Genomic DNA, 57,671 nt, shown 5'->3' with positions numbered 1-57,671 from the left:
CCAGTACCCATATTTTTTAAGAAATTAGAAAGTCCAGTATTTATCGCAGCTATTGGGTCAACTATGAATAAATACATTACAGCACCAGTAAGGAATATTCCAAATAAAGGATATAGTAAAACAGGTTTAATTCCGTCCAAACTTTCAGGCAATTTAGAAAATACTTTTTTTAGTAAAAGAGTAATATATCCGCCCAAAAAACCGCCTATAAGTCCGCCTAAAAATCCTCCGCCGCTATTTAGTGATATAAGCCCTCCAACCATAGCAGGAGCAAATCCAGGTCTGTCAGCAATACTCATACCTATAAATGCAGCCATTACTGGTACCATCAAGAAGAAAGCATTACCACTTCCTATATCATTTAAAAGTTTAGCAAATGCATTATATGAAGGATCATTAGGATTGCTTGAGTTAATACCAAACATAAATGAAAATGCTATAAGTATACCTCCGCCTACAACAAAAGGAAGCATATTTGATACACCAGACATTAAATGCTTGTATACTCCAGTTTTAGGCTTTTTAGCAAATCTGTCTGAAGAGCCTCCTTCAGAATTAATATGATATATAGGAGCTGTTTGATTTAATGCATTTTTTATTAACTGCTCTGGATTTTTTATAGCTTCTTTAACACCTACTATATCAACATTCTTTCCAGCAAATCTATCCATAGCAACATTTTTGTCCGCTGCTACTATTATACCTTTGGCATTTTTTATTTCATCTTTTGTAAGCTCATTTTTTACTCCGCTTGAACCGTTAGTTTCTACTTTTATAGTAATTCCGAGTTCTTTACCTTTTTTAAGCAAAGCATCAGCAGCCATATAAGTATGTGCTATTCCAGTAGGACATGCTGTTACTGCTAATACCTGATATGAATCATTATTATTACTGCTTTCCTGATTTAATGATGAGTTTTCATTATCTTTTTCAGCATTTTTCATTAATATATCAAGTACTTCTTCTTTGCTTTTTGCATTTAATAATGCTTCTCTTATATCATCTTCAAGAAGAAGAGTAGTTATTTTTGATAATAATTCTATATGAGAGTCATTAGAGTTTTCTGGGGCTGCTATCATAAAAAATAAATGTGAAGGCTTTCCGTCTAATGATTCATAATCAACACCTTGTTTAGAAATACCTATAGCAACTGTTGGAATTTTTACGGCTTTAGTTTTACCATGCGGTATTGCTATACCTTCCTCCATACCTGTAGAACTTTGAGCTTCTCTTTTTAATATTTCTCTTTTATACTCTTCCCTATCATTTAATTTGCCGTTCTTATAGAGAATATCAACCATTTCATCTATAATTTCTGATTTAGTTTTTCCTTTTAAATCAATATCTATACAATCTAAAGTTATGACATCTTTTAGCATTGTTAGCCTCCGTATTTATAAAATTAATTAACTTTTTTTATTTCTGTATTTTCTAAAAATTTCTTCATACTATCAAATGTAGTTAAACCTTCAGAACAAGCAGTAGAACTTCCGCTTGCTATAGCATATTTATAAGAATCAATTATATTTAAATTATTGCTTAATCCATAAACTATACCAGCAACCATAGAATCTCCAGCCCCAACAGAACTTATCAATTTTCCGTCTGGAGCATTTCCTAAATAAGCCTCATCTTTTGTTACTAAAATAGATCCATCTTTTCCTAAAGATACTATTACATTTTCACTTCCCTCTTTTATTAACTCTCTAGCATATTTTATTATATCTTCTGTTTTTTCTATTTGTTTATTAAAATATTCGCTTAATTCTTTTTTATTTGGTTTTGTAAGAAATACTTTTTCTTTTAATCCAAATTTGAATGCCTCATCTCTAGCATCTAGTATTACTTTTATATTTTTATTTGCTATTGATATAATGTCTTTATATATAGAGCTTTCTACAGAACTAGGTACGCTTCCAGACAATACTAAAATATCATTTTCTTTTATATTAGTTTTTATGAAGTTTAATAATTCATTAACTTTTTCTTTTGAAATATTTGGTGATTTGCCTGCTATTTCACTTTCAGTCTTTGAAGTTTTTAATTTTATATTTATTCTTGTATCTTCTTCTAAGTATATAAAATGCTCTTTAATACCATATTCTTTAAGATGCTTTTTGATATAATCTCCAGTGAATCCGCCGCAAAAACCTAAAGCCGCAGAATCGATATTAAAGTTTTTTAATACCTTAGAAACATTAATCCCTTTTCCTCCTGCTAATGTATAGGCATTATCAACTTTGTTTAATTCTCCCTCTTCAAAGATATTCATGTCTATATAATAGTCAACAGCAGGATTTAGTGTTAAAGTATATATCATAAATAATCTCCCACTTTTTATTGATTAACAATAAATAATCCTTTTAATTTATTTTTTATATTATCATCTATTTCTTTAGCATTCGTTATTAAATAAGAATCTTCCAAACTGCAAAAGTTTATAAGACTTCTTTTGTTAAATTTGGATTCATCGCATAAAAAGTAAGTTTTATCTGCCCTCTTAGAAGCTTCACTTTTTATCAATGCCTCCTCACTATCTGGTGTAGAATATCCGTATATATCAACACCATTAGCTCCCATAAATGCCAAATCAAAATTGAAATTCTTTACAGACATTGCAGCAGTTCCTCCAACCAATGCCCCTGTAAGTGTTTTTATCTTTCCGCCTATCAAATAAGTTTCTATTCTTTTATTATTAAGTTCATCTATATGGCTTACACCGTTTGTTATAACCTTTATATTCTCAATGACAGATAAATATTTAATCATAGCGAAAACACTACTGCCAGCATCAAGATATACAGTGCTTCCCTCTTCTACTAAAGAAGCAGCAAACTTACCTATATTGTCTTTTTCCTTTGAAAATATTTCTCTTTTATATAATAAACTCTCTTCCTGAGCGTCAGTTAATACTGCCCCACCATGAACCCGCTTTATCTTACCAGCCTCTTCAAGAAACGTTAAATCACGCCTGATTGTAGCCTCTGATACATTAAGTCTTTCTATTAGTTCCTCTATCTTTAAGTTCTTTTTTTCTTTTATAACTTCAAGTATCAATTCATATCTGCTTACTTTTAGCACTTCTTTAATATCCTTATTTATTATCTATATTAATAATTATATAAAAAAAGCTAAAAAAATCAATCAATTTCAATCAAAAATAATCAAAATCAATCAAAATTTATTAAAAAATTCTATATTTTGTATAATATGTACTACAATATATATGAATTATAGCTGTAAAAAACTGTTTAATAACTTTAAATATATATCATAAATAATAAGTATTGAAGTTAATAATCAAAAATATATAATAATAATAAATACATTAACAAAGTTTTATTTTATGGAAGAATTAGAGTTAATAAAAAGCAAAATAAAAGAAATAAAAGAAGAATTAATAAATATACGAAGAGATTTGCATTCTAACCCTGAACTCTCAGAAAAAGAATTCCAAACCATGAATACGATCTCTAATCATTTAAAAAAATACAATATAGAACATAAAACAGAAGTTGCTGATACTGGAATTATAGCTGATATAAAAGGAGAGGATAAAAGTTTTACAGTAGCATTCAGAGCAGATATAGACGCACTTCCAATAGATGATTTAAAAAACTGCAGCTACAGCTCAAAAAATAAAGGTGTGTGTCATGCATGCGGACATGATATACATACTGCAATCAATTTAGGTATAGCTTCAGTATTTCAAAATAATAGCAAAGGAATAATACCTCCTTGCAATATAAGGCTTATATTTCAGCCTGCAGAAGAAACTGTAGGAGGTGCTTTGAGAATGATAAAAGAAAATGCATTGGAAAATGTTAATGTTATATATGGTCTGCATGTTTCTACTCATAGTGATATAGGTTTTGTACAGATAAATGATAATATTGTTAATGCTTCATGTTTGGACTTTAAGATAAAAGTTTATGGAAAAACAGCACATGCTGCTAATCCTTCTGGAGGAATTGATACTATAGTAATAGCCGCCAAAATAATAGATAGTATTCAGACAATAATAAGCAGAAATGTACATGCAGAAGATAGTGCTGTTATAACAATAGGAACAATAAACGGAGGTAGTGCTGAAAATATTATATGCGGTTATACTGAGATGACTGGTACAATAAGAGCCTTAAGAGAAAGCACTATGGAGAAAATAATAATAAAAATAAAAAAAATAATAAAAGGTATAGCATACTCTTTTGATGCTGATGCTGAATTTATAGAAACGGTATATTTTGCAAGTCTCATTAATTGGAAAGAAGCTTCTGATATTGTAAGAGAAAATGCTATTAATTTGCTTGGAGAGAAAAATGTACTTGAATTAAAGCCTTCTATGGGAGCTGAAGATTTTTCTTTTTTCATACAAAATAAAGCAGGAGCATTTTTTAATATAGGTGCAAGAAACAAAAAAAAAGGAATAATACATGAAGCTCATAACGGACTCTTTGATGCTGATGAAGAATGCATAGAAATAGGGCTTACTTTACAGATAATGAATCTATATAAAAGCTATTTAAAAAAAGACATTTTTTGGCTTGGAAAAGAGAGAAATTAAATATAAATTAATCAATAATAGTTATTTTATAATATAGCTAAAAAATAAAATTATTTATTATGTTTACCATATACTTTATTAAATAATCTGTCAATAAAATATTCTATATAACCTAAAACTGCAAAAAATAAGGTGATAAAAAATACATTTCTTAATACAGTTTTAAGTCCATATTTATATATATCAACAAAAAAGTAAGGATAATAACTTCCGTCCGAAAAAGGACTTCCAACTCTAGCCCTTATAAGTATAAACACAAAATATAAAATTGGTATTATAAGCCAAAGAATAGGATCTATTATTTTATAAATTCCTTTCTTATCAAAAATAATATAATCAAAAATAGTCATAATAGGCACTATATAATGAAGTATAATATTTCTAATATAATCAATGCCTTCTAATTTACCCGAAGTTGTACTCAATAAAAAATGATACACCAAAAATGTAACTGTTATAGACATTGTAACAGCACCTTTGAATCTTGGATAAAATGTTTCTTTTTTCTTTATAATATTTAAAATATCCAAAATAAAATACACTATTACAAGTATATTGCTTTGATATGTGAAGTAGTATGCTGTTTCTATATCAAGTTTAAAATTATCATAGAAAAATCCATTAAGCACAGCGAAAGTACCAATTACAATTATTATTATTTTATATACTATAGAAAAATTTGACATACTACACTCATAAAAATATTAATAGACTTGTTTCAAAACTCAATTTCTTAATATTTATAATTTTTTAATTTAATATTTTTTAATTATAGTTGGGGCTTTGCCCCAAACCCCAGTTCTTTTATTGGTATAAAAGAACCAAAAGAACTGCATTTTTATAGTTTAAATATATAAAATATTTATTTATATAATAATCAATATTATATAATTTAGCATAAAGTAATAAACTTATAAAAATTGTTTGTCAAGTAGTTTTGAAACAAGTCTAATGTTACTCAATATTATAAATCTTTTTATAAATAAAAAAAGATGAACATAAAAAATAAATCTGCCCATCTTTTTAAAATTTATTATTAATTATATATAATCATGCAATAGGCATTATACTAAAGTTTATAGACTCTATTACTCTAAGCAAAGCGTACGCCGTATCTAATGATGTAATGCATGATATATTATTTTCAGCAGATGCCCTTCTTAATTCCAAACTATCAGAATGAGTTTGACTATTAGTTTCTATTGTATTTATAACATAATCAACCCTTCCTAGTCTTATAGTATCTACTATATTTTCAAAACCTTCTTCATCAATCTTTGAAACCTCCTTAACATAAAGACCTTCTTTTCTTAAAAAATTTGCTGTTCCTTTTGTGGCATATATTCCATAACCAATATTAGAAAATCTTTTAGCCAAGTCTAATATTTCATCTTTATGATTATCTGATATAGTAAGAAGAACATTTCCTTGAAGAGGTATTTTAACCCCACTTGCTATCAATGCCTTATATAAAGCCTTCTCAAAATTAACATCAAAACCTAAAGCCTCCCCAGTACTTTTCATCTCTGGACCAAGTATAGTATCAACTCTTCTTAATTTGGCAAAAGAAAATACAGGTGCTTTAACAAATACATTTTTAGATTCTTCTTTGTATATATTATTATAACCTTGCTCTTTTAATGATTTCCCAAGTATGCACATAGTAGCCGCATTAGCCATTGGAACATTTGTTATCTTACTTAAAAACGGCACTGTTCTGCTGCTTCTAGGATTAACCTCAAGAACATAAACATTATCATTTTTATCAACTATAAACTGTATATTATAAAGACCTATAAAATTAAAGCCCTCTCCTATTCTTTTAGTATAATCAATAATAGTATCTTTTACTTTTTTTGAAATAGTCTGTGCAGGATATACACTTATAGAATCCCCAGAGTGAATACCAGCTCTTTCAATATGCTCCATAATACCCGCAATAAATACATTATGCTCACTGTCAGCAATAGCGTCAATTTCGATTTCTTTACCTATAACATATTTATCAATCAATATTGGGGCTTTATTGCTTATCTCTTTTACAGCAGTTTCCATATATATTTTTAAAGAAACATCATTATCAACTATCTCCATAGCACGTCCTCCAAGTACATAACTAGGACGTACCAAAACAGGATAACCTATATCTTTAGCTATTATCACAGCTTCATCTATTGTAAAAGCAGTTTTTCCTTTAGGCTGCGGTATATCAAGAGCTTTCAGCATCTCTTCAAATTCATGTCTGTCTTCTGCTTTATTAATATTTTCTAATGAAGTACCTAATATATTAACTCCATGCATAACTAATTTTTCAGCCAAGTTAATAGCAGTTTGTCCTCCGAACTGTACTATAACTCCTCTTGGTTTTTCTAATTCTACTATATGCATAACGTCCTCTATAGTAAGAGGTTCAAAATAAAGTTTATCAGATATTGAAAAATCTGTTGAAACCGTTTCTGGATTATTATTTATAACTATAGCCTCATATCCAGCCTCTCTTATGGTCATAACACAGTGAACAGTAGAATAATCAAACTCAACACCCTGCCCTATTCTTATAGGTCCAGAACCTAATACTATTATGCTTTCTTTGCCGCTTTTTACAGATTCATTTTCTTTTTCATAAGTAGAATAAAAATAAGGAGTCTCACTTTCAAACTCTCCAGCACAAGTATCAACCATTTTGTATACTGGCACTATATTATTTTCATGTCTTAATCTGTATAAATCAATCTCTTCAATGCCCCAAACTTTTGATATATAGCTGTCAGAAAATCCTCTCTCCTTACATTCTCTTAATACATCTATATTCATTTTATTATTTTCTAATTTTTCTTCTAATATAATTATATTTTTTATTTTTTCTAAAAAGAATCTGTCTATATGAGTAATATATATAATATCATTAATATCCTCACCTCTTCTTAATAGTTCTGCTATAATAAATATTCTCAAATCGTCTCTTAATTCTATACGCTCCCATAATTTTTTGGTAGTATAATTAGAAACATCATTATGAATTATATGATCGCATTTTATTTCAAGAGAACGAACAGCTTTTAAAAATGACTCTTCAAAATTGCGTCCTATACTCATAACTTCGCCTGTGGCTTTCATCTGAGTGCCAAGCTGTCTATCGGCATTAGGAAATTTGTCAAAAGGAAGTCTTGGGAATTTTGTAACTATATAGTCAATAGAAGGCTCAAAACATGCATAGCTTTTTTTTGTAATAGGATTAAGTATTTCATCTAAAGTCATACCCACAGCTATTTTTGCACTTATCTTAGCAATAGGATAACCTGTAGCCTTACTAGCCAAAGCACTGGAACGAGATACTCTAGGATTAACTTCTATTATATAATAATTAAAACTTTTAGGGTCAAGTGCAAGCTGTACATTGCATCCTCCGCAAATTTTCAAAGCTCTTATTATTTTAAGGCTTGCATTTCTAAGCATTTGATTTTCTCTATCGCTTAATGTCTGACAAGGAGCTACTACTATACTGTCTCCAGTATGTATTCCTACTGGGTCAACATTTTCCATATTACATACCACTATAGCATTGTCATTATTATCACGCATAACCTCGTATTCTATCTCTTTATATCCTGCAATACTCTTTTCAACCAAGCATTCATGTACTGGACTTATTTTTAAACCGCTTTCGCATATTTCGATTAATTCTTTCTCATTGCGTGCAAATCCCCCTCCAGTGCCTCCAAGAGTATAAGCAGGACGCACAACCAAGTGATAGCCTATTTTATTGGCAAAAGCAACCGCCTCTTCTACACTATGCACTATAACACTGTCTGGTACAGGCTCATTAATATCATTCATAAGTTTTTTAAAAAGCTCTCTATCTTCAGCACAGTTTATAGCATTTAAATCCGTACCTAAAATTTCAACATTATATTCATCTAATATCCCGCTTTCTGCAAGCTCAACAACCAAATTAAGCCCAGTCTGTCCTCCTAAAGAACCAAGTATCGCATCTGGTCTTTCTTTATAAATTATTCTTTTAGCAAAATCCAAATTAATAGGCTCAATATACACTTTATCTGCCACAGCACTATCAGTCATTATGGTTGCAGGATTAGAATTGATAAGTATAACCTCATAACCCTCTTCTTTTAAAGACTGGCAAGCCTGAGTACCAGCATAATCAAACTCTGCAGCCTGCCCTATCACTATAGGACCTGAACCTATTACTAATATCTTTTTTATATCATTTCTTTTAGGCATTTTTTACCCCTTCATTCATCATATTAATAAACTTGTCAAATAAATATTTACTGTCCTCAGGCCCTGGATTAGACTCTGGGTGATACTGAACAGAAAATACTGGATACTTTTTATGTTTAACTCCCTCTACACTTCCGTCATTTAAAGATACATGAGTTATAATTAAGCCAGTATTATGTAAACTCTCTTTCTCAACGGCATAGCTATGATTCTGACTTGTTATGCTCACTTTTGAAGTTTCTAAATCTTTAACAGGGTGATTGCCTCCCCTATGTCCGAATTTTAATTTAATTGTATTTGCCCCACATGCAAGACTTATAAGCTGATGACCCAAACATATTCCAAATATTGGTACTTTTCCTATAAGCTCTCTTATAGTATTAATTGATTCCTTTACATCTTTTGGATCCCCCGGTCCGTTTGAAAGCATTATACCGTCTGGATTTAAACTCATTATAGTTTTATAATCTGTATCATAAGGCACTACCACCAAATCACAATCTCTTTTGCTTAATTCTCTTATTATTCCTAGTTTTGCTCCGAAATCAATTAGTACAACTTTTTTTCCTCTGTTTGGTATAGGAAAGGCGTTTTTTGTAGAAACTCTTTTTACATGATCATTCATATAAGGAGTCTCTTTAAGCATTTTTACTATATCATCTTTATTATCTATAGTATCGCTCATTACGGCTTTAAGAGTCCCTACATCCCTTATTTTTTTTGTTATCTCTCTTGTGTCAATATTTTCTATAGCTGGAATATTTTTTAATTTTAAAAACTCGTCTATAGTTTCAGCACTCCTGAAATTATTAGGACTTTTACAAGCCTCTTTAACTACAAATCCAAATATAGCTGGATTCAAACTCTCAAAATCATCTCTGTTTATACCATAATTACCTATCAATGGATAAGTCATAACTGTTATTTGTCCGCAGTATGATAAATCTGAAAGTATTTCCTGATATCCTGTCATAGATGTATTAAAAACCAATTCACCTATTCTGAAATTATCAGAACCAAATCCTATGCCTTCATAATGACTTCCGTCTTCAAGTATTAAATAACGTTTCAATTTTAGCCTTCCTATTATTCTAAATTTTTTTTAGATTTTTGATTAAAATAAAAAAAAGATTGGAAATCAACAAAATGTCAATCTCCAATCTTTTTTAAGATTATTAAACACTGCATCGTTTGCAGAACTTTCTTTAATTTATACTTATTACAATTCATAATTTTATTTTTCTGTATTTTATTTTGATACACTATAACATATATAATTAATATTACAATCATTTTTTATAAAAAGTAAAATAAACATATACCTAAACAAATATAATCGTAAAAAACTAATTTTTTTAATTTTAAATATTTGCAGGTCTTTGCCCACCACGCTTGTGCCCAGTTCTTTTATGACGCTGTCCTTGCCGCAGGCAGGCGAGAAGAATGCACAAAAGGCTATATTTAATAATTTATTCTAAATATAAAGCATAATTAGTACTATTTAGTATTATTTTTAAACTTGCACTTTTTGCGGCGGGAAAAAGTTGAATAAAAAAATTGACAAACTATATTTGTTTAGGTATATATTACACATGTTATAAAAATTTATTTTTATTTTATAAAGTAATTAAAGAAACTTTTAAACAAGCAATTATAATACTAAAATAAAAAACTTTTATATAACATTAATACATAAAAAGCCTTGAAAAATTATTGTTTATATTATATTCTATATTGAATACTGCTAATGATAATTATTTTTATTAATTAATAACAATAAAGGATAATACTATGAAAACATGGAACGGACTTTTAAGAGAGTACAAAGAATATTTACCTATTACAGATAAAACACCTCTTATTACATTAAATGAGGGAAATACTCCATTAATAAAAGCTGAAAAAATAGGAAAAGAACTTGGCGGAATAGAATTATATTTTAAATATGACGGTCTTAATCCTACAGGCTCATTCAAAGACAGGGGAATGGTTATGGCAGTTGCTAAGGCACTTGAAGAAGGTTCAAAAGCTATTATGTGTGCTTCTACTGGAAATACTTCTGCATCCGCTGCTGCTTATGCTGCAAGAAGCGGTATTCAATGTATAGTAGTTATACCAGATGGAAATATTGCTTTAGGAAAATTGGCTCAGGCTTTGATGTATGGTGCTAAAGTTATAGCTATTAAAGGTAATTTTGATGAAGCCTTAAAAGCTGTTGTTGATATTACAAATAAATATCCTATTACATTAGTAAACTCAATTAACCCTTTCAGACTTCAGGGACAAAAAACTTCTGCATTTGAAATTTGCGATGCATTAGGAAAAGCTCCTGATTACTTGGCTATACCTGTTGGAAATGCTGGAAATATATCTGCTTATTGGATGGGTTTTAAAGAATATAAAGAAAATGGAAAAGTATCAAACTTACCTAAAATGATAGGTTTTGAGGCTGAAGGCTGTGCGGCTATAGTACAAAATAAAGTAATAGAAAATCCTCAAACTATTGCTACAGCTATAAAAATCGGTAATCCTGCAAGCTGGAAATTGGCTGTTAATGCTTCTAATGAATCAAACGGATTTATAGATTCTGTTACTGATGATGAAATATTAGAGGCTTATAAGATGCTCACAAGAGAAGAAGGAATATTTGCTGAACCTGCTTCTGCTGCTTCTCTTGCTGGAGTTATAAAAACTTATAAGGCTGGAAAATTAAACAAAGGAGATACTGTAGTTTCTGTACTTACAGGCAACGGACTTAAAGATCCTGATAATGCTATAAAAATTTGCTCTGCTCCTATAAAAGTTGATAACAATATAGAAGAAATAAGGAAGGCTATAGGAATATAATATGAATAAATCTCAAAAGAAAAACAATAAAGAAAATAATATAACAAATAAAAAACTTGTAACTTTTAAAATACCAGCTACTAGTGCAAATATAGGTTCTGCTTTTGACAGCGTGGGACTCGCTTTAGATTTATATAATGAAATACATATATATGAAAATAATAACTCTAAAAAAATAGATTTTGAAATAACAGGCGAAGGAGAAAAAGAAATATCAAAAGATGATAATATGATACTTTCTGCTATGAAACTGGTATTTAAAAGATTAAAAGCAAAGCCTGATAAAGGATATATAATAAAATGTATAAATAGAATACCGCTTTCAAGAGGGCTTGGAAGCAGTTCTGCCGCTATAATAGGAGGTTTATTGACGGCCAATTATATATTGGGAAATAAACTTTCTCTTGAAAATGAAATACTAAATATGTCAGTTCAGCTTGAAGGACACCCAGACAATGTGTCGCCTGCCATATTGGGGGGAATAATATCTGGTGTTGTTAGAAAAGATGAAGATTTTAAATATGTTAAAATAAATCCTCCTAAAGGACTAAAAGCTGTAGTTGCAATACCAAATTTTTATTTAAGTACAGAAAAAGCTAGAAATGCTCTCCCTAAAGAGATTAGCTTAAAGGATGCTATATTTAATATTTCAAGAGCAGCACTTCTCACTTCTGCATTATCTTCTAACAGACTTGATTTGCTTGAAGTGGCAACAGACGATAAACTTCATCAGGGTTATAGAGCTAAGTTTATACCTGGTCTAAAAGATTTATTTAAACAAGTAAAAATTGCTGGTGCATACTCTGTTACTATAAGCGGAGCAGGCTCTTCAATACTTGCTTTGGTCAAAGATGATGAAAAAATAATAAAAAAAGTTTCTAATGCTATGGAAAATAGTTTTTCTAAAAAGAAAATCAAATCCGAAATAAAAGTTCTTAATATACCTAAAAAAGGTATTATCATAAAATAATATCAAAAAAATCTTAAAAAAACATGCTATTTTTTTATTTTTAAATAGCATGTTTTTATTTTATTTAATATCTTTATTGATTTATATATTTTTGATAATATAATAATTTTAGAATTACAAAATAATATATTAAAAATTAAAGGAATTATTATGTCAAAAATATTAACTAGTCTTATATTAATAAGCATTATAATAAGCTGTTCAAATAATACAGGTAATATAACTACAAAAACATCAGATTATTCGGATAAAAATAATTGGCTTAATATAGCAGAAAATCAAAATGAAAGAGAAGCAGATGTTTTTTATTTGTATCCTACAACTTGGTCAAGAGAAAATACCAATGAAGATATGATATGTTCTATAGATTCTCCTTCTATGAGAAGATATACTACAAATGTAATGATTGAACAAACTGGAATATTTGAAGAAATAGCAAGTATATATGCTCCTTTTTACAGGCAGGCCGATGCTATATATCTTTTGGATAAAAATAACAATATAAGCGAAGAAGAGAAAAATAAATATTTTTATTCTGCTCCAAAAGATGATGCAATTGCTGCATTTGATTATTATATAAAAAATTATAATAATGGAAGACCTTTTATATTGTCAGGGCATTCTCAGGGTGCTATGATGATAAAACAAATACTTATAGACTATTTTAAAACAAATGAAAACTTAAAAAATAGAATGATTGCAGCTTATATATTCGGATATTCTGTTACAAAAAAAGACCTAGAAGAAAATCCTCATTTGAGATTTGCAAATAATGAATATGATACTGGAGTTATAATTTCTTATAATACAGAGAGTCCTGATTTTAACGGATATAATCCTACTCTTTTAGAAGATTCAATAGCAATTAATCCTATAACTTGGACTACTGAAGATACTTTAGCCTCAAAAGAGCAGAGTTTAGGAGCTAATATATATACAAATTATGGTATTCCTACAAAAATAGCAGATGCTAAAGTAGATAAAAAAAGAGGCGTTGTAAAATGCAGCACTATAAATGCTGATGATTTTTATTTTGGCGGACAAAGTATTTTTGAAAAAGGTGTTTATCATACTTATGATATATCGCTTTACTATTATGATTTGAAAGAAAATACCAAAAAAAGACTTAATGCTTTTTGGAAATAAAATTATTTAATATAAATAAAAAAGCGGGCAAGATAGTAATACGATTATCCTGCCCTAAACAAGGTTTATAAAATATAAATATACGAAATTGTCTTAATTAATTAGCTACAAATTCTTTTCCTCTTTTATCAAGAACATTCAAACTTATAGCATTGAGCCTCACCGTTTCATAATTATCTATCTCTAATATCTCTACAACTCCGACTACTTCAATCCAGTCCTGAGGATTTGGTATAGTACCATTATAATTAAACTCAAAGCCAGCCACTCCGTCATAGCCGCAGCAGCCAGGTCCGTATCTGAATACAAAATTGAGTTTTTCTCCAGTCTCTTCATCAGTAAAACCGTCATATATTCCTTCAAGTTTTATTAATTTCCCTCTGTAATCATCAGGATTTAAATAAACATCATTGCATTGATTGATAAACATTCTCTCCTTAATTTCTATAATATTGTTCATATCAATATTATTCATATTAACTTTCAAAGCTGAAGTTTCTTCCTGATTATTTTCTGCCTTATCTCTAGGATTACCATAATCATATTTTTTTTGAGGTATATCAACATAATTTTTTTCTATATCAAACCAGCCGTCATTATACTCTTTTTTTGAACATGATAAAATTAACATCATTATAAATAAAAATAATATATATTTACGATTCATTATTATCTCCTTAATTATCTTTTTAATACTTTTCCTATTACAGAAAATATTAAAAGCATAGCCAAATTCACCATAACAATGCATGCTCCAGTAGGATATTCTAATTGAAATGAAAGAACTATACCTATAAAAAAGCAGAACACTGATAATATTGCCGATGAAATTATAACTCCCTTAAAAGTATTAAATACCCTCATAGAAGTTAATGCTGGAAATATTATAAGGCTCGATATAAGCATAGCTCCCATCATTCTCATACCTAATACTATAATCAAAGATGTAAGTATGGATATAAGTGTATTATAAAACCCTATATTAATACCAACAGCACGGGCAAAGTTTTCGTCAAAAGTTACTAAAAATATTTTGTTATAAAACAATATATAAAGAACTATCACTATTACACTAACTGCTATACTTATATAAACTTCGCTCTTACTCATAGCAAGTATACTTCCAAACATATAGTTACATACATCTGTATTAATACCTGTCTTTACAGTAATAGCTATAATACCTACAGCTAAAGATACACTTGATATTAAAGCAATAGCAGCATCACCCTTTATTTTACTGTTTTCACTTATTCTCAAAAGCAGTATTGATGCCAAAGCCACTATAGGTATAGAAAGCTGAAGAGTAGAAAAGCCTAGCATCATAGAAAGAGACAAAGCTCCAAAGCCCACATTAGAAAGTCCTATACCTATCATAGAATATCTCTTTAATACCAGATTAACACCCAAAAGTGCCGCACATAATGAAACCAATATTCCAACTATAACAGCCCTAATAATAAAGGTATATGAAAAAAGTTCCTGAAGCAAAGCAATCATTTCATATCCTCCCCTGATATTCTTTTGTATATATCAGTTTTTATATATTCTTCAGTTGTTCCGAAAAAAAGAATATTTTTATTTAAATGAAGTATTTTATTAGAATATTTTACAGCACTTGCTATATCATGAGAAACCATTATTATAGTAACTTCATTATTAAGTTTTTTTATTAGATTATATAGGTCAGCAGTAGCTATAGGGTCTAATCCAGTAGAAGGCTCATCTAATATAAGCAGCTCTTTAGTAGAACATAAAGCACGAGCTAATGCCACTCTTTGCTGCTGACCGCCTGATAAATCTTTATATGACTTATTTTTTAAATTTTCTATATTGAGTTTCTTCAAATTTTCTAGTGCCGTTTTTTTATCATTATTAGTATAAAACGGAATAAATTTTTTATTATTAAGTCTTCCAGAAATCACTACTTCAAATACGCTTGCAGGAAATGATTTCTGTACTATTCCCTGCTGCGGCAGATAACCTATCTCGTTTTTCTTTATACTATCAAATGTTATACTTCCTTTTTTAGGTTTCATTAGTCCAAGTATAGTTTTTATTAAAGTAGTTTTACCAGAACCATTTTCGCCTATTATAGAAAGATAATCTCCTTTTGATAAAGAGAAATTAATATTTGATAATACTTCATTACTATCATAAAATACTGATAAATCTTTTATAGCCAACATATTTTAATTCAAACCCTTTTTTAAACTTTCTAAATTATCCCTCATAATGGATAAATATGAAGCTCCATCATCAAACTCTTTTTTAGTTACATTTTGTGCAGAATGAAGTTTTAATTTTGCTGCTCCAGTCTGTTCTATAATTGTATTTGCTATTTTTTCATTGCTTAGTTCTATATAATAAAGATATGGTATATTATTATCTTTTATATAGCCTATTAAATATGTTAATGTTTTAGGACTTACATCCGACTGACTGCTGCATCCATTAAAAGGAGCTCTGTAGTTAAGTCCGTATTCATCAGCTAAATATCTGAAAGGAAATCTGTCTCCAAATACTATATCTTTTCTTTTTGATGAGTTTATAGTATTCCTAAAATCATTATCGAGAGTGTATAGTTCACTATTATATTTATCAGCATTAGCTTTGTATATATCGGCATTATTAGGATCTATTTCTGACATAGCTTTGCTAATGGCATTAACCATTAAAACAGCATTTTTTGGCGAAGTCCATATATGTTCATCATAAACTCCTTCATGGGTATGCATTTCTGAAATATTATCATGATCTTCATGATTTAATTCTTCATCATGATTATGTTCTTCATCATGCTCCATACCTTCAACTATCTCCTCATCTAAAGCATTTACATAATCAATTAATTTAATTATCTTTTTGCCGTTGGTATCCATAGAAGATATTACCTTTTGAGCCCACTCCTCGCTTTCCCCTCCTATATAAATAAATACATCAGCATTCTGTATATCTATTATATCTGAAGGCGAAGCATTAAACGAATGAATTTCGATACCAGGTCTTATTATCATTTTCAAGCTGGAATTATCTAATAATATATTTCTTGCAAAATCATATATTGGAAATATTGTAGTTACAACTTTTATTTTATTGTTTTCTTTGTTTGTATCAGCATTATTTGATGATTTATTAGTATTACATGATAATACTGACATAATAAAAATTAGAATTAATATTTTCTTTGTCATAAAAAAGTCCTTTATATATAAAAAATAAAAACATTGTTAAATTAAATAAATATAAAAAATATAAAGGAAATTAAATCAATTTATCAGTTTTACTTTTAATTTAGTAGGATTATTATTTAAATAAAATATTACTTTGATTATCTTTACAAAAAATATGAAAGAAACCGATAAATATATTATAACTGAATTGTATATATTATTAAATTTTGCTATTTTAGTTACAGCCTTCACTATAGAAAACATTTCAATACATGTCGTACAATGTTCATCTGAATGGTGCATATGATAATTAGAGTGATAAAATATATAGCATACAGGAAAGATATATACAGATATAATAAATGTAAACAATATTACAATAAGTTTCATGATTTTTATATTATAATTTATAATAAATAATTGTCAATTATGAATATTTATTTTTATTGTTCACTATGACTTTTTATAAAAAGAAGTTTACAAAAAATATTAATAAAAATATCTATTGTAAACCATCTTTAATAATATTATAACTCAATATACAAAATAGGACTGTCTATACCTGAAAACATAGGAATTTCTATTAAGAATGCATCTTTCAAGTCATAAACATTAACATCTTTTACATCATCATAAGATGAAATATAGCAAGAACTTATCGTAGGTATATAATCTTTTGAAACAATCAATTTTACTTTCATAGAACTAAACATAGAAGCATATTCACTGTAATCCTGAGAATCCTCTGAATAATTAAAAGGAGTAAAGATAAACTTATTTCCATTTCTTATAGGAACTAATAGACTGTCATCTTCTGTTAAATCTTGAGCTTTTAAAATACCATTTATATAAAGACCAACTTCATTGTCATTATTTATCTGTCTGAATTTAAAATTTCTAGGATAACTGCTTCTCGCTTCGCTTTCCATATCTCTAAGTATATCATCATAATAATAATCTGGAACGCCTTCTTCATAGCCTTCAGAATAAGCAGCTAATTCTACTAAAGATTTGGACATAGTAACTATGGCAACAACTGTAATATTTTTATCATTATCTATAGTTACATACTGGGTATAATCTAAACAGCCTATAAATAATAGAGAAAATAATAAAGAAAGTATAATCTTTTTCATAAACAAAATCCTTAATTTTTAATTATATATATTTTACTACAAAAAAAATAAATAACAATCTTATATTTTACTCTAATAATAATATTAACAAATAATTTACTTTGTAATTAATTATTTTTGAATAACTATAATATAAATTAATAAATTATATTGATAATTAATTTTTTTTACTATAAAATCATAAAAAATATAATTTATAAAGGAGTCAAAAATGAAAAAAGACTTTTTCACAAGCTCTATAGGTATTATAGTCATAGGTGCCGTAATAGGAGCTATAGCAGCTTGGCTCTCTGTAATGGGCAACCCTGCTAATATGGGAATATGTATAGCATGTTTTACCCGTGATTTAGCAGGTGCACTAGGACTGCATAGAGCCGCTGCAGTACAATACATAAGACCTGAATTAATAGGTCTTGTTATTGGTGCTACAATATCTGCATTGATCTCAAAAGAATTTGTTCCTAAAGGCGGAAGCTCACCTATTATAAGATTCTGTTTAGGTTTCTTTGCTATGATAGGTGCTTTAGTTTTCTTAGGCTGTCCTTGGAGAACTTTGCTTAGAGTAGCTGGAGGCGATATTAATGGTATATTCGGATTAATAGGAATTATCATAGGAGGAGGAATCGGAGTTTTCTTCTGGAAACAAAATTTCTCTTTAGGTCAGCCTAAAGCATATAAAAATAAATTAGTTGGATTTCTTCCTTTAGTTATCGCAGTAATTCTTTTAATTCTATTATTAAAACAAACTAAATTCTCTGAAGGAGGACCAATATTTTTCTCTGAATCAGGTCCAGGAAGTATGAAAGCTCCTATAGCTATAGCATTAATAGCTTCTATAGTAATAGGTTTCGTAGCTCAAAAATCAAGATTCTGTACTGTAGGCGGACTTAGAGACGGAATATTTATGAAAGATTTTCATATGACTAAAGGAGTTATCGCTTTTATAATTGCTGCTTTTATAGTTAATATAGCTACAAGCAGATTCAATTTATCTATGGAAAATCAGCCAATAGCCCACACAAATATTTTATGGAATACAGTATCAATGATTCTTACTGGTTTAGCATTTACTTTAGGTGCAGGATGTCCAGGAAGACAAATGATACAATCTGCTGAAGGAAATATGGACAGTTTTATATTCGTTATAGGAATGCTAGTAGGAGCAGGATTTGCTCACAACTTTAATTTGGCAAGTTCAACTGCAGGTCCTACAGTATATGGAATGGGAGCTGTTATTTTAGGTTTAATATTCTGTGTAATCATAGGATTTACAATGAAAGAAAATACTGCAAGCTGATACACTTTATCGTGCAGCAGGTTGTTGTCATTATATAATAAATATACTGCACAAAATTTTTGGAAGTTATATAATGAACTCTGCTTCTGCTATGTATTATTATAACATATATAAGTTATGGTAATATACAGCAGAGGCAGAGGTTATAATAAAAAATGATATTTAGATATTTATTAATTTCTAATGCTTATTATAATAATTAAGGCTTCTAACAAATGGTGCTTATTTATTAATTTAATATATTTTATGAAATACATATAAACTAATGAAAAAGGAAAATATCATGTCTGAAACTATTAAAGTTGATACCAGAGGAATGTCATGCTCTCAGGCATCTTTTCAGGCTAAATGTGCTGCTATCAATAATCAGGAGTTAAATACTATAATAGAGGTTTTGGTAAGCGGACATTCAAGCTGTGAAAGTGTAATAAGAGGATGCCAGAAATATGGGTATGAAGGTACTTTTGAACATATAGAAAATGAAGATATTTTAGTAACTTTAAAGAAGACAAAATAATAATTATATCCTTAATATTAAAAAATAAAAAAGATATATTATTAGTTTTAAAATATTATTTCTGGGCATTTAATCCGTAATTACCAAATTTTTTAAGTATTATATCCATCTCTTCATCTGATAAAATATTGTACTTACCAATTTTACTAAGCTCTACAAACTCTCTTGAAATATTTTCTACTTCTACCAAAACACCATAAGCCTTTTCTATAGTAGAATCAGAAACCACAAGTCCATGATTTTTCATAATACAAGCCTTATACCCTTTCATAGCCTTTGATATATTATTGCAAAGCTCTTCGGTTCCATAAGTAGCATATTCAGCACAAGGTATAATTTTTCCTCCAGCAACAGCAATCATATAATGTATAGCAGGTATATAATCAACTCCAATTATAGATACTACTGTAGAATATATAGAATGACTATGTATAACACAGTTAAAATCTGGATTATCTTTTAGTATTGATAAATGAAATCTCCATTCACTTGAAGGTCTTTTGCCTTCTTCAGCTTTCCCATTCTCATCAACAAAAACTATATCTTCAGCTTTCATAGTATCATAAGGCATACTTGAAGGTGTAATAAGCATACCATTTTCAAAACGTACACTTACATTTCCAGATGTACCCTGATTAATACCGTCTTTTTGCATTCTAAGACATGTTTTTATTATATCATTAGACAATAATTTTCTATATTCATTTAATTGGCTTATCATAGTATTTATCCTTAATATTTTATTTATTATTATTTTATTATTACAAACTATAATTTTATAAAAAATAGTGCTATGATAGTAATTTGATTATTAAGTTAATACCATTACTTTATTTTTTTATCATTTATGATATATTAAAAACAATTAATAATCGGAGAGTTATATGAAAAAGAACATTATAATTATATTATTAACAGTAATTACATCGCTATATTCAAATCAAATAAACGAAAGCAATAATGACAAAATAAAAGATAATAATATAGAAAATAATACATTTAATGAAACTAATAATGAAAAATTAAAAAACACAATAACTACAAATGAAATAATAATGCCTAGCGATGAATTATCAAAACTATTAGAAAAAAATAAAAATAAAACAGGCGTAGCTGAAATGATTGAATTAATAAATGAAGGCAGTATAAATGCTCAGTCAAAAGATGAGATTCTTATAGGCAATATTACACATTATGCTAATACAACCCCTTTAATGATAGCCTCATCATACGGGCATTATGATATAGCAAAAGCATTGATTGATAATGGGGCTTTGGTTAATTTAAGAGCAAACGATGGATTTAATGCTTTAATGGAAGCTGTAAGAACTGATAATATAGAGATGGCAAAATTACTAATAAACAATAACTCTGATATAAATATAAAAAATAAAGACGGTAAAAATATGATTATAATAGCATGCGAAAACGGCAATGAAGAAATGTTTAATTTATTAGTAGAAAATAACGCAGATATAAATGAAAAATCATCTTGGGGAGCATCTGCACTTATTTATGCTTCTGAAAAAGGCAATATTAATATAATGCAATATCTAATAGACAATGGAATAGATGTTAATGGAAAAGCTGATGATAATGGGGATACTCCATTACTTTGGGCTGTTACAGGAGAAAATCCTTATGAAGCTTCAAAACTTTTAATAGAAAATGGTGTCGATGTAAATGCTACAAATAACAGCGGAGTTGCTCCTGCTACTATACTTGCGGCATCTACTCCTGAAGTAGTAAAACTCTTAAAAGATAATGGTGCCGATTTAGATACAAAATTTTTATATTATTATCCTCCTATAGCAATTGCTGCAGGTGAGGGTAATTTAGAAATAGTTAAGGCATTGGTTGAAAATGGGGCTGATGTGAACTATTATCCTAATGATATAAACTATACTGCGATATTTCATGCTATAGACCAACATAATTATGAAGTTGCTGAATACTTATTAAAAAATGGTGCGGATTTAAATATAAAATTAAATCCTCCTGATATTTATGGAGATGATATAAAAGACAGTTATAATGTTTTGGAATATGCTGAGGCTATTCAGGATAAAAAAATGATTGATATAGTAAGCAAATATTATAAAAAGAAAAAATAATTATAATTTTAATATATACCTAAAAAAATACAGTTTGTCAAAAAATTAATTTTTTAAATTTTGATATTTGCGGGGCTTTGCCATTACGAAGTACACAGCGTGACCGTTCTGCGTACTTACGCACCCCCCCAGTTCTTTTGCGACCGTAGGAAGTGCCTGTGGTATTGGCACAAAGAACCATACGCAGTACACCTTCGGTGAAAGAACTGCATTTGACGAAGTCCCCCTTTAGGTGTAGCCCAAATTTCAGGTATTATCATACATTTAATACATATCTTTAAAGTATAAAGTTCTAGTAATTGCGTTTTTCGCGAAGCGTGCCTTTGGCGAAAACTTTGGCGAAGCCCGCAGAGCGTGTGCGGCAAAAAAGTTGATAATTCTATATAATGTACATCAGTTGACAAAATGAAATCGTTCCAGTATATACTAAAAATTTTTAAGTTTGTCAACAGCAAGCCGCTGCACCTTACCGCACGGTATTATCTACTCTATATCAAATGTCAACTATACGTACGGCTGATTACCTATTATTACACCAAACAAGTAATTTACTATACATCTAAAACATATTTTATTGATTAATAAAAATATATTATATTATGAATAAATTGTAATTACATTCATAGATAACTAAAATTTGACAAATTATAATTGTTTAGGTATATAGTAAAAATTTTTAAGTTTGTAAATTTTTTATTTAAATTTTTTATACGATACACAATCAGTACACAATATTTAACAGTACTTACTAGGATTAATCACTGTTATAAATTTAAAATAAAAAACGCACATTTAAAATATTTTTTAAATGCACGTTTTTTTGAGCTACTATGAACGAAAAAATTATATATGAACTATAAATTATAATTGAACTTTTTTAATTAAACTAGTAGAAAGTTCTGGTATATATATAACATTATTAACCAAATCTATGTCAGCAACACCGCTTAAAGAACCTTCTATTTTTTCTAATTGATTTTTAGTATTCAAATCAAATACATATATGCATGCATTGTTATTAGCACCATCTACACCCCAATCAGAAACATATAATTTACCATCAGCAATAGCTATACCGTCTAAAGCACCAGCACCTAATACTGAAGCTGTCCATTTAGTTAATCCAGTACCGTCTATATTTAATGTATAAATATCTCCGCCATTAGGATCTCCTCCGAATGTACTTCCAGCTATATATAATACTCCGTTATCTAAAAATATTCCGTTAGCACCAACTACACCTGTTACTGATGAAGTTATAGATAAAGCAGAGTTATTATCAACTTTTACAAAATAAACTGTAGAAGCACCTGTATCAGTTAGAGCTACAGTTGTTGGATCTATTACTACTGTATCATTTAAGAATTTAGAACCTTCTATAGGAAGTTTAGTAATTATTTTATTTTCTTTGATATTAGCTAATACCAAATTTCCAGTTAAAGAACTGTCATTAACTTGGTCTGGTATAATAATAATATCATCAGTTAAGAAAGAAAAACCTTTAGGGCTGTCTAATTGACCTTCAAAAAATTTTTGAGGATTAGAGCCATCTTCATTAGCTACGATTATAAAACCATCAGCAGGAGCATTAGGATCTCCTAAATTAGCTATATATAATTTTCCATTTCTCAATTTTACACTTTCTGGTGCAGCTGCCCCTTCAACATTTATAGTAACAGCTTCTTTTTTGGCAGCAGTATTTGAAGCAGCATTATTGTTTGTTTTATCAGCATTATTTGAACATGATACAGCAAATATGAAAGCAGATAAAACTATTGCATAGTAAACTTTATTCATTTTAAAGTTCTCCTTATTAGTAATTTTTTTATTTAGATAAATAATTTTACATGTTTTTTTATATATATCAACTAAAAAGCAAAAAAATATTGTTACCAAAGTTGTCACAACACCTTATTTCTTTTAGTTATTGACTATAAACAATTTTTATTTTATTATTATACTACTATGAAGATTAATACAAAATTATCTATAGCTACTCATATAGTATTATGTATAGCATTTTTTGAAAATGAAGGCACTACATCAAATTTGCTTGCCAAAAGTGTAAAAACCAATCCTTCTATTATAAGGAGAATACTATTAAAACTTCAGGCTGCTGGAATAGTTGAAACAGATAAAAAAGGAAGCAGACTTATAAAAGATGAAGAGGATATAACACTTCTTTCTATATATGAAGCAGTATTCACAGAAGAAGAAAGAGGACTTTTTAATTTTCATGAGCCTAATCATGTATGCCCTGTAGGCTGTGCTATGTTTGATGTTTTGGGAGAAGAGTTTGATAGTGTAAGGCTTGATTTTGAGAAATCTATGTCAAAAATAACTATAAAAAAAATAGCTGATGAAGTGAGAAAGAGAAAAAAACATATTGATTTTATGAATAAATGATGCATTTATTTATAATTTTATAATAGTTATTTTATTGCCGTCAAGTTTTATGATATTTTCTTTTGATAATCTGTTCAATTCTCTTGATAATGCACTTCTGTCAGCAGATATAAACTCTGCAAGTTTGTCTCTGTTATAAGGTATTACAATATTTTTACTTTTCTGTATATTTGACATATATTTTAAATATAGTGTAATTTTGCTTCTCAAACTTTTTTGGCTTAAAATATCATTTTTAAATGCTAAAAATTTGTTTTTATCAGATATTACCATTAATAAATTCTGTAAAAATATGTTTTTATCATTGTTATTTGTGTTAAATATATCTTTTATATTTATTTTTAATATTTCAGTTTTATCTAATGATATAGCCTGTATAGGTGATATTTTATTAGTAGAAAAAGCTAATGCTTCTGCAAATATATCTCCGTAAGTTAATATATTTACTATATTCTTTCTAGTGTCATCATATTCTTTTGAAATTTCTACTCTTCCATTTAAAATAATATATATACTATCAGTTTTATCTCCCGCATCTATTATAATATTATCTTTATCAAAATATTTTTTTTCAGATTTGAAATCTTCTAACAGAACTATTATCTGTTTATCATTCATATTGCAAAAGAGATTCGATTTTTTTATGATGTCTATATATCTTTCCATATTAAAACTAATATATTTTTGATATAATATAGTAATAGTTTTTTACAAAAAATCAATATGCATATTAAATTTCTGTGTTATATGTGTATTTTTTATATTAATATTATTAAATGTTATTACTTAAAGTATTTTAGCAGGTGTTTTTAGTGATAAATTTCATTTTTTTTATGATGAATTGTAATAAATTGTAATATTTTATCTTTTTCAATTGACAATATAAATTTATTTGACTATAATATAATTGTTCACGTGAACAAAAACTTATTTATAGGAGAACAAAACTATGGCTTGGCATTGGTTTGACTGGGTAGTCATCGGACTATACTTTGTTGTAATGTTTTTAATCGGTATGTTCTTTGCTAAAAGAACAAAATCAACAGATGATTATTTTAAAGCAGGCGGAAGGGTTCCAGCTTTGGTAACAGCTATGAGTATTTATGCTACATCTTTATCATCTATTTCATTTATTGCTATACCAGCTTCTGTTTATAATAACAGCTGGCTTTTGGGTATGGCTCCTTTAGGTATTATTTTAATAGTATTATGGGTGGCTCCTACATTTGTACCATTCTTTAGAAGAGTTAATGTTACTACTGCTTATGAATATTTAGGAAAAAGATTTAATAACTCTTTCAGACTAGTTGGAAGTTTAACATTTATACTTTTTCACGTTGTAAGAATGGCTATAGTAATTTATCTTCCTACTTTGGCTATACAGCAAGTACTTCCTGCTCTTAATCCAGTATTGATAACAGTTATTGTATCCATATTCTGTGTTGCTTATACTTCTATGGGTGGTATAGAAGCTGTATTATGGTCTGATGCTATACAAACAGTAGTACTTCTTTTGGGAGCTTTCCTTATCATCATAGTAGGTTTTGCATCTGCTCCTGAAGGAATAGGTCAAGGTTTTCAATTATTAGCAGATGATGGAAAAATCATAAGCCCCGACTTTTTCTCTTTAGATTTAGCTAAATCCAGTATATGGGTTATGATAATAGGCGGTTTTTTTAATTCAATATATTCATATGTAGGAAGCCAAGACATAGTTCAAAGATATGCTACAAACAAAGACGAACATGAAGCTAAAAAAAGTTTATATATGAATATTCCTTTGCTTTGTACTAGTATTGTAATATTTATAGGTATGGGTTCTGCTTTATATATTTATTTCCATTTCAAAACTCCATTACCAGAAAGTGTTAATGGAAATGCCATACTTCCTTATTTCGTAGTAAATGCTTTACCTGTTGGTATATCAGGACTTGTAATAGCTGCTATATTTGCTGCTGCTCAGTCTACAGTATCTTCAAGCCTTAACTCTGTTTCTACTTGTATGACAGCTGATATATTAGAGTTTTTAAAACCTGGTATGGAAGATGCTTCTAAATTAAAATTTGCAAGATTATCAAGCTGGATAGTAGGTATAGTCAGTACTATACTTGCAATATACTTTATATATAATGGTCAGGGAGATATGTTCTTATACTTCCAAGCTATAACAGGTCTTTTAGGCGGTCCTATAGCTGCTGTATTCTTGGTAGGTATATTCTTCGATAAAGTAGAAACTAAAGCTGTTTGGGTAGGATTTATACTTTCTGTTATAGTAGCATTCTATATAAGCGATCCTGCTGGAATGCTTACTAAATTTATACCTGGATATGCTAAACCAAAAATCTTTGAGTTCATGATTTCATTTATAATCATAGGTGTTGGTGTAATAGGTTCTTTCTTAGCTTCTTTTGCTTTCGGAAAACCATCTGAAGAAAAAATAAAAGGATTAACTTATTCTACTACTATAAAAAATCATAAATAAGGGCAGTGTATAATTAAGGAATAAAATATGAAAAAAATATGTTTAATTTTATCTATTATATTTACAATATCTGTTATTAGCTGTTCTGGAACTAATACAGCTAATAATAATACTAATGTACTAGATTCAAAAACTGATAAAAAAATAGTTTGGGAAATGGGAGGACATTTACCTGCTCAAACAGGAATGGACAAAAATATAGGTACAGCTGGAGTTTTATATGGTTCTTTAAGAGATAAATATATAGTTGTAGGCGGAGGAGCTAATTTCCCTGAAGAATCTGTATTAAACGGAGGAGCTAAAAAAACTTATTCTGATATATACATGCTTGAAGATAAAAATGGTGTATTAGAAGTAGTTGAGCATATTAATTGGGAAAATGAATTGGGATATGGTTCTTCTATAACTACTGCTGATGGTATATATTATATAGGAGGCTCTTCAAACCCAGAAGCTGATGATGATATATTATTTATTACATTAAAAGATAATAAATTAAATGTTGAAAAAATAGGTGATTTGCCTTTCACTTTACAAAATGGAGTTGCTGTTTATAAAGATAATAAATTATATATAATTACTGGCAAACAAGCAGGCAAAGGCAGCAATAAACTTTATGAATATGATTTGACAACTAAAGAAGCTAAAGAATTGGCTCCAGTACCTGGTAAGGAAAGCAGAACTCAGGCAGTTGCTCAATTACTAAACGGCAATATATATGTATTCAGCGGCGGCGATGCAATAGCTTATACTGACGGATATAAATATGATTTTGCTAATAATACTTGGACTCCTGTTGCTGAAGTAGCTCTTAATGGAGAAGGAATATCTTTGCTTGGTGCTGTATCCGTTAAACTTAATGAAAGTGAAATGCTTGTTATAGGCGGATTTAATAAAGCTATTTATGATAATGCTGTTTATAATTTAGGTAATCTTCAAGGTACTGAATTAGCTAATTTCAGAGCTGGATACTTCGGAGCTGATCCTTATGAATTTAATTGGAACAGTAATATATTGATTTATAACTCTGATTCTAATACTTGGAAAACAATAGGTGAGATTCCTTTTGATGCTCCTTGCGGTGAAGGTTTGATATTAATAGGAAATAAAATATATTCTATTAATGGTGAAATTAAACCAGGAATTAGAACAGATAAAATGTATGTTGGTACAATTATGGCTAAATAAGATAAATAATAATAAAGACATATCCAACTAAAAAGTTTTCCATAAATAAGGGCTTATTTCTATAAATGGAATAAGCCTTTATTATTTAATTTATTTATCTTATTTATACAAAAAGTTATTGAAATTTTAATAAATTAATGTTATTTTATAGAAAATATCTTATTAAGGCTTGTGTTTATGGAAGATTTTATATCTAAAGAATTTGAATGCCGAAATAGTTTGGCATCTGATAATAAAATTGTTAATTCTATCGTTGATTTTTTTAGGACTATAGATGATAAAATTGAAATAGAAAATCAAGATGGAAAGAGAGTTAATGCCAAATCTTTTATAAAAATGATGGGGCTTGATGTAAAATACGGATTCAGATTTAAATTGTATGTTTATGGTGATGATAAAGAAAATAACATCAAAAGAATAGAGGATATACTTGATAAAAAAGAGTTCTATACTTTAGAAAAAATACAAGAATTAGAAAAAGAAAAAGAAGATGAGCATAATAAATATATAGAAAAAGAAATATTATCTTTAACACCTGAAGACAAAAAGGAAATTGTAAAAAATGATATAGAAAATAAAGTAAGACTCTTAAAAGAAAAAAGAGATTCTATTCATTTAGAAAGTCTGAATTTGGATAATAATATTCTGTATATTAAGGATAACGATAAAACAAAAATTGTTGATGTTATCAATAATAATATATACGATGTAATAAAATATTTATCATCACATTATGAAATACCTATAAAAGAAAGCAGAACGAAGGATTTTATTTCATATCTAATAAGTGTAATAAAAGGAAAAGATATGAAATTTTTTTATATATATATGTTTTTTAATGACATAAAAAAATATTTAACCTATCAGTTTGATAAATTATTTATAGAAAAACTAATAGGTATAGAAGATTTGCATGAAGAATATGATACTGTTATAATTAATAATTTTGTTGAAGAAGCAATAAAAAATTTAGATTATGTTCTTGAAGATAAAAGAAAATCAGCAGATTATTCTATTAATATTTACATGATGGACGATATTAATTCAAACACTAATAAGTATAGAGTAATAAATATAGTACAGACTATAGGAAAGATTTATGACATAAAAAATAGTGTTATAGATAATATAATCGATAGGATAAAATCTGATTATGAACCTTCCATTAATAATAAATCTAATATAGATGAGTATAGTGATAATATAAAAGAGTTTAAGGATATTTTACAAAAAGAATTTGAAAATATTTATACTGCTAAAGTATTAGAAAAAGATACAAGTAATTTAGATATAGATTATCATAATATATTAAGACTTGCAAGGAGGATTTAAAAAATGAAAATAGCTGTTATAGGTGATTTGCATGGAAAAGACTGCTGGAAGAAATTACTTGAAGGAAGATTTTCTGAATTTGATAAAATAATATTTATGGGAGATTACAGTGATGACAGTTGGGTACGCTTTAATGATGAAGATATAATTAATAATCTTAAAGATGTGATAGAGTTTAAAAAAAATCATAATGATAATGTTGAGCTTCTTATAGGCAATCATGATTTTCAGTATATAGTGGGATATCCTACAGCAAGCAGATATAGAGAAAGCTATGCAAGAGAAATGAATGAGATATTTAATAGCAATGTCAATATATTTAAGCCTATACATATAGAAAATAATTATATATTTACGCATGCTGGAATAACAAATGGCTGGATTGATTATATAAAAAATAAATATAATATAGATAATATAGATATTGATAATATTGAAAGCGTAGTAAATATAGTATATAAGAATGATAAAGATGACTGTAATATAGCATCCTTCAGACGAGGAGGATTAAGTAAATTTGCAGGTATTTTATGGGCTGATACAGAGGATTTGCTTGCGGATTCTTGGGTTGGGTATAATCAGGTAGTAGGGCATAATAGGGTAAAGCCGTATAGTATTATAAAAAAAGATAATGCTGTTATTTACATGTCGGATCATTTTGACAGCGAACAAAATAAATTATTGGTATTAGATATATAGTTTAAGGAGTTGTTAATATATGTTTAGAGATAAACCGCCTTTCTTTTATAAATGCACAAAATGCGGACATTATTTTAGCTCGGATAAAAACTTGCATGCTCCTTCTATTTTTTCTGATATTACATTAGATTTTGAAAATAATGAAACTGATGAAAATGGAAATGTAATAACGAAAATCAATTCAGATGATGATAATAAAAAAGATTCCTTTTTTACAAAAATTATAAAAAATATAACTTACCCTAAATGTCCTAAATGCAAAGAACATTCTGTTGTAAGCATTGACAGTATGATTGAAAAGTAGGATTTTTATATAATTGACTTTTATTAATATTTAGATTATCATAAAAAGTAAATATTATTTAGTTAGTTTTTATGAAAAGAATAATTATTTTTGTATTTTTATTTATTATAATTATCGTATTTGCTTTTACCTTTATTAAGGTTAAAGAAAATTATGGAATTAGTTTTGAATATGCAGATGAAAATTATACATCTGAAAAAACTATAACATCAAAAAAAACTAATGATGTATTTTATTCAGCAGATATTAATTCTCCTAATATGTCAGAACCTATATTAGATAATATTATAAAACCCATAGAAAGCAGTAATTTTATAACTATTATAATAGATGACAGCGGAAATACTCTTGATTATACAGATAGGTATTTTCAATTAGCTTATGAATACGGCATAACATTTGCAGTGCTTCCAGATTCTCCTCATAGTATAGATTTTTCTTATTTGGCATACAGTAATGATGTTGATGTTATTTTGCATATGCCTATGGAGGGCAGCGGTTATTTCGGAGAGAAAACTATAATAAGAACTGGAATGAATAAAGATGAAGTTTTTAATTTACTAGATTATTCATTTTCAAAAGTTCCTTATGCTAATGGAATGAATAATCATACTGGCTCTCTTGCTTGTAAGGATATTAATATAGTTTCATATATGATTGACTATGCTAAAAATAATAATAAATATTTTGTAGATTCTTATACTTCTGCAGAAAGTGTGATATATGATTTGGCATTAGAAAATGATGTAGGAACGGCAAAGAGAAATGTATTTTTGGATAATGATAGAGATTATGACAGCATAATGAAGCAGTGGAGAGAGCTAATTAAATTATCAAAAGAGTATGGCATTGCTGTTGGTATAGGGCATTATCAAAGTGAGGAAACATTAAAGGTTTTGGAAAATAATTTACCTCTTCTTTATGAAGATAATATAGTAAGCGTGAATATAACAGAAGTTTTAACTAAAAAACTTGAATAATATAAAAAAATTATAAAAAACAATTAATAAAAAAATAGGAGCGGTATAATGATAGGCTATAAAAATAATATATTAATGTGCGAAGATATTGATATAAGAGAACTTACAAAAGTTTATGGAAGTCCTTTTTATCTTTATTCAAAAAATGACATTTTACAAAAAATAAGATTTTTAAAAGACATATTTTCATCTTTAGACGATGTATTAATAGCATATGCTGTTAAGGCTGAGAATAATTTATCTATATTAAAAATGATGGTAGAAGAAGGAATTGGGGCAGATGTTGTTTCTATAGGTGAGACTTTGAAATATATAAAAGCTGGAGGAAATGCCCGTAATATAGTATTTTCTGGTGTGGCAAAAACAGAAGAAGAGATAAAAAAATCTATTGAGCTTAATATAAAACGTTTTAATATAGAATCTATTCCAGAAGCTGTAAGAATTAATAATATAGCTAAAGAACTTAAAAAGAGAGTAAAATGTTCTATAAGAGTTAATCCTAATGTTGATGCACATACTCATGAAAAGATTACTACAGGTGTAAATGGAAACAAATTTGGGGTATGTATTAAAACTATAATAGAAAATGCTAATCTTTTAAAATCATTAGATAATATAGAGATAGAGTCTTTATCAATGCATATAGGTTCTCAAATGACAGATGCTGAGCCTTTTTACAGAGCCATTTTAGTAATGAAAGACTTGATAGGCGAAGTTAATAGCATGGGATTTAATATAACCGATATTGATATAGGAGGCGGTTATGGGGTAAGGTATAATAAAGATCATTCTGGTTTTGATTTTGATAAGTTTAAAAATGAAAGCATAAATCTATTAAAAGAAATGAATCTTAAAGTAACAACCGAGCCTGGAAGATATTTTGTAGCAGAATCTGGTGCTTTGATAATGAGAGTAGAATATGTAAAAGAGGAACTTGGAAGAAAGTATGTTATATTAGACGGCGGTATGAACGATTATGTAAGGGTAGCTATGTACGATGCTTATAATGAGATATATCCTTTAGTAAAAAGAGAAAGTGTATCTAATTATGATTTTGTAGGACCTATATGTGAAAGTTCTGACTTTTTTGCCTATGACAGAGAGTGCTCTGTAGTGGAAGAAGGAGATTATGTTGCATTACTTGATGCTGGTGCTTATGGATTTAGTATGTCAAGCAATTATAATTCAAGACCTCTTATAGCACAGATTATGGCAGATAAAGATAAGCATTACATTATACGAAAAAGACAAACTTTTGATGAGATGATAGAAAGTGAAATTATATAATTAATAAATATATACTTATCCGCTGGAATTATATTTAATTAAAAAATAATTCCAGCGGATTTTATTTTTATGAAATTATTCTCAAATATATAAAGATAGTTTAAAATATAAAAACTTTAATATATGCTATTAGTTTTTATTAGCATTATTAAATATATTTTCTTTTTTGCAGTATCCGCAAAGAAACTCTTTAAACTTATGTACAGTATCTCTGCTCATGGCATGTTCTATTAAACAGGCTTCTTCGTCTGCTATTTTTTCATCTACATTTAGTACATTTGTAAGAAAGTAATAGAATATAGCATGTCTTTCTGCAATATCTTTTCCAATAGCTCTTCCAGATTCTGTAAGTTCTATGTCTCCATAATGTTCATGCTTTATATGTCCGAGTTTTGACAGAGTTTTTATAGCTGTATTAACACTGGCTTTGGAACGTCTTACAACATCAGCTATATCTGTTATTCTAATAGCTTCTTTAAAATTTTTTTCTACTTCTAGGTTGTAGATAGTTTCTAAATAATTTTCTAATATAGGTGTCATATCTTGTTTCATGAATATGATTTTAATATTAAATATGCTATAAGTCAACATTTAAATTTAATATTTTTTACTTAATATTAGCTGTAAAAGTTATTATATTAAATAAAATACAAATGATTTTTTTAGCGGCTATAAAAAATTTTGACAAAAAATAAATTTTTATTATATTATATATTGTATATAAGATGTATATTAATAGTATAAAATATACAGTTTATATAACAAAAAATTATATTATTTTGGTAGTTTAGATTATGAATAAAGAACTTATTTACTCAGTTGAAGATGATGATAACATCAGAGATCTTATTAAGTATACCGTTGAGGAAGCTGGATATACTATAGAATGTTTCTCAAACGGTAATGACATGCTTGAGGCATTAAAGAAGCAGACACCTAATTTAGTACTTCTTGATATAATGCTTCCAGACATAGAAGGTACAGAAATATTAAAGATTATCAGAACAGATTATGCCCATCTGCCTATTAAGGTAATAATGCTTACAGCAAAGGCAAGCGAAATTAATATTGTTACTGGGCTTAATTTAGGTGCTGATGATTATATGCCTAAACCTTTTTCTGTTCTTGAACTTCTTGCTAGAATTAAGGCTAATTTAAGAAAAAAAGATGTTAGGCTTGATGCTGAAGAGCTTACTTTCGGTGAAATAAAACTTGTAGTTAAAAAAAGAAGTGTTTTTGTGGGAGAAAGGCAGGTTATTTTAACACAAAAAGAATTTGATTTGCTTAAACTTTTAATGGAAAATGCCAATAATGTAGTTGATAGGGAAACTATGCTTGAAGAGGTATGGGGTGTAGATCATTCTATGGAAACAAGAACTATTGACATGCATATAAAATCTATCAGACAAAAACTTGATTTAACTAAAGAAAATATAATAACTGTCAGAGGTATGGGGTATAAATTGACAGAAGCATAAAAATATTATGATTAGGAATATATTTTATAAATCATTACTTATTCTTATATTATCAAGTGCATTAATGTTTATAGGAATACTTTTTACTGTTCAATATAATAATATTATGTACAGTCAGGTTATGATATTAAACATTATGGATATGCTTGAAAAAGAAATTGATTTATATGATGTACAAACAGAAGATGCTTTTAGAAAATTTGTGCTTCAATCAGATAAAGAGGAACTTAGAATAAGCATAATATCTACTAATGGAATGGTTGTAGCAGATACTCTAACAGATACTTCTAAAAATCCTATGGGAAATCATACTAATAGAAGCGATGTAATAGAGGCACTTCATAGTGTTGAAAATAAACCTGCTTTTTCTATACATACATCTATAAGCCAGAAAACACCTTATATGTATGTATCAAAAAAGATTAAGGCTGATGATGATAGAGATTATATATTAAGGATTTCGATACCTATAGATTCTGTTAATAAATATTTGATTAGTTTTTTATTTACTGCTGTTATGGTTATAGGCGTTGTTATTATAATTATGGCTTTGGTACTTCCTTTGATGAGCCGAAATATAATGATTCCTTTTTATATGATAAAAGAAACTCTTGATAATATATATAATAATAAATCAGCAGCCCCCAAGAATCTGACAGGTTATAATGATATTAATACTATTCTTTATGATATTAATGAGCTAGCTATTAGTCTTAATGAAAATATTACAGGTTATCAAACTGAAAAAGAAAAACTTAATTATGTACTTGAAAATATAGCACAGGGTATTATAGCAGTTAATAAAAATAAAGAGATATTTTTTATTAATCAGTATGCAGTTGATTTGCTTGAAATATCTGACAGCAATATAAAAAATTTAAGTGAAATCATAAAAAGCAGCGAAGTAATAGAGAGAATTAATAATGCTATAGAGTTTAATAGATTTTCTAAATTTGATGTGAAAGAACATACTATGGATATAGAAATTACTATTATACCTATACGCAATAATGAGAATATATCAGCGTTAATAAAATTTGAAGATGTTACTGATATAAGAAAAGTAGAGATAGAAAAGCAGGATTTCTTTATTAATGCTTCTCATGAATTAAAAACTCCTCTTACTTCTATAATAGGATACTCTGAACTTCTTATTGCTACAGGCGGCGGTAAAAATCAGGCTGATTTTATTAAGCGTATAAATAATGAAGCTTTGAGAATGAAAGACCTTGTTATAGATATGCTTACATTAAGCAGAATAGAAGCTAATTGGAAGGAAACTATTGATGAAAAGATAGATATTAAAGACATTATTCTTGACGTTTTTGAAAGCAATAAAATAAAGGCAGAACAAAGAGAAATAAATATAGAGCTTGATATAGAATCGGCATTTATAATGGCTAATAAGGAAAAGATTACAGAGGTAGTTAATAACTTAGTTGATAATGCTATAAAATATACTGATGACGGCGGAAAAGTAAAGGTATTTTTAAAACAAAAGGCAGATAAAGCGGTATTCACAGTGAAAGATACAGGATGCGGAATAGCTCCTCAGTATTTAAACAGGATATTTGAAAGATTTTTCAGAGTAAAAAATAATAAATATCTTAAAGTTCATGGTACTGGACTTGGACTTACAATAGTAAAAAATATATGCAATTACTACAATGCTGACATACATATAAAAAGTGAAGAGAATGTTGGAACTGAGATGACTGTTGTTTTTAATTTGTATAAAGAAGAAGAAAAAAATAAATAAATAACATTGTTTTTATATTGCAAAATACCCTTATCTAGTATATAATTTTGTTAGATGATTAAAACAAAGGAGTATTAAAAAATGAAGAATGTAACTATAAAAATAAAAGGAATGGGTTGTCAAAACTGTGTTAAAGCTGTTACAGAAGAATTAACTGCTTTAGATGGTGTAAGCAAAGCTGATGTAAGTTTGGAAAAAGCATGTGCTGAAGTAGAGTATGATGAGTCTAAAGTAAGCACTGATAAAATGCTTGAAGTTATAAAAGAATTAGAATACGAGCCTAGTTTATAATAATATTTTTTTATGTTTGCTTTTATAGAAGGTAATGTTCAGATAATATCCGAGGGTGTCATAGCTCTTGTTTGTAATGGTGTTGGGTATGAGATTATAGTATCAAAAAAACTTGAAGTAAAAAATGATGATAAGATAAGGCTTTATACACAGCTTATACATAAAGAAGATGCTATGATACTTTACGGTTTTCTTACTAGGGAAGAAAAAAAGATGTTTTCTACGCTTATAGCGGCATCAGGGGTTGGACCTAAACTTGCTATGGAGATACTTTCTACATATTCAATTAATGATCTTATGCATATACTTTTTAATAAGGATATTAATTTATTGAAAAAAGTTCAGGGTATGGGATTAAAAAAGGCTGAGAAGCTTTTATTTGAACTTAGAGACAAAATAGAAAAGATTGATATTAATATTTCTTCTTCATCTGTTCAAAATTATAATGATAATGAAAGCGATGTTATAAAGGCTTTGATATCATTAGGGTTTTCAAATAATGAGGCTGTTAAGGCTTTGTCGGAAGTAGAAAATAAAGATAATATGTCGCCTGAAGATTTGATAAGTAATGCTTTGAGAAATTTAAGTTCTATATAAAAATCATTTTTAAAAATAATTGAAAATAAATAGCTATTGATATATAATAATAGTAATTAATAATGATTATTATTAGGATATTATTATGGATATAGTCGTAAAAAAAGCCGAATTAAAAGATATTTTTGATATAAGCAAACTTCATGCTATATGTTGGAAAGATGCTTATAAAAATATTATCCCCGATTCTTATTTAAAGAGAATATATTTAGATGATTGGTGCGGAGAGTTTGAAGATGGTATTAATAATAAAACAAGAGAGGCTCATATAGCATACATTGATGATAAACCTATAGCAGTTATTTCGCATGGAAAAAGCAGATGCAGTATGGAAGGCTATGGGGAGATAATATCCTTATATGTACATCCAATATATCAGGGTTCTGGAATAGGGACTTTGCTTCTTGAAGAGGCTTTAAAATATATGAAGGATTTGGGTTATACAAATATATGTCTTTGCGTTTTTGAGAAAAATGAAAATGCAAAAGAGTTCTATAAGAAAAATGGTTTTAAAGATTCTGGAAATAAAAATACTCTAAAAATAGATGATGAAGATATAGAAGAAAGTATTTATATTTATGATTTGTAATTTATATTTTTTATTTAATTATAATAATATAAATCATAGTTAGTTTATCCTATTTTAATAATTTTTATTTTTATATTAGACTTGTTTCAGAAGTACTTGGCAAGATTATGTATAAAATTATTTAATTTTTAAAATTGGAAATATGATGTTTTACATGTTGTATAAATTATCATTTTAGTATATAAACATGCAGCCTTTCGCGGCTGCGGGCTGTGCCTGCTTCTTTGTGGCAATACCACAGGCACTTCCTGCGGTCGCAAAAGAAGTGGGGTGTGGGGCAAAGCCCCACTTATAAAATAAAAAATACTGAAAATTAAAATAGTGTAACTACATATTAATTTAGTTTTGAAACAAGTTTATTGAAATTATAAGTAAAACAATGAAAAAAGATTTATACTATAGTTAGTTTATCGTAAAAAGGCCGACATCATTTTTATGACATCGGCTTGTATTTTTTATTCTGTGCTTTATATTTTTTCTAATAATATTTTTTTAGCATATTGTCCTATACTTAAATTATTTTCCTTTGCTATTTTATCTATTTGTAAATATAAATCTTTATTTACTTTAAAAGATATAGCTTTAACAGGTTTTATTTTTTTTCAGGTTCTAGTTTTTTTCTTCCTGCTCCCTCTCTTGCTCCGCCTCTTGACATAATATTATCCTTTAATTATATGACTTAGAGCTATTATTATTATAGATATAGCAATTATAAAATAACTAGCACTATCAATGATTTTTATTATTCTATTAAACTTTTTATCTTCCATATATTGACCCCCATTTATATCATTATCTTTGTTTAGATGTTTTTATAATCATAATTAAATTTATTATGCTTAAAATTAAAGCTGAAATTGATATTATATAGGTAATAGTTTTAAACATTTTTAATCCTTATATTAGTAATTATTTATATTGTATATTATTTTTCTATAATGTTAATAGTATATTAGAGAAAAGTTGTATTATGTATATAAGCATTATTACATATATTACGATTAATATTGTTTTTTATTAATATTAATTTTTTGTATTTTTTTACTGGTAAAAATAGATATTTTATTATATTTATAAAATAAAGAATAAATTTATAAAAATCATTTACTAAAAAATCATTTTATTGTATAATACTTGCAACAAATTTTTATAAGGAGTAATATTCATGAAGGTTGAAGAATTAAAACATGAGAAGCTAAAAGCTTGGATTAAAGAAGTAGCAGATATGTGTCAGCCAAAAGATATATATGTATGTGACGGAACTAAAGAAGAATATGACAGCTGCATGAACGGCTTAGTAGAATTAGGTTTAGCAAAGCCTTTAACTAAAAGACCTCACAGTCACTCTTTCAGAAGTGATCCTTCTGACGTAGCACGCGTTGAAGATAGAACTTTTATCAGTTATCCAGATAAAGAAGATGCAGGTCCTACTAATCACTGGATGGCTCCAGATGAATTAAAAGGTACTATGAAAGAATTATATAAAGGCTGTATGAAAAACAGAACTATGTATGTAATTCCTTTCTCTATGGGTCCTGTAGGTTCTCCTATTGCTAAAATAGGTGTAGAAATTACTGACAGCCCTTATGTTGTTTGTAACATGCATATAATGACTAGAGTAGGTACTAAAGTATTAGAAGTATTAGGTTCTGACGGTGAGTTTATACCTTGCTTACACTCTGTAGGTGCTCCTCTAGCTGACGGTCAAAAAGATACTAAATGGCCTTGTGCTCCAATAGAGAAAAAATATATTTCTCACTTCCCTAATGAAAACTTAATTTGGTCTTATGGTTCTGGTTACGGCGGAAACGCTTTACTTGGTAAAAAATGTTTCGCTTTACGTATTGCTTCTGCTATGGCTAGAAGAGAAGGCTGGATGGCAGAACACATGCTTATCTTACGTCTTACTAATCCAGAAGGCAAAAGATTCCATATTGCTGCTGCATTCCCAAGTGCTTGCGGTAAAACTAACCTTGCAATGTTACAGCCAACAATCCCTGGTTGGAAATGTGAAACTATAGGTGATGATATTGCTTGGATGAAAATTAATCCAGATGATGGAAGACTTTATGCTATCAACCCAGAAGCTGGTTTCTTTGGAGTAGCTCCTGGTACTTCTTATGATTCTAACCCTATGGCTATGGAATCTATCAAAGAAAACACAATATTTACTAACTGTGTAGAAACAGATGACGGCGATGTATGGTGGGAAGGTATGGGACCTGCACCTAAACATGGTATAGACTGGAAAGGTAATGACTGGACTCCAGAAAGCGGAGAAAAAGGTGCTCACCCTAATGCTAGATTTACTGCTCCTGCTAGACAATGTCCTGTAATTTGTCCAGACTGGGAAGATCCTAAAGGTGTACCTATAGATATATTCATCTTCGGCGGAAGAAGAGCTTCTGTTATGCCTTTAGTACATGAATCTTATAACTGGGATCATGGTGTATTTATGGGTTCTACTGCTGCTAGTGAAACTACTGCTGCTAATATCGGTGCAGTTGGTGCTTTAAGATTTGACCCATTTGCTATGCTTCCATTTGCTGGATACAATATGGGCGATTATATGAATCACTGGCTTGAAATGGGAGATAAATTAGGCGATAAAGCTCCTAGAATCTTCTATGTAAACTGGTTCAGAAAAAATGCTGATGGTAAATGGTTATGGCCTGGATTCGGTGATAACTCAAGAGTATTAAAATGGATGTGTGAAAGAGTTGAAGGTAAAATTGATGCTGTTGACACTCCTATAGGTAAAATGCCTAAAGAAGGCGATTTAGACCTTAAAGGTTTAGATATACCAGAAGCTGATTTCAAAGAACTTATGAGAGTTGATGTTGAAGCTTGGAAAGATCAGGCTAATCAAATCGAAGCTCATTATGCTAAATTAGGTTCAAGACTTCCAGCTAGACTTAAAAAACAATTAGAAGAATTAAGAGCTAGATTAAGCAAATAATTTTAGTTAATAGTTTTTCTAAAAAATATAATCCGACAGTTTAATTAATATTAAGCTGTCGGTTTTTTTATCACTATTTTTATACTTGATTAAAAAGTTGAAAAAACTCTAAAAATAAATATAATCTATCTTTATGAATTTTATATTATAGTTTGTAATTATGAATAATTTAAAATTAAAAATACAATCACAAAAAAATATTATAATATTAGCATTAATTTTTGTTATGCCTTTTACAATGTATTTATTATTTGTTAAAGGCATTTCTATTGATAATTATAAAATAACTCAAATAACATCATATTTTTTTGCTTTTAAGATTTTTTATTTGTTCTGTTTTAATTTACTGTTTAATTTAAATAATAAGAAAAATACATTTATAACTTTTTTTATATTTTTGATTATAGGCATTCTTAGTGTTCTTATACCTTCCTCGGAATTTACATTTAAAGATATAATGTCCGCTGATAATAATTTTATTTTTTTCGTTCATACTATTTTAAATAAAAATCTATTTTTAGATATTATATTTTTTATAATGACTGCTTTATCATTTAATGAATATAAAAACTATAAAAATATTTCTGAAGTCTTTACTTTTTCTTTCAATATGATTATATATTCTGTCTTTTATTCTATATTTTCATCTGTTATATTTATGATAGTTTTTGTATTTATTATAAATTTACTTAAAAATTTTTTTATCAATACTTTTTCTGATACATCTTTAATCATAAATACATTTGTATTATTTATTTTTTATATATTTGCATTTACTCCTTTTATAATTTATAGTGTATATAAAAAGGATATGAAGGATAAAAATATCTCAATATACTTTTCAAGAATAATGATGTATATAAGTTTGTATAATATAGTTAAATATTTATTTACTATGTATATGCCTTATAATAATCCTTATGACATCAGAATAAATTTTATACTTTATAATGTTGCTATTACTATAGGAGCAGTTAATTTATTTTTTGTACGTATTGATTATAAAGCAAGTATATTCACAAAGGTAGTTTATATTATATTTCCTATAACGGCATTTATTTTTAATATAATAATTTTTAGTTCTCTTATATACAGAATAAAAGAATATGGAATAAGCCCAAATAAATTAACTTTAATTTTTACAAATATGATAATTCTTGTTCATTTTATTTTGATAATTATTGATAATATAAAATCATTAAAAAAATTAGGCAGTATAAAAAATATAAAAGATATTATATTAACAAACAATAGAAGCTATTATGTATATGTTTATGGAATTATAGCTTTTATAATATGTTTTATAATGCCTTTATTTTATAGTCAATTATAGACAATTATAATATGTCAAAAATAAATTTGTTGAGACAAACTGTATTTGTTTAGGTATATGATAAAAAATTTAATTTGATGAATATATTTCTTTTAATCTTATTTCATCATAAAAAGATATTCTGTAAGAATAAAGTTTAATGACTCTATCCAAACTATCCAAGTCAGGTTTTACATACAAAGACACACTAGCTAAATCTGATGACCACCATATAGTATATTCTTCAAAAGGTTTTTTATTGAATGAATAATATTTTACATCTGTTTTTGTTATTTCACCATATTTAAACTTGAGTTTCTCTTTTATATCATCGATTTCAGCTAAAGAGGCAGGATTATAAAATGAAGGATTATTATAAATATCACCTATATGATTGCATATTTCTATTCTGTAAAGTTCATTATTATAGAAATATAAATAATACGCTAATTTTTCAGTATCATTTTTGTATATATTAATAATCCTATTATTTTTAAGTTCAAATGATTCTAAAAAATCAGCATATACATTTAAATTATAATTAGTAATTTTATTATTAGCCTCATCAATACTCATACCAAATTTTAAATCTTTATAACCATTAAGGTCAAAAAGTTCAGGCAGTTGAGCAAACATGATATTAGCACTTATTAATAAAATTACTATTATATATTTCATTTTTATTTATTATTTTTATAAAAGTTGTTAATAATATACAATACTTCCTCTGCCTTTTCGGCATACTGCATTAAATCCAAATCAGAAATATCTATATATCTTTCTTTAACCATATCTTTCTTTAGCCATTCAATAAGGTCAGAATAATAATTTTTATTCATAACAATAAGAGGCATTCTTTGAAGAACTTTAGTCTGTATCAAAGTTAAAGTCTCAAACCATTCGTCCATAGTACCAAATCCGCCCGGAAATATTATAACAGCTTTAGCATATTTTAAAAACATAACCTTTCTTGCAAAAAAATATCTGAATTTAAGTTCTTCTTTTACATAAGCATTAGTTTTCTGCTCAAAAGGAAGTTCTATGCATAATCCTATAGAACCAGCACCCGCATCAAAAGCTCCCCTATTTCCAGCCTCCATAATACCAGGTCCTCCTCCTGTTATTATATCATATTTATTTTCACCCAATAATTTGGCGGTTTCATAAGCTAATTTATAATGAGGATGATCTTCAGAAGTTCTTGCACTTCCAAACATTGAAACTGCATTCTTATAATAAGACATAGTTTCAAAACCCTCTACAAATTCTCCCATTATTCTAAATATACGCCAAGATTCATTAGGCATATCAGAATTCTGAAGTTCATAAGTTTCTCTTCTCATATATTCTCCGCTATATTTTATTTTATTATTACAGCGGTTCCATAAGCTATAACTTCTGTAGTTCCTTCCATTACTGATGATGATGAATAATTTATTCCTATAATAGCATTAGCTCCTAATTTTTTAGCTTCTTCTATCATTCTTTTTGTTGCTATTTCTCTAGCCTCATTAATCATCTCTGTATAGCCTTCTACTTCTCCGCCGACTATGTTTTTTAATCCTGCAAGCAAATCTTTACCTATATGTTTAGCCTGTGCCACATTTCCTTTTACTAAACCTAATAACTCATAATTATAGCTGCTTGGTAAATAATCAACTGTAAATAATTTTATATCCATTTTATTATCCTTATTTTATTATTTTAAATTAATAGCTGTTCCGTAAGCAACAACTTCTACTGTACCCGGAAGTACAGATGATGATGAATATTTTATACCTATGACAGCATTAGCTCCTAATTTTTTAGCTTCTTCTATCATTCTTTTTGTTGCTATTTCTCTAGCCTCATTAAGCATTTCTGTATAGCTTTCTACCTCTCCGCCCACTATGTTTTTTAATCCTGCAAGCAAATCTTTACCTACATGCTTAGCCAAAGACACATTTCCTTTTACTAAACCTAATGGCTCATAATTATAATTGCTTGGCAAATAATTAACTGAAAACATTTTAATATCAGAACTCATTTCATTCCCCTTATAATAATTATTAGATATTATGTTAATTTGTCGGAAAACTATAAATATAATTTAGGATATTATTAACGATTATGAATAATATAAAAATTCAAGAGCTGATATTTTATACTAAAAATTTTTAAGTTTGTCAATTTTTTATTGTTTTTTTACCCGCATTCTCTTGCCTATGTCATGCAGAGCGGCAGTCTGTACTTCTTAAAGTTAAAGCCATGAAATATTTAAAATAAAAAAAATTAATTTTTGACAAATTATAGCTGTTTAGGTAAAATAGTTTAGGTATATATAGATATAATTTATAAAATTCAAGTTTCAATCTTGAATATTTAAGGATATTATATTTACCTTTTTCTTTAGCCTTTATTTATCTTCTTTCTTTTATTTTTCTTCTTATATTATTTTTATAATTACTGTAAATATTATTTATTAATAACTATAATAGAAATATATAATATAAAAAATATAATTAATAGTTGACAATACTTAATTATCAAATATAATTCTCTTCAAATAACTATACTAAGGTTAGGTACGATGAAAAAGTTTTACTTAATAATTATTATATTAGTTTTTTTTATATCATGCTCTAAAAAGAACATATCAGACAACAACGGTACAATATATGTTAATCTAGGTTCAGAGCCAAAAACTATAGACCCTGCTTTGAATATAACATTACAGGGATCTACTTATGTAACACATCTATTTGAATGCTTAACTACAAAATATAAAGACATAGAAATACAGCCCGGTGCTGCTGAAAGCTGGGATATTTCTGATAATGGACTTACATATATATTTCATTTAAGAACTAACGGCAAATGGTCTGATGGAAAACCATTAACTGCTCAGGATTTTGAATATTCTTGGAAGCGTGTTGTTGATCCTCAAACTGCAAGCGAGCCTAGTTATTTATTTGAGCCTATACTAAATTTTTCAAATGTTAATGGCGGATATTTGCCTGTAGATGAATTTGGAATAAAGGCAATAGATGATTATACTTTGGAAGTAAAACTTGAATACCCTACTGCATACTTTTTGGAACTTGTAAATCTTCCAGTATTTTCTCCAGTAAGAAAGGATATGGTAGAAAAAGATCCTGATAATTGGACAAGAAATCCTGAAACATGTATAGGAAACGGTGCTTTCTTCCTAAAAGAAAGAAAAACTGATGAAAGTATAACTGTTGTAAAAAATACAAATTATTGGAATGCCGATACTATAGTAGCTAAAGAAATAAAATTTGTACTTATGGATAATCCTAATTCGGCAGTTGCTGGAATTAAAGAAGGCTCTTTGCATTTCTCTGATCAGTTTCCATATCAGGATATAGATACATTAAGAGCAGAAGGTTTAATTGACACTGCTACAAGAATAGGAACGCAGTATTATGCCTTAAACACTACAAATGCCGTTCTAAAAGATAAAAGAGTAAGACGTGCATTATCGCTTGCTATAGACAGAAACTATATAGTAGATAATGTATTAAAATCTGGAAGACCTGCTGGTGCATTAGTACCTTGGGGGGTTACCGATGTTCAAGGATATTTTAGAGATAATGCGGGAGAATATATAAGCACAAATAAAGCAGATTATCAAAAAAATGTTGAAGAAGCTAAAAGATTAATGGCTGAGGCTGGATATCCTAATGGAGAAGGATTTCCAGTATTAGAATTTGCTCTTACATTTAGCAATGATATACCTATGTTTGAGGCTGTGCAGAATATGTGGAAAGTTAATCTTGGAATAGATGTAAAACTTACTCAAATGGAATTTGCGCCTTTTATACATTCATTTAGAACAGAAAGAAATTACACTATGGCATCAGCAAGCTGGACTGGAAGCTATAATGATCCTACAACTTTTTTAGGCATGTTTGTAAGTTATTCATATAAAAATCACTCTCTATTTACAAATAAAGAATTTGATAATGCAATAATAACTGCTTCAAAAACAATAGATCAAAATATCAGAATGCGAGAACTTCATAAAGCAGAAAAAATTCTTATAGAAGATGAGGCCGTTATAATACCTATAGCATACTTTGAACCTGCTGTATTAAAAAGTCCAAGACTAAAAGATGTATTTTATATTCCATTTGCTCAATATAAATTCTCATATTCATATTTAGAGAAATAATTATTATATCTATTTTGAAACTAATAAATATTTATTTGGAAATGTCCTAGATAATTTAAAATTATTAAAATTTTCATTATCTAGGGCAGCCTTAAATTATTTTGTAAAACCTTTAGTCTTTTCAAAGAGTTCTATATATTTTTTTATACCATCAGCCGTTGCTTTTACCATTTTTAGCCTTGTCTCTTTTGTATTCATAAGTTTGGCGTCTTCTGGGTTAGTAATAAAGCCCAACTCTATTAAAGTAGAAGGCATAATAGCACCTTTTAATACATAAAATAAAGCGTTCTGCACAGGTTTTGTTCTTCTTGCCACCCCAGATACTTTAAGCACTTCATCTGTTATAGATTCGGCTAATAATCGGCTTTCTTTTTGATACTGTTCTATAAGCATATAATTATGTGTTATCTGCGAAGAATCATTTTCATATCTTGAAGTATCTATATTATCAAACTTGACCAAAGCATTATTTTCAAACATAGATACTGCTCTAGCATATTCGCTTGATTCCTGAGCACTTACAAAATAGGCCTCAAAACCTCTTGCACTGGTACTGAACGATGCATTGGCATGCACACTTACAAATAATGCATTTTTAGATTTATCAGTATTTATTTTAGCAGCCTCATTTGCTATCTTAAAACGCTCTTCAAGTGTAGGATATATATCATTAGTACGCGTTAAAACTATTTTTACATCTGGAAGTAATTCTTCTAACTCTTTTTTTAATTCAAGCGAAAAAGACAAAACTACATCTTTTTCAAACAGTTTATTTACTCCAATAGCACCTGGGTCTTTTCCTCCATGACCTGGATCTATTATGATAGTAGATATAGTTTTTTCATTAAATTTATTTACAGCAGGATTAAAAGCATTTTTTAAATCTTCTACTTTTATATTTAAATTGTTTAGTTTTATTTTATCATTATTCTGACTGTATAAAAAACATGTATTAAATAGAATTAATACCAAAATAAAAATTAATGTTATTCTTCGTCTTCTTTTATCTCCTCTGAATAACCACAATCTTCCTTGATACAAACTTTAAACAATCCTTTGTTTTTAATATTCTTCTCAACCATAAGTCCTCCGCATTTAGGACAAGGCTCTTGAAGAGGTTTATCCCAGCTTACAAAATCGCATTTAGGATAATTGGAACAGCCATAGAATTCCCTTCCTCTTTTTGAACGTTTTAAAGTTATATCGCCTCCGCATTTAGGACAAACACCGAATGATATACCTTTAGTGTTTTTGCATTCAGGAAATCCGGAACAGGCTATAAAATATCCGTATCTTCCCAAACGCTTAATCATCTTCTTACCGCATTTTTCACATACAAAATCTGTTTCTTCATTGAAAAAGTCTTTCATATTGTTAATATTTTCAGTAGCTGTTTTCAATGTATCCAAAAAATGAGGATAGAATTCTTTTAATATATTATTCCATTCTATATTATCGTCTTCTATTTTATCAAGTTTACTTTCCATGTCAGCTGTAAAGTTAATATTTACAAGTTCTGGGAAGTTTTCACTTATAAGTTCATTAACTAATTTACCTAATTCTGTAGGTACTAACTGCTTACCTTTTCTTTGTACATAGTGCCTTGATATGATAGTTTTAATAGTAGGAGCATAAGTAGAAGGTCTTCCTATTCCAGACTCTTCTAGTATTTTAACGAGTGAAGCATCTGTATATCTAGGAGGAGGAGTTGTAAAATGCTGCTGCGGATTATTTTCAACAAAATCGCATACATCGTCTTTTGACAAATTAGGCATTTTGGAAGCTTTTTCTTTATCTTCTTTATCTATAGTAAGAACTTTCATAAATCCGTCAAACTCTATTTTTGATGAAGATAATGAAAACTCACAGTCGCCTGCTGTTATGATTGCTCTTGTATTTTTCATTTTGGCTGGAAGCATTTGAGAAGATACAAATCTCTCCCATATAAGTTTATATAGTTTATATTGATCTGTTTTTAAATATTCTTTAATGCTGTCTGGAGTTAAAAATACATTAGTAGGTCTTATAGCCTCGTGTGCGTCTTGGGCATTCTTTTTCACAGAATATGTAGGAGCTTCTGCAGGCAAATAATTACTTCCATACTCTTTACCTATAAACTCTCTTGCCTGTTCCTGTGCCACTGGAGATATTCTTACACTGTCAGTACGCATATAAGTTATCAAACCTGTTGCCTCTCCTGCAATATCCACCCCTTCATAAAGTGACTGAGCTACCTGCATAGTCTTTGAAGCACTGTATCCTAATGCACTGCTTGCCGCCTGCTGAAGTTTACTTGTAGTATATGGTGCTGTTGGGTTTCTTAGTCTGTCTTTTACCTCTATGCTTGAAACAGTATATGTTTTATCTTTAAGATGCTCCATTATATCTTCAACATCTTGTTTTGTTTTTAAATCTGGTTTCTCACCTTTATATTTCTGAAGATCCGCTAAAAACTCTTTATTTTTATGCTTTAAAAATACTCCGAATGTCCAATATTCTACAGGTACAAAAGTTTCAATCTCATCTTCTCTGTTGCATATGATAAGTAAAGCAACATTCTGTACACGTCCTGCTGAGAGTCCTCTTTTTATCTTCTCCCAAAGCAAAGGACTAAGATTATAACCAATAAGTCTGTCTAATACTCTTCTCGCCTTTTGGGCATTTACCTTTGAAATATCTATGTCTCTAGGCTGATCAATAGCCTCTTTTAATGCATCTTTAGTTATCTCATGAAAAACTATTCTTTTTATAGGTACAGCAGAATTAACACCTCTGATTTTATTTCCTATATGCCAAGCAATACTCTCTCCCTCTCTATCATCATCGGCTGCTAGTAAAACTTCTTCTGCCTTTTTAGCTTCTTTTTTTAAATCATTTAATATTTTGGCTCTTCCTCTTATTGTAATATATTCTGGTTCAAAGCCATGATCAACATCTATAGCCAGTCTGCTTCTAGGCAAATCTATTAAATGCCCCATTGATGACATTACAAGATAATCAGAGCCTAAATATCTGTTAATAGTTTTAGCTTTTGCAGGAGACTCTACGATAACAAGTTTTTTCTTTTTAGATTCTTTTTTATCCTTAGATTTTCTGCTTGCTGTTTTTTTTACTTTTGCTTCTGTTGTTGTATCAGACATAGTTAAATCTCCTTTAATATCCTAAAAAAGTTATATATAATTAATTTCTATTTTTCTATAGTATAAAATTTTCCAGATAACTGCTTTATAACACCTTTAATCTCAAGCTGCATTAAAATAGATGCTGCTGTATGCACTTTTATATTGCTCTCTTCTACTATATCATCTATATGTATTTTATCAGATTTTTTTATTATATTATAAAGTGAAGTTTCATCATCATTCAAACTGCTGATAAGTTCATTATTTTTTCCTTTAACTTTCTTATAATTTTTCTTATCATCATGTTTCTTATTAATTTCTACAATTTGTTCTTTATGCTCTTTATGTTTTTTATTCTCTTTTTTATCTTTATTTTCATCTTTAGACTTACCACTTATATCTCCGCCTTCAAAGTATTTTAATTTCATTTTCACATAATCATCATCATTTGAAAATATAGAATCAAAATCCTCTAATATATCCTGTACACCATAAGCTATTTTAGCACCGTCTTTATATAGTTTATGATTACCGAAATAAGCATTATTTTTCTCATCATAAGGAGCTATATAAACATCTCTTCCCTGATTAAGAGCATAATCAACTGTTATCAAAGCCCCAGACTTGCTTGCAGCTTCAACCATAACAACAGCATATGAAAGACCTGATATTATTCTGTTTCTTCTAGGGAAATTCATTCTATCTGGTTTTCTTCCTATTTCAAATTCGCTTACTATTATTCCTTTTTCTATTAATTTATTATATATCTTTAAGTTTTCAGAAGGATAAACTGTATCTATTCCATTACCCAAAACAGCAGCAGTATTAACAAGTGATGATATAGCCCCAAGATGTGCCTCTCTGTCCACCCCTTTAGCCATTCCAGACACTACAGTGATATTTAAAGAAGATAATTTGCTAGCAAGCTCAAAAGAATATTTACGGCTTTCATTAGTAGGCTCTCTTGTACCTACTATTGCTACAGCATTTCTTCTTAACTTTTTTATATCACCTTTATAATAAAGTATATAAGGAGGATTATCTATTTGTTTTAAGTTAAACGGATATTCTTCATCGAATAAACTTAATATCCCTATCCCGTAATCTTTTGATTTATTTACTATTTCATTTGCTTTATCTAATATTTCATTTTTATCAAAATCCCCTACTTGAGATTTGAATTTCTTTTTAAGCAAATCTTTTATATTTTCTTCTTTATCTTCAAATATATTCTCTACAGATTCATAATGACTAATAAGTTCGGATATTCTTCTATCTCCTACTTTATCAATTTGATTTAAGGCAATCAAATATGTTTTAATATCATTATCTGTACTCAATTTTGCTGTCCTATTATCTGATTAATATTATTTAATGCAGTTTGTTTTATATTATTTTCCGTTGCAATGTTTGATATTTTCCTATATGCTGCTACTGCTTCATTATAATTACCTCTGCTGTATTGTATTCTAGCTAATATAAATAAATAGTCTACGTTATTAGGATTTATCTCAACTGCTTTTTTTATATTTTCAAATGCTGCTTCATAATCATTTTGCTGCAAGCCTTTCAAAGATGCCAAAGCAGCATAGTAGTTTGCATTATTAGGGTCTTTACTAATAGCAAAATTAATATTATTTTCAGCTCTTTGTAAAAAATTTGTCTTTTTATCTTCAGTATCTGCACTATCTGCCAAATTAGCATAAGATATACCAAGACCGTATCTTAAATAAGGACTGTTAGGAAGTATTTTTAATGCTTCAGAAAAATATTTTGCGGAATAGCCGTACTGCTCCTTTACTAGACTTCGCTCCGCTAATGTTCGGTATACCGCTGCAAGTCTGTCTTGAGCATATATTTTTTGATTAATAATATCATTATACGTAGAAGTTATATCAAGCAAGGCTTTATCATCATCAGCATTTTTTCCTTTTTCATACAGAGAATATGCTTTATTTAATTTAAACCTGTTTTGAAAAACCTGAGTATTGCATGATATCATTAATACAAAACAAATTATTAATAATAAAAAATATTTTAAAGTTTTTTTCATTAATTCTTTTCCTTATAATTATAATATATACATTATAATAGAAAAAAGTAAAGAAAATTATTAATATAATAGAATATAATTGATAAAAATATGTAAAGATAATATACAAAAATACTGTATTTATATATTATTCACCTAATATTAAGAGTTATTTAAACTTTTATTAAATTTAAAACACTGCAAATATATAAAAATTATAAATTATGCTTTTTTATATAAAAAGACATATCTATTTCAAGAATATAATACCAGTATTTATTTTACTTTCATCTATATTAAAAGTCTTTTGAAACATATATTTATAGCTTTCTAATTGAGGCTTATAAAAGTTTATATTCTCTTCACTGAACTTGGATACTTTATAGTCTAAAATAAAATACTCTCCATTTTTATTTTTAGTTATAATATCAATCTTTCCAGTAGTCCTATATTCTCCGTCATAATCCTGAAATGTATGCTCTCTTGATATTATCTCTTCATCGCCTTTTAATATATTACTTATATGTTCATTTTCAAACAATCTTTTAAATGCCGTATCTAAACTATCAGATAGCTGTTTTTGATTATATTGAATATTGCTTTTTAATACAAATGTTTTTACTTTTTCTAAATATAAATCTTTTTCTTTAATATATTTATTATAATCAAAATGTTCAAGTGTTTTATGTATTATAATACCCAAATCTTTAAATGATATAAATGATACATTTTCATCATCATAATCTTCCTCATCATTATTTATATAATTCTCAAGCTCTAATATTTTCCTGTCAAGAAGACCTGATATATCAAAATAACTATAATGATTATCATACTTGTTTCTCAAAGAAGGCATAATATTTGATATAGTCTTTGCTTTTAATTCATTTTTATTTTCTCTTATACTTTCCATTTTTTGAAACATATCTTCTATATCAGCTTCTGTATTATTAGCTGTATTTTGAGGCTCAAAAGCAATTCCATATAAGTATGAATTAATAAATTTATTCTCCAAACTATTTTCCATTACAAAATCATCATTTTCTTCGCTTTTTATATCCGTATGATGTTTTTTAGCGTCATAAGAAATATAATTATTAATATAAGACATATAGCTCTTTCCTTTTGAGTACTCTCCTGAAAGTATTAAATTGTTAGAAGCACGTGTTAAAGCTACATAAAAAAGTCTTCTTTTTTCTGACTCTTCACTTTCAGCATTATAACTTTTATCAAAGAATGAAAAATCTAATGTATAATATTTATTTTTTTCATATACTGGAAGTCTTATAAAAGGATAATCTTCTATAAAATCAAAATCTTTATATTTAGGAGACATATAATGCCCCATTCCAGCTAAAAATACATTTTCAAATTCCAATCCCTTAGATTTATGTATAGTCATAATCTTTACAGCATCCACTGATAGTTTAGGTATTGAAGAATAGGCTTCATTTCCTCCAGCATTTTGCAAATTTAATACAAAATCATAAACATTATTACCCGTCTGATTTTCAAACTCATCAGCTATTTTTTTTAATTTTTCTATATTGGCATATGAAAGCTCGGCATCTTCCATAGTCATTAAATAATTATAAAAGTTTGTATCAATACATATAGTCTCTATTATATCCGAAGCATTTAGCATAGATACTTTGCTCTCTATGGAGTTTAAAAGCTCTTTTGCCTCTTTTAATTGACTATAATAACTTTTTGAAGAAGCTATTTCTAATATTTTTTTATAATTATCTTCATTATCTATATGTTTTGGAAAATAATCATTAATATCAAGTCCATTTATAAATAAACTGAATAAAAAGTCTGATAAATTGCTTATATCTATATCAAATAATTCGCTTCTAAGTAGTGAAGGCAATTTGGCATGATCTCTAAGTATTAAATATTCCAAAAATGTTTTTATTAAAACAATCTCTTCTCTTTCATAAAAACCATTTCCGCCGTCAATATAATAAGGTATTTGAAAATCGGATAATGCCTTTAAGTATACATTTAATCTATTAAATGTCTGAAGAAGTATTACAACATTTTTATAGTTATTATCATAATATTTTTTTATGTATTTTGCTATTGAATAGGATTCTAATTCTGTTCTTTTTTCTATATTTAAATCTATATTTTCGCTTTCTATATTTCTGTTTAATATGAGAAGAGATACTGATTTATCTTTAGATTCTTTACTATACTGAAGATTATCTTCTTCTATATAGTCTATATCATCACATTTAAATACTACACTCTCAAAAAAATCATTAAAAAACTCTATTAACATAGAATTGCTTCTATAGTTATTTTTTAAATATTTCACATATTTATTAAAATTATTTTTAGCCTCAATAAATGCCCTAAAATTAGCATTTCTAAACCTGTATATAGACTGTTTTTTATCTCCTACTATCATTAATTTTTTTTGATTTTTATCATTAGGAGTGATATCTTTTTTTCCAAATACTATCAAATTTATAAAAGAAAACTGAAGATAGCTTGTATCTTGTGCTTCATCTAGTATCAAAGTAGAGATATTATCTCTTATTCTATATGATATATTCTTATCTTCTAGTGCCTCTATAGCTTTATACATTATATCTTCATATGAATATACTCCGATATTTTTTTTCACTTCCTCAAAATGTATATATGTATCTTTTATAAATCTTATTACAGTTATATATTTTTCTTTATTTCTTTCTATATCTATATAATAAAAAAGTTTTGGGTATATTTCTTTTAAAGACTTAACACCGTCTCTAAATGCTGCATTCTTACTTCCGCATGAATTTTTTTGATTAATTACACCGCTAAAAGAATTTATTAAAGCCTCAAGATCATTTTCTTTAATATTTTTTATATCTTCAAAATTTGATAATTTATTTATAGAATCTATTGTATTTGATATCAATACTTTAAATTGTTTTATAGTATTATTTTCACTTCCGTCATCATTGATTAAAGAACTGCTTAAAAAAGATATTTCATTATGAAGTTTTTTATAATCTTCTTTTATATTCAATACAGACAATGCTCTTTTTTCAAATTCATCTATAGTTTTTAGTCTTGGCTTTATTTTTAAAAGAAAACTCAATATTTTATCAGCAAAATCATCTTTAGATTCTTCTGTATATATTCTGTATATTGTGCGTATCGTTTCGCTGTAGCTTACCTCATTAAGTACATTAAGTATTTCATCTTTTAATGTTTCTTTTATATCAGAATTATCTTCCAAAATAGAAGCATTAGGAGGCATGGCAAGAGACAAGGCATTTTCCATAGCTATAGAATTAGCAAATGCATCTATAGTTGATATTTTAGCATTTGTAAGTATATCTTTATACACTTTCTGCCAGTATTCTTTTTCTTTTGAAGTTTTTACAGACGATATCTTATTTCTTACTTTAAGCCTTATTCTAAGAAGCATTTCATTGGCTGCTGCTTTAGTGAATGTAATAACTACTATAGAAGATACTTTTTCTCTATTTTCTAACAATTTTATATATAATTCTGTTATAGTGCTTGTTTTACCAGTACCTGCTGAGGCATTAACAAAACATATTCCATTGTCAAAAAAACAGTTTATTATATCCTCTTGCTGTTTATTTAATGCAAATTCCATGCATATATAATAACATGAATACATAATAATTCAAATTTAAAATGCTTGAAAAATATGGTATATATATTATGATAAATATTCTAATTAATTAGATTACGGAGATTTTATGAATAAAAACAATATTGGGTATATATTTTTTATAGCTTTTATATTTTTAGCTATATTTATAATGTATAAACTGCTAAAACCATTCGGTATGATTATATTTTTTGCCGTAGTTTTTTATGTAGTATTAAATCCATTATTTATAAAAGCTATGGGAAAAAGCTATAAGAAAAAAGATAAATTATCTACTATTAAAAGAAATACTCTAGCATTACTTTTTTCTCTTACATCTTTAATTATATTTTTAGTTCCTACTAGTATATTAGCATACACTATAATAGTTCAGCTTATAGATATATCAAATATAGGAATAAAATATTTTATGAATCTTGATGTTAATGAAGTTTTAAGAAACTCTAATATAAATAATTTTTTAAAAAGTCTTCCTATAGATGTGTCTATGGAAACTATATTAAAAAGAATACAAGACTCATCACTTTCTAATTTAACATTTATAAGCTCATATTTAACACAGAATGTTGCAAGTTTATTAAAAAGCACAGGCGGATTTGTAAGTTCATTTATATTTATGATGTTCTCATTATTCTTTTTCTTTATAGACGGAGAATATTTAGTAGAACAGGTAAGAACATTAGTACCCATAGATGGAAAATATCTTGATAGACTTATAAAGCAGGTATCTGAAGGTATTAAAGGCATTGTATTCGGCAATTTATTTACTGGATTATTTCAGGGAATTTGTGCCTTTATAGTATACAGTGTATTTGGAGTTGCCAACTCATTTACATTTGCATTTCTTACTATAATAGCTTCTTTTATGCCTATAATAGGAACTACTATAATATGGCTTCCTTTGGGTGTACTTTTTATTATTAATGGACAATTAATAAAAGCTATAATATTTGTTATTTGTTCTTGGTTTTTTATAACGATACCTGATAACTTTGTACGTCCGCTTCTTCTTGGAAACAGAATAGAACTTCACCCTTTATTTATTTTCTTTGCTATACTTGGAGGAGTCTTATTCTTCGGACTGTCTGGAATTATACTAGGACCTTTGACTTTTATACTATTCTTTGAAATTATGAAAATATACAATGAAGAGAGAATATTAGAAGCAAAAAAAGAAAAAATACTAAGAAGAAGAAAAAATATTTTAAGAGTTAATAAAAAATGATAAAAATATTAATTATAGGAATGAATTATATAGGAGATACTATATTTATTACTCCTCTTATAAGAGCTGTAAAAAAATATTATAAAGACTGTATTATTGATGTTGTAAACGGAGCAAAAGGAATTGATATATTAAAAGAAAATCCTTATATAAATAATATAATAGTAAGAGATAATAATACATTAGAATATATAAAAAAACAAAAATATGATATAGGTTTCACAGCTACAACGGCATTTTACGGGGCTTCATTATTATATAAAGCTAAAATACCAGTAAGAGTAGGAGTAAACAGTGAATGTAGGGGATTTCTCCTCACTAAAAAAACATCTTGGAAAAAACATAAAAGACATATTGTTGATACTATACTCTCTATACTAAAGCCTCTTAATATAGATGATGACGGCATTAATACAGAAATATTTTTAAATGAAGAAGAAAATAATTTCGGTATTAATAAAATGAAAGATTATAAAAATGCATTGCTTGTACATGGAGGAGCTACTAGGATAAGCAAAAGATATGGTTATGAAAATTTTTCTAAACTTATAGAGATGTTCTACAAAGAGAAAAAAGTTCCTATAATATTAATAGGCTCTAAAGATGATATAAGTTTTGCTGATAACATGAAAAGTAAATTAGGAGACATAATTAAAGATGACTTTACAGGCAAATTAAATATAAGAGAACTTATATCGGTAATAAAACATTCTTATGCTCTGATAGGAGGAGACAGTGCCCCGCTTCATATAGCTAATGCATGTAATATATACTCTATAGGTATATTTGGAGATACTCTTCCAGCAATTTACGGAACCAGAGGAAGTAAGGCTTTTAATATAGAGGCAAGAAAAAAATACTGCAGTAGTATAAAAAGTTTTCACTGCGAATATATAAAAAGAGGATGCAAAACTATAGACTGTTTGAAAAAATTAGAACCAAAAGAAATTCTACCTAGTCTGATTAATATATACAATGATATAGAATAAATATTTTTTGATGAATTATATTTGTTTATATATATACCTAAACAAATACAGTTTATCAAAAAATTAATTTTTTAAATTTTGATATTTGCGGGGCTTTGCCCCAGACCCTACTTCTTTTGTTGCCACAAAGAAGCAGGCACAGCCCGCAGTCGCGAAAGGCTACATTTTGGCTTTAATTTACTAAAGATATCTTACATGTAAGACAACTTTAGTATGATTTAGTGCTAATTTTTTACACTTGCACTTTTTGGTTCTTTTTGCGGCGGGAAAAAGAACAACAAAAAATTGACAAACTTAAAAGTTTAACGAATTTTTTAAAATCTATGAAAAAGCAGTACAAGTATTTGTTTTTATTGCTACATAAATTACAAGAAGGATTATAAAATTGAGAGTATAATATAATCATTACTTGTACTGCATTTCTAGCTATTAAATTAAAAGAACTATTATTAAACTTGCTCAAAGTATACAATATACCAGAGCATAATACAACTATATTATACATGTTTTATCCTTCAATGCTAAAAGGTTTCTCACGCCTTTTTTTGATAGCATTTTTTAATTTATGTAGCATTAACTAATATACACAAAATAATTTTAAAGTCAACAAAATACAAAAAATTTTTAAAATTAATTTTTTAATAAAATAAATTTGATTTTTTAGTAGGTAGGTGGGTAGGTTTGTATGCAGTTTTTTGGCACATTTCTTGCAGTAGGTTAACTACTTACCTACCTACTTTTAAACTTTCTTTTTGATTTAAAGATTTTAAAAATAAAAAACTAGAAAACATAGTTATCTAGTATTTATAAAAAAGCC

At 27.9% G+C, this 57,671-nt stretch carries 49 protein-coding genes (1 of these 49 running past the window's edge); 25 read left to right on the top strand and 24 right to left on the bottom strand.

Annotation, left to right across the window (positions count from 1 at the left end):
- The 3 genes in view from F811_RS0112425 to F811_RS0112415 are tightly spaced (at most 23 nt apart) and all read right to left on the bottom strand, a layout consistent with a single transcriptional unit that may run on beyond the window.
- A protein-coding gene (locus tag F811_RS0112425) for a PTS fructose transporter subunit IIABC (protein WP_020005562.1) crosses the window boundary here: on the bottom strand, positions 1–1,379 show its 5' portion. The gene continues 502 nt to the left of window position 1, outside the view; 1,379 of the gene's 1,881 nt are visible here — the first part of the coding sequence; its start codon is at positions 1,377–1,379; its stop codon lies off the left edge, out of view.
- 23 nt (positions 1,380–1,402) lie between these two features.
- On the bottom strand, positions 1,403–2,320 hold the full coding sequence (gene pfkB / locus F811_RS0112420) for a 1-phosphofructokinase (RefSeq protein ID WP_020005561.1): 918 nt from the start codon (positions 2,318–2,320) through the stop codon (positions 1,403–1,405).
- Positions 2,321–2,337: 17 nt separating this feature from the next.
- A complete protein-coding gene (locus F811_RS0112415; RefSeq protein ID WP_020005560.1) occupies positions 2,338–3,081 on the bottom strand; it encodes a DeoR/GlpR family DNA-binding transcription regulator in 744 nt (247 codons plus the stop codon).
- Positions 3,082–3,346: 265 nt separating this feature from the next.
- Here F811_RS0112415 and F811_RS0112410 point away from each other — a divergent pair, with 265 nt between their 5' ends.
- Positions 3,347–4,564: a M20 metallopeptidase family protein gene (locus F811_RS0112410; protein WP_020005559.1), complete on the top strand. Its 1,218-nt coding sequence runs from the start codon at positions 3,347–3,349 to the stop codon at positions 4,562–4,564.
- 50 nt (positions 4,565–4,614) lie between these two features.
- Here the strand turns inward: F811_RS0112410 and F811_RS0112405 are convergent, their stop codons facing one another.
- The 3 genes from F811_RS0112405 to carA form a co-directional block, all read right to left on the bottom strand.
- The gene (locus F811_RS0112405) at positions 4,615–5,250 is read right to left on the bottom strand and encodes a Pr6Pr family membrane protein (protein WP_020005558.1); all 636 of its coding nucleotides are present in this window, start codon (positions 5,248–5,250) and stop codon (positions 4,615–4,617) included.
- 364 nt (positions 5,251–5,614) lie between these two features.
- Complete coding sequence (gene carB / locus F811_RS0112400; RefSeq protein WP_020005557.1) at positions 5,615–8,806, bottom strand: carbamoyl-phosphate synthase large subunit; 3,192 nt, start codon at positions 8,804–8,806, stop codon at positions 5,615–5,617.
- The gene (gene carA, locus F811_RS0112395; RefSeq protein WP_020005556.1) at positions 8,799–9,878 is read right to left on the bottom strand and encodes a glutamine-hydrolyzing carbamoyl-phosphate synthase small subunit; all 1,080 of its coding nucleotides are present in this window, start codon (positions 9,876–9,878) and stop codon (positions 8,799–8,801) included. Before carA ends, carB begins: the two co-directional genes overlap by 8 nt.
- Before the next feature lie 719 nt (positions 9,879–10,597).
- On the opposite strand from carA, the gene thrC reads away from it, so the two are divergent.
- The 3 genes from thrC (at position 10,598) to F811_RS0112375 (ending at position 13,769) form a co-directional block, all read left to right on the top strand.
- Positions 10,598–11,653 (top strand): threonine synthase, encoded by a 1,056-nt coding sequence (gene thrC / locus F811_RS0112390; RefSeq protein ID WP_013113119.1) that lies wholly within the window; start codon positions 10,598–10,600, stop codon positions 11,651–11,653.
- A gap of 1 nt (position 11,654) precedes the next feature.
- On the top strand, positions 11,655–12,623 hold the full coding sequence (thrB, locus tag F811_RS0112385) for a homoserine kinase (RefSeq protein WP_020005555.1): 969 nt from the start codon (positions 11,655–11,657) through the stop codon (positions 12,621–12,623).
- A 150-nt stretch (positions 12,624–12,773) separates the two neighbouring features.
- Complete coding sequence (locus F811_RS0112375; RefSeq protein WP_020005553.1) at positions 12,774–13,769, top strand: DUF3089 domain-containing protein; 996 nt, start codon at positions 12,774–12,776, stop codon at positions 13,767–13,769.
- 97 nt (positions 13,770–13,866) lie between these two features.
- Here F811_RS0112375 and F811_RS0112370 read toward each other — a convergent pair whose 3' ends face one another.
- From F811_RS0112370 to F811_RS0112345, 5 genes are all read right to left on the bottom strand, one after another.
- Positions 13,867–14,436 carry a TIGR03943 family putative permease subunit gene (locus tag F811_RS0112370; protein WP_020005552.1) on the bottom strand — a complete coding sequence of 190 codons (570 nt, stop codon included), beginning with the start codon at positions 14,434–14,436 and terminating at the stop codon, positions 13,867–13,869.
- A gap of 14 nt (positions 14,437–14,450) precedes the next feature.
- Positions 14,451–15,269, bottom strand: a complete 819-nt coding sequence (locus F811_RS0112365; protein WP_020005551.1) for a metal ABC transporter permease — start codon at positions 15,267–15,269, stop codon at positions 14,451–14,453.
- Complete coding sequence (locus F811_RS0112360) at positions 15,266–15,958, bottom strand: metal ABC transporter ATP-binding protein (protein WP_020005550.1); 693 nt, start codon at positions 15,956–15,958, stop codon at positions 15,266–15,268. The genes F811_RS0112365 and F811_RS0112360 overlap by 4 nt, the downstream gene beginning before the upstream one ends.
- A gap of 3 nt (positions 15,959–15,961) precedes the next feature.
- Entirely contained in the window at positions 15,962–16,963 is a 1,002-nt protein-coding gene (locus tag F811_RS0112355; protein WP_020005549.1) for a metal ABC transporter substrate-binding protein, read from the bottom strand.
- 506 nt (positions 16,964–17,469) lie between these two features.
- Positions 17,470–18,078 carry a hypothetical protein gene (locus F811_RS0112345; protein WP_020005547.1) on the bottom strand — a complete coding sequence of 203 codons (609 nt, stop codon included), beginning with the start codon at positions 18,076–18,078 and terminating at the stop codon, positions 17,470–17,472.
- A 211-nt stretch (positions 18,079–18,289) separates the two neighbouring features.
- On the opposite strand from F811_RS0112345, the gene yedE reads away from it, so the two are divergent.
- On the top strand, positions 18,290–19,375 hold the full coding sequence (gene yedE, locus F811_RS0112340; protein ID WP_020005546.1) for a YedE family putative selenium transporter: 1,086 nt from the start codon (positions 18,290–18,292) through the stop codon (positions 19,373–19,375).
- Between the two features lie 283 nt (positions 19,376–19,658).
- A complete protein-coding gene (locus F811_RS0112335) occupies positions 19,659–19,892 on the top strand; it encodes a sulfurtransferase TusA family protein (protein WP_020005545.1) in 234 nt (77 codons plus the stop codon).
- 55 nt (positions 19,893–19,947) lie between these two features.
- Here F811_RS0112335 and F811_RS0112330 read toward each other — a convergent pair whose 3' ends face one another.
- Positions 19,948–20,613 (bottom strand): L-fuculose-phosphate aldolase, encoded by a 666-nt coding sequence (locus F811_RS0112330; RefSeq protein ID WP_020005544.1) that lies wholly within the window; start codon positions 20,611–20,613, stop codon positions 19,948–19,950.
- 163 nt (positions 20,614–20,776) lie between these two features.
- Here F811_RS0112330 and F811_RS0112325 point away from each other — a divergent pair, with 163 nt between their 5' ends.
- A complete protein-coding gene (locus F811_RS0112325; protein WP_020005543.1) occupies positions 20,777–22,006 on the top strand; it encodes an ankyrin repeat domain-containing protein in 1,230 nt (409 codons plus the stop codon).
- 861 nt (positions 22,007–22,867) lie between these two features.
- On the opposite strand, the gene F811_RS0112320 is transcribed toward F811_RS0112325, so the two are convergent.
- Complete coding sequence (locus F811_RS0112320; RefSeq protein ID WP_020005542.1) at positions 22,868–23,803, bottom strand: SMP-30/gluconolactonase/LRE family protein; 936 nt, start codon at positions 23,801–23,803, stop codon at positions 22,868–22,870.
- A gap of 168 nt (positions 23,804–23,971) precedes the next feature.
- On the opposite strand from F811_RS0112320, the gene F811_RS0112315 reads away from it, so the two are divergent.
- Entirely contained in the window at positions 23,972–24,412 is a 441-nt protein-coding gene (locus tag F811_RS0112315; protein ID WP_020005541.1) for an RrF2 family transcriptional regulator, read from the top strand.
- Between the two features lie 9 nt (positions 24,413–24,421).
- On the opposite strand, the gene F811_RS0112310 is transcribed toward F811_RS0112315, so the two are convergent.
- A complete protein-coding gene (locus tag F811_RS0112310; RefSeq protein ID WP_026364449.1) occupies positions 24,422–25,078 on the bottom strand; it encodes a Crp/Fnr family transcriptional regulator in 657 nt (218 codons plus the stop codon).
- Between the two features lie 283 nt (positions 25,079–25,361).
- On the opposite strand from F811_RS0112310, the gene F811_RS0112305 reads away from it, so the two are divergent.
- From F811_RS0112305 to lysA, 7 genes are all read left to right on the top strand, one after another.
- A complete protein-coding gene (locus F811_RS0112305) occupies positions 25,362–26,894 on the top strand; it encodes a sodium:solute symporter family protein (protein ID WP_020005539.1) in 1,533 nt (510 codons plus the stop codon).
- A 27-nt stretch (positions 26,895–26,921) separates the two neighbouring features.
- Positions 26,922–28,082 carry a cyclically-permuted mutarotase family protein gene (locus F811_RS0112300; protein WP_020005538.1) on the top strand — a complete coding sequence of 387 codons (1,161 nt, stop codon included), beginning with the start codon at positions 26,922–26,924 and terminating at the stop codon, positions 28,080–28,082.
- Positions 28,083–28,259: 177 nt separating this feature from the next.
- Positions 28,260–29,414, top strand: coding sequence for an HPr family phosphocarrier protein (locus F811_RS0112295; RefSeq protein WP_020005537.1), 1,155 nt, complete (start codon positions 28,260–28,262; stop codon positions 29,412–29,414).
- A 3-nt stretch (positions 29,415–29,417) separates the two neighbouring features.
- A complete protein-coding gene (locus F811_RS0112290) occupies positions 29,418–30,113 on the top strand; it encodes a metallophosphoesterase (RefSeq protein WP_020005536.1) in 696 nt (231 codons plus the stop codon).
- 19 nt (positions 30,114–30,132) lie between these two features.
- Positions 30,133–30,417, top strand: a complete 285-nt coding sequence (locus F811_RS0112285) for a hypothetical protein (RefSeq protein WP_020005535.1) — start codon at positions 30,133–30,135, stop codon at positions 30,415–30,417.
- Between the two features lie 71 nt (positions 30,418–30,488).
- Entirely contained in the window at positions 30,489–31,397 is a 909-nt protein-coding gene (locus tag F811_RS0112280; RefSeq protein ID WP_020005534.1) for a divergent polysaccharide deacetylase family protein, read from the top strand.
- Positions 31,398–31,445: 48 nt separating this feature from the next.
- Positions 31,446–32,684 carry a diaminopimelate decarboxylase gene (lysA, locus tag F811_RS0112275; RefSeq protein WP_020005533.1) on the top strand — a complete coding sequence of 413 codons (1,239 nt, stop codon included), beginning with the start codon at positions 31,446–31,448 and terminating at the stop codon, positions 32,682–32,684.
- 129 nt (positions 32,685–32,813) lie between these two features.
- Here lysA and F811_RS0112270 read toward each other — a convergent pair whose 3' ends face one another.
- Positions 32,814–33,236, bottom strand: coding sequence for a metal-dependent transcriptional regulator (locus F811_RS0112270; protein ID WP_026364448.1), 423 nt, complete (start codon positions 33,234–33,236; stop codon positions 32,814–32,816).
- A 242-nt stretch (positions 33,237–33,478) separates the two neighbouring features.
- On the opposite strand from F811_RS0112270, the gene F811_RS0112265 reads away from it, so the two are divergent.
- From F811_RS0112265 to F811_RS17030, 7 genes are all read left to right on the top strand, one after another.
- Complete coding sequence (locus F811_RS0112265; RefSeq protein ID WP_020005531.1) at positions 33,479–34,162, top strand: response regulator transcription factor; 684 nt, start codon at positions 33,479–33,481, stop codon at positions 34,160–34,162.
- 7 nt (positions 34,163–34,169) lie between these two features.
- Complete coding sequence (locus tag F811_RS0112260; protein WP_020005530.1) at positions 34,170–35,921, top strand: sensor histidine kinase; 1,752 nt, start codon at positions 34,170–34,172, stop codon at positions 35,919–35,921.
- An 81-nt stretch (positions 35,922–36,002) separates the two neighbouring features.
- Entirely contained in the window at positions 36,003–36,212 is a 210-nt protein-coding gene (locus F811_RS0112255) for a cation transporter (protein ID WP_020005529.1), read from the top strand.
- 12 nt (positions 36,213–36,224) lie between these two features.
- Entirely contained in the window at positions 36,225–36,809 is a 585-nt protein-coding gene (gene ruvA / locus F811_RS0112250) for a Holliday junction branch migration protein RuvA (RefSeq protein ID WP_020005528.1), read from the top strand.
- An 85-nt stretch (positions 36,810–36,894) separates the two neighbouring features.
- On the top strand, positions 36,895–37,398 hold the full coding sequence (locus F811_RS0112245; protein WP_020005527.1) for a GNAT family N-acetyltransferase: 504 nt from the start codon (positions 36,895–36,897) through the stop codon (positions 37,396–37,398).
- A gap of 1,165 nt (positions 37,399–38,563) precedes the next feature.
- Positions 38,564–40,357: a phosphoenolpyruvate carboxykinase (GTP) gene (locus tag F811_RS0112235; protein ID WP_020005525.1), complete on the top strand. Its 1,794-nt coding sequence runs from the start codon at positions 38,564–38,566 to the stop codon at positions 40,355–40,357.
- Positions 40,358–41,168: 811 nt separating this feature from the next.
- The gene (locus F811_RS17030; RefSeq protein WP_245555868.1) at positions 41,169–41,690 is read left to right on the top strand and encodes a hypothetical protein; all 522 of its coding nucleotides are present in this window, start codon (positions 41,169–41,171) and stop codon (positions 41,688–41,690) included.
- Between the two features lie 69 nt (positions 41,691–41,759).
- Here the strand turns inward: F811_RS17030 and F811_RS0112225 are convergent, their stop codons facing one another.
- From F811_RS0112225 to F811_RS0112210, 4 genes are read right to left on the bottom strand one after another with little or no spacing between them, the layout of a single operon-like run.
- Positions 41,760–42,347 (bottom strand): hypothetical protein, encoded by a 588-nt coding sequence (locus F811_RS0112225; protein WP_026364447.1) that lies wholly within the window; start codon positions 42,345–42,347, stop codon positions 41,760–41,762.
- A 2-nt stretch (positions 42,348–42,349) separates the two neighbouring features.
- Complete coding sequence (locus F811_RS0112220) at positions 42,350–43,012, bottom strand: LOG family protein (protein ID WP_020005522.1); 663 nt, start codon at positions 43,010–43,012, stop codon at positions 42,350–42,352.
- Positions 43,013–43,029: 17 nt separating this feature from the next.
- The gene (locus F811_RS0112215) at positions 43,030–43,350 is read right to left on the bottom strand and encodes a YbjQ family protein (RefSeq protein WP_020005521.1); all 321 of its coding nucleotides are present in this window, start codon (positions 43,348–43,350) and stop codon (positions 43,030–43,032) included.
- 18 nt (positions 43,351–43,368) lie between these two features.
- Positions 43,369–43,695, bottom strand: a complete 327-nt coding sequence (locus tag F811_RS0112210; protein ID WP_020005520.1) for a YbjQ family protein — start codon at positions 43,693–43,695, stop codon at positions 43,369–43,371.
- 543 nt (positions 43,696–44,238) lie between these two features.
- Between F811_RS0112210 and F811_RS0112205 the strand changes: the two genes are divergently transcribed.
- Complete coding sequence (locus tag F811_RS0112205; protein WP_020005519.1) at positions 44,239–45,843, top strand: peptide ABC transporter substrate-binding protein; 1,605 nt, start codon at positions 44,239–44,241, stop codon at positions 45,841–45,843.
- A 96-nt stretch (positions 45,844–45,939) separates the two neighbouring features.
- Here F811_RS0112205 and F811_RS0112200 read toward each other — a convergent pair whose 3' ends face one another.
- The 5 genes from F811_RS0112200 to F811_RS0112180 all read right to left on the bottom strand — a co-directional run bounded on the left by F811_RS0112200 (position 45,940) and on the right by F811_RS0112180 (position 54,622).
- Positions 45,940–46,884 carry an N-acetylmuramoyl-L-alanine amidase family protein gene (locus tag F811_RS0112200; RefSeq protein ID WP_020005518.1) on the bottom strand — a complete coding sequence of 315 codons (945 nt, stop codon included), beginning with the start codon at positions 46,882–46,884 and terminating at the stop codon, positions 45,940–45,942.
- Positions 46,830–48,983 (bottom strand): type I DNA topoisomerase, encoded by a 2,154-nt coding sequence (gene topA / locus F811_RS0112195; RefSeq protein WP_020005517.1) that lies wholly within the window; start codon positions 48,981–48,983, stop codon positions 46,830–46,832. The genes F811_RS0112200 and topA overlap by 55 nt, the downstream gene beginning before the upstream one ends.
- Positions 48,984–49,030: 47 nt before the next feature.
- The gene (gene dprA, locus F811_RS0112190; protein WP_020005516.1) at positions 49,031–50,305 is read right to left on the bottom strand and encodes a DNA-processing protein DprA; all 1,275 of its coding nucleotides are present in this window, start codon (positions 50,303–50,305) and stop codon (positions 49,031–49,033) included.
- Positions 50,302–51,018, bottom strand: a complete 717-nt coding sequence (locus tag F811_RS0112185) for a tetratricopeptide repeat protein (RefSeq protein ID WP_020005515.1) — start codon at positions 51,016–51,018, stop codon at positions 50,302–50,304. Before F811_RS0112185 ends, dprA begins: the two co-directional genes overlap by 4 nt.
- A gap of 229 nt (positions 51,019–51,247) precedes the next feature.
- Entirely contained in the window at positions 51,248–54,622 is a 3,375-nt protein-coding gene (locus tag F811_RS0112180) for a UvrD-helicase domain-containing protein (protein WP_026364445.1), read from the bottom strand.
- A 106-nt stretch (positions 54,623–54,728) separates the two neighbouring features.
- Between F811_RS0112180 and F811_RS0112175 the strand changes: the two genes are divergently transcribed.
- Both F811_RS0112175 and F811_RS0112170 read left to right on the top strand, forming a co-directional pair.
- Positions 54,729–55,865: an AI-2E family transporter gene (locus F811_RS0112175; RefSeq protein ID WP_020005513.1), complete on the top strand. Its 1,137-nt coding sequence runs from the start codon at positions 54,729–54,731 to the stop codon at positions 55,863–55,865.
- Positions 55,862–56,854, top strand: a complete 993-nt coding sequence (locus F811_RS0112170; protein ID WP_020005512.1) for a glycosyltransferase family 9 protein — start codon at positions 55,862–55,864, stop codon at positions 56,852–56,854. The genes F811_RS0112175 and F811_RS0112170 overlap by 4 nt, the downstream gene beginning before the upstream one ends.
- Positions 56,855–57,671 lie beyond the last annotated feature (817 nt).

The organism is Brachyspira innocens ATCC 29796 (assembly GCF_000384655.1).
Taxonomy (GTDB): domain Bacteria; phylum Spirochaetota; class Brachyspiria; order Brachyspirales; family Brachyspiraceae; genus Brachyspira; species Brachyspira innocens.
This window is presented reverse-complemented; position numbering and strand designations above follow the sequence as displayed.

What these genes read in the sequence shown, in the direction of transcription:
- F811_RS0112405 (WP_020005558.1), bottom strand. Translation starts at nt 5,250, where the DNA reads ATGTCAAATTTTTCTATAGTATATAAAATAATAATAATTGTAATTGGT.
- F811_RS0112375 (WP_020005553.1), top strand. Translation starts at nt 12,774, where the DNA reads ATGTCAAAAATATTAACTAGTCTTATATTAATAAGCATTATAATAAGC.
- ruvA (WP_020005528.1), top strand. Translation starts at nt 36,225, where the DNA reads ATGTTTGCTTTTATAGAAGGTAATGTTCAGATAATATCCGAGGGTGTC.
- F811_RS0112355 (WP_020005549.1), bottom strand. Translation starts at nt 16,963, where the DNA reads ATGACAAAGAAAATATTAATTCTAATTTTTATTATGTCAGTATTATCA.
- F811_RS0112325 (WP_020005543.1), top strand. Translation starts at nt 20,777, where the DNA reads ATGAAAAAGAACATTATAATTATATTATTAACAGTAATTACATCGCTA.
- thrC (WP_013113119.1), top strand. Translation starts at nt 10,598, where the DNA reads ATGAAAACATGGAACGGACTTTTAAGAGAGTACAAAGAATATTTACCT.
- F811_RS0112330 (WP_020005544.1), bottom strand. Translation starts at nt 20,613, where the DNA reads ATGATAAGCCAATTAAATGAATATAGAAAATTATTGTCTAATGATATA.
- pfkB (WP_020005561.1), bottom strand. Translation starts at nt 2,320, where the DNA reads ATGATATATACTTTAACACTAAATCCTGCTGTTGACTATTATATAGAC.
- F811_RS0112170 (WP_020005512.1), top strand. Translation starts at nt 55,862, where the DNA reads ATGATAAAAATATTAATTATAGGAATGAATTATATAGGAGATACTATA.
- F811_RS0112300 (WP_020005538.1), top strand. Translation starts at nt 26,922, where the DNA reads ATGAAAAAAATATGTTTAATTTTATCTATTATATTTACAATATCTGTT.
- F811_RS0112305 (WP_020005539.1), top strand. Translation starts at nt 25,362, where the DNA reads ATGGCTTGGCATTGGTTTGACTGGGTAGTCATCGGACTATACTTTGTT.
- F811_RS0112215 (WP_020005521.1), bottom strand. Translation starts at nt 43,350, where the DNA reads ATGGATATAAAATTATTTACAGTTGATTATTTACCAAGCAGCTATAAT.
- F811_RS0112315 (WP_020005541.1), top strand. Translation starts at nt 23,972, where the DNA reads ATGAAGATTAATACAAAATTATCTATAGCTACTCATATAGTATTATGT.
- F811_RS0112235 (WP_020005525.1), top strand. Translation starts at nt 38,564, where the DNA reads ATGAAGGTTGAAGAATTAAAACATGAGAAGCTAAAAGCTTGGATTAAA.
- F811_RS0112205 (WP_020005519.1), top strand. Translation starts at nt 44,239, where the DNA reads ATGAAAAAGTTTTACTTAATAATTATTATATTAGTTTTTTTTATATCA.
- F811_RS0112225 (WP_026364447.1), bottom strand. Translation starts at nt 42,347, where the DNA reads ATGAAATATATAATAGTAATTTTATTAATAAGTGCTAATATCATGTTT.
- F811_RS0112360 (WP_020005550.1), bottom strand. Translation starts at nt 15,958, where the DNA reads ATGTTGGCTATAAAAGATTTATCAGTATTTTATGATAGTAATGAAGTA.
- F811_RS0112255 (WP_020005529.1), top strand. Translation starts at nt 36,003, where the DNA reads ATGAAGAATGTAACTATAAAAATAAAAGGAATGGGTTGTCAAAACTGT.
- F811_RS0112220 (WP_020005522.1), bottom strand. Translation starts at nt 43,012, where the DNA reads ATGAGAAGAGAAACTTATGAACTTCAGAATTCTGATATGCCTAATGAA.
- F811_RS0112370 (WP_020005552.1), bottom strand. Translation starts at nt 14,436, where the DNA reads ATGAATCGTAAATATATATTATTTTTATTTATAATGATGTTAATTTTA.
- F811_RS0112260 (WP_020005530.1), top strand. Translation starts at nt 34,170, where the DNA reads ATGATTAGGAATATATTTTATAAATCATTACTTATTCTTATATTATCA.
- F811_RS17030 (WP_245555868.1), top strand. Translation starts at nt 41,169, where the DNA reads ATGAAGGATAAAAATATCTCAATATACTTTTCAAGAATAATGATGTAT.
- thrB (WP_020005555.1), top strand. Translation starts at nt 11,655, where the DNA reads ATGAATAAATCTCAAAAGAAAAACAATAAAGAAAATAATATAACAAAT.
- F811_RS0112175 (WP_020005513.1), top strand. Translation starts at nt 54,729, where the DNA reads ATGAATAAAAACAATATTGGGTATATATTTTTTATAGCTTTTATATTT.
- F811_RS0112210 (WP_020005520.1), bottom strand. Translation starts at nt 43,695, where the DNA reads ATGAGTTCTGATATTAAAATGTTTTCAGTTAATTATTTGCCAAGCAAT.
- F811_RS0112265 (WP_020005531.1), top strand. Translation starts at nt 33,479, where the DNA reads ATGAATAAAGAACTTATTTACTCAGTTGAAGATGATGATAACATCAGA.
- F811_RS0112310 (WP_026364449.1), bottom strand. Translation starts at nt 25,078, where the DNA reads ATGGAAAGATATATAGACATCATAAAAAAATCGAATCTCTTTTGCAAT.
- carB (WP_020005557.1), bottom strand. Translation starts at nt 8,806, where the DNA reads ATGCCTAAAAGAAATGATATAAAAAAGATATTAGTAATAGGTTCAGGT.
- lysA (WP_020005533.1), top strand. Translation starts at nt 31,446, where the DNA reads ATGATAGGCTATAAAAATAATATATTAATGTGCGAAGATATTGATATA.
- F811_RS0112180 (WP_026364445.1), bottom strand. Translation starts at nt 54,622, where the DNA reads ATGGAATTTGCATTAAATAAACAGCAAGAGGATATAATAAACTGTTTT.
- F811_RS0112295 (WP_020005537.1), top strand. Translation starts at nt 28,260, where the DNA reads ATGGAAGATTTTATATCTAAAGAATTTGAATGCCGAAATAGTTTGGCA.
- F811_RS0112285 (WP_020005535.1), top strand. Translation starts at nt 30,133, where the DNA reads ATGTTTAGAGATAAACCGCCTTTCTTTTATAAATGCACAAAATGCGGA.
- F811_RS0112410 (WP_020005559.1), top strand. Translation starts at nt 3,347, where the DNA reads ATGGAAGAATTAGAGTTAATAAAAAGCAAAATAAAAGAAATAAAAGAA.
- F811_RS0112320 (WP_020005542.1), bottom strand. Translation starts at nt 23,803, where the DNA reads ATGAATAAAGTTTACTATGCAATAGTTTTATCTGCTTTCATATTTGCT.
- F811_RS0112345 (WP_020005547.1), bottom strand. Translation starts at nt 18,078, where the DNA reads ATGAAAAAGATTATACTTTCTTTATTATTTTCTCTATTATTTATAGGC.
- F811_RS0112335 (WP_020005545.1), top strand. Translation starts at nt 19,659, where the DNA reads ATGTCTGAAACTATTAAAGTTGATACCAGAGGAATGTCATGCTCTCAG.
- yedE (WP_020005546.1), top strand. Translation starts at nt 18,290, where the DNA reads ATGAAAAAAGACTTTTTCACAAGCTCTATAGGTATTATAGTCATAGGT.
- F811_RS0112245 (WP_020005527.1), top strand. Translation starts at nt 36,895, where the DNA reads ATGGATATAGTCGTAAAAAAAGCCGAATTAAAAGATATTTTTGATATA.
- F811_RS0112290 (WP_020005536.1), top strand. Translation starts at nt 29,418, where the DNA reads ATGAAAATAGCTGTTATAGGTGATTTGCATGGAAAAGACTGCTGGAAG.
- F811_RS0112270 (WP_026364448.1), bottom strand. Translation starts at nt 33,236, where the DNA reads ATGAAACAAGATATGACACCTATATTAGAAAATTATTTAGAAACTATC.
- F811_RS0112365 (WP_020005551.1), bottom strand. Translation starts at nt 15,269, where the DNA reads ATGATTGCTTTGCTTCAGGAACTTTTTTCATATACCTTTATTATTAGG.
- topA (WP_020005517.1), bottom strand. Translation starts at nt 48,983, where the DNA reads ATGTCTGATACAACAACAGAAGCAAAAGTAAAAAAAACAGCAAGCAGA.
- F811_RS0112280 (WP_020005534.1), top strand. Translation starts at nt 30,489, where the DNA reads ATGAAAAGAATAATTATTTTTGTATTTTTATTTATTATAATTATCGTA.
- F811_RS0112185 (WP_020005515.1), bottom strand. Translation starts at nt 51,018, where the DNA reads ATGAAAAAAACTTTAAAATATTTTTTATTATTAATAATTTGTTTTGTA.